At 67.6% G+C, this 57,671-nt stretch carries 52 protein-coding genes (2 of these 52 running past the window's edge); 12 read left to right on the forward strand and 40 right to left on the reverse strand.

All coding sequences use genetic code 11. The annotated features are described in order from the left end of the window. The 31 genes from AC1Q6E_RS20420 to AC1Q6E_RS20570 all read right to left on the reverse strand — a co-directional run. On the reverse strand, positions 1–958 hold the 5' portion of the coding sequence (locus tag AC1Q6E_RS20420) for an acetolactate synthase large subunit (RefSeq protein ID WP_492573417.1). 671 nt of this gene lie to the left of the window's left edge; only the first 958 of its 1,629 coding nucleotides appear in the window; its start codon is at positions 956–958; its stop codon lies off the left edge, out of view. After that, positions 955–2,238: a 4-aminobutyrate--2-oxoglutarate transaminase gene (gabT, locus tag AC1Q6E_RS20425; protein ID WP_492573418.1), complete on the reverse strand. Its 1,284-nt coding sequence runs from the start codon at positions 2,236–2,238 to the stop codon at positions 955–957. Before gabT ends, AC1Q6E_RS20420 begins: the two co-directional genes overlap by 4 nt. Then, positions 2,235–2,468 carry a hypothetical protein gene (locus tag AC1Q6E_RS20430; protein ID WP_152795153.1) on the reverse strand — a complete coding sequence of 78 codons (234 nt, stop codon included), beginning with the start codon at positions 2,466–2,468 and terminating at the stop codon, positions 2,235–2,237. The genes gabT and AC1Q6E_RS20430 overlap by 4 nt, the downstream gene beginning before the upstream one ends. Before the next feature lie 3 nt (positions 2,469–2,471). Beyond that, entirely contained in the window at positions 2,472–3,449 is a 978-nt protein-coding gene (locus tag AC1Q6E_RS20435; protein WP_152795155.1) for a Bug family tripartite tricarboxylate transporter substrate binding protein, read from the reverse strand. A gap of 16 nt (positions 3,450–3,465) precedes the next feature. After that, entirely contained in the window at positions 3,466–4,008 is a 543-nt protein-coding gene (locus AC1Q6E_RS20440) for a 3-phenylpropionate/cinnamic acid dioxygenase subunit beta (RefSeq protein ID WP_492573419.1), read from the reverse strand. 13 nt (positions 4,009–4,021) lie between these two features. Further along, positions 4,022–5,365, reverse strand: a complete 1,344-nt coding sequence (locus AC1Q6E_RS20445; RefSeq protein ID WP_152795159.1) for an aromatic ring-hydroxylating oxygenase subunit alpha — start codon at positions 5,363–5,365, stop codon at positions 4,022–4,024. Positions 5,366–5,551: 186 nt separating this feature from the next. Beyond that, on the reverse strand, positions 5,552–9,235 hold the full coding sequence (locus tag AC1Q6E_RS20450; protein ID WP_492573420.1) for an AfsR/SARP family transcriptional regulator: 3,684 nt from the start codon (positions 9,233–9,235) through the stop codon (positions 5,552–5,554). A 410-nt stretch (positions 9,236–9,645) separates the two neighbouring features. Next, complete coding sequence (locus AC1Q6E_RS20455; protein ID WP_492573464.1) at positions 9,646–10,860, reverse strand: MFS transporter; 1,215 nt, start codon at positions 10,858–10,860, stop codon at positions 9,646–9,648. Between the two features lie 85 nt (positions 10,861–10,945). After that, entirely contained in the window at positions 10,946–11,515 is a 570-nt protein-coding gene (gene pgsA / locus AC1Q6E_RS20460) for a CDP-diacylglycerol--glycerol-3-phosphate 3-phosphatidyltransferase (protein ID WP_152795163.1), read from the reverse strand. Between the two features lie 43 nt (positions 11,516–11,558). After that, entirely contained in the window at positions 11,559–13,484 is a 1,926-nt protein-coding gene (gene uvrC / locus AC1Q6E_RS20465; protein WP_492573421.1) for an excinuclease ABC subunit UvrC, read from the reverse strand. Between the two features lie 14 nt (positions 13,485–13,498). Next, positions 13,499–14,560 carry a beta-N-acetylhexosaminidase gene (nagZ, locus tag AC1Q6E_RS20470; protein ID WP_492573422.1) on the reverse strand — a complete coding sequence of 354 codons (1,062 nt, stop codon included), beginning with the start codon at positions 14,558–14,560 and terminating at the stop codon, positions 13,499–13,501. Positions 14,561–14,571: 11 nt separating this feature from the next. Continuing rightward, positions 14,572–15,003, reverse strand: coding sequence for a holo-ACP synthase (gene acpS / locus AC1Q6E_RS20475; RefSeq protein ID WP_152795169.1), 432 nt, complete (start codon positions 15,001–15,003; stop codon positions 14,572–14,574). Beyond that, the gene (gene pdxJ / locus AC1Q6E_RS20480; protein ID WP_152795171.1) at positions 15,003–15,749 is read right to left on the reverse strand and encodes a pyridoxine 5'-phosphate synthase; all 747 of its coding nucleotides are present in this window, start codon (positions 15,747–15,749) and stop codon (positions 15,003–15,005) included. The genes acpS and pdxJ overlap by 1 nt, the downstream gene beginning before the upstream one ends. Before the next feature lie 118 nt (positions 15,750–15,867). Continuing rightward, complete coding sequence (gene recO / locus AC1Q6E_RS20485; RefSeq protein WP_152795173.1) at positions 15,868–16,779, reverse strand: DNA repair protein RecO; 912 nt, start codon at positions 16,777–16,779, stop codon at positions 15,868–15,870. After that, positions 16,772–17,671 (reverse strand): GTPase Era, encoded by a 900-nt coding sequence (gene era / locus AC1Q6E_RS20490; protein ID WP_152795175.1) that lies wholly within the window; start codon positions 17,669–17,671, stop codon positions 16,772–16,774. Before era ends, recO begins: the two co-directional genes overlap by 8 nt. Before the next feature lie 2 nt (positions 17,672–17,673). Beyond that, entirely contained in the window at positions 17,674–18,618 is a 945-nt protein-coding gene (gene rnc, locus AC1Q6E_RS20495; RefSeq protein ID WP_152795177.1) for a ribonuclease III, read from the reverse strand. A gap of 309 nt (positions 18,619–18,927) precedes the next feature. Continuing rightward, on the reverse strand, positions 18,928–19,830 hold the full coding sequence (gene lepB, locus AC1Q6E_RS20500; RefSeq protein ID WP_152795179.1) for a signal peptidase I: 903 nt from the start codon (positions 19,828–19,830) through the stop codon (positions 18,928–18,930). A gap of 37 nt (positions 19,831–19,867) precedes the next feature. Then, the gene (gene lepA / locus AC1Q6E_RS20505) at positions 19,868–21,661 is read right to left on the reverse strand and encodes a translation elongation factor 4 (RefSeq protein WP_492573423.1); all 1,794 of its coding nucleotides are present in this window, start codon (positions 21,659–21,661) and stop codon (positions 19,868–19,870) included. 223 nt (positions 21,662–21,884) lie between these two features. Beyond that, positions 21,885–23,312, reverse strand: a complete 1,428-nt coding sequence (locus tag AC1Q6E_RS20510) for a DegQ family serine endoprotease (protein WP_296558684.1) — start codon at positions 23,310–23,312, stop codon at positions 21,885–21,887. Between the two features lie 189 nt (positions 23,313–23,501). After that, the gene (locus AC1Q6E_RS20515) at positions 23,502–24,521 is read right to left on the reverse strand and encodes a MucB/RseB C-terminal domain-containing protein (protein ID WP_296558682.1); all 1,020 of its coding nucleotides are present in this window, start codon (positions 24,519–24,521) and stop codon (positions 23,502–23,504) included. Positions 24,522–24,532: 11 nt separating this feature from the next. Beyond that, entirely contained in the window at positions 24,533–25,111 is a 579-nt protein-coding gene (locus AC1Q6E_RS20520; protein WP_492573465.1) for an RseA family anti-sigma factor, read from the reverse strand. A gap of 150 nt (positions 25,112–25,261) precedes the next feature. Beyond that, complete coding sequence (gene rpoE, locus AC1Q6E_RS20525) at positions 25,262–25,864, reverse strand: RNA polymerase sigma factor RpoE (RefSeq protein WP_152795187.1); 603 nt, start codon at positions 25,862–25,864, stop codon at positions 25,262–25,264. Then, on the reverse strand, positions 25,861–26,397 hold the full coding sequence (locus AC1Q6E_RS20530; protein ID WP_152795190.1) for a protein YgfX: 537 nt from the start codon (positions 26,395–26,397) through the stop codon (positions 25,861–25,863). The genes rpoE and AC1Q6E_RS20530 overlap by 4 nt, the downstream gene beginning before the upstream one ends. Position 26,398: 1 nt before the next feature. Further along, a complete protein-coding gene (fabF, locus tag AC1Q6E_RS20535) occupies positions 26,399–27,628 on the reverse strand; it encodes a beta-ketoacyl-ACP synthase II (RefSeq protein WP_296558680.1) in 1,230 nt (409 codons plus the stop codon). Between the two features lie 144 nt (positions 27,629–27,772). Further along, the gene (gene acpP / locus AC1Q6E_RS20540) at positions 27,773–28,012 is read right to left on the reverse strand and encodes an acyl carrier protein (protein ID WP_087779058.1); all 240 of its coding nucleotides are present in this window, start codon (positions 28,010–28,012) and stop codon (positions 27,773–27,775) included. Positions 28,013–28,117: 105 nt separating this feature from the next. Further along, entirely contained in the window at positions 28,118–28,861 is a 744-nt protein-coding gene (gene fabG / locus AC1Q6E_RS20545; protein ID WP_152795192.1) for a 3-oxoacyl-ACP reductase FabG, read from the reverse strand. Positions 28,862–29,026: 165 nt separating this feature from the next. Beyond that, positions 29,027–29,971 (reverse strand): ACP S-malonyltransferase, encoded by a 945-nt coding sequence (gene fabD / locus AC1Q6E_RS20550; RefSeq protein WP_152795195.1) that lies wholly within the window; start codon positions 29,969–29,971, stop codon positions 29,027–29,029. A 36-nt stretch (positions 29,972–30,007) separates the two neighbouring features. Further along, the gene (locus AC1Q6E_RS20555; RefSeq protein WP_296558674.1) at positions 30,008–31,024 is read right to left on the reverse strand and encodes a beta-ketoacyl-ACP synthase III; all 1,017 of its coding nucleotides are present in this window, start codon (positions 31,022–31,024) and stop codon (positions 30,008–30,010) included. Continuing rightward, a complete protein-coding gene (gene plsX, locus AC1Q6E_RS20560; protein ID WP_152797699.1) occupies positions 31,021–32,097 on the reverse strand; it encodes a phosphate acyltransferase PlsX in 1,077 nt (358 codons plus the stop codon). Before plsX ends, AC1Q6E_RS20555 begins: the two co-directional genes overlap by 4 nt. Before the next feature lie 228 nt (positions 32,098–32,325). Next, positions 32,326–32,508 (reverse strand): 50S ribosomal protein L32, encoded by a 183-nt coding sequence (rpmF, locus tag AC1Q6E_RS20565; RefSeq protein WP_152795199.1) that lies wholly within the window; start codon positions 32,506–32,508, stop codon positions 32,326–32,328. Positions 32,509–32,752: 244 nt separating this feature from the next. Further along, the gene (locus AC1Q6E_RS20570; protein WP_492573424.1) at positions 32,753–33,325 is read right to left on the reverse strand and encodes a YceD family protein; all 573 of its coding nucleotides are present in this window, start codon (positions 33,323–33,325) and stop codon (positions 32,753–32,755) included. Between the two features lie 165 nt (positions 33,326–33,490). On the opposite strand from AC1Q6E_RS20570, the gene AC1Q6E_RS20575 reads away from it, so the two are divergent. Beyond that, positions 33,491–34,123 carry a Maf family nucleotide pyrophosphatase gene (locus tag AC1Q6E_RS20575; protein ID WP_492573425.1) on the forward strand — a complete coding sequence of 211 codons (633 nt, stop codon included), beginning with the start codon at positions 33,491–33,493 and terminating at the stop codon, positions 34,121–34,123. After that, positions 34,120–34,848, forward strand: coding sequence for an SAM-dependent methyltransferase (locus tag AC1Q6E_RS20580; RefSeq protein WP_492573426.1), 729 nt, complete (start codon positions 34,120–34,122; stop codon positions 34,846–34,848). Before AC1Q6E_RS20575 ends, AC1Q6E_RS20580 begins: the two co-directional genes overlap by 4 nt. Positions 34,849–34,991: 143 nt before the next feature. On the opposite strand, the gene AC1Q6E_RS20585 is transcribed toward AC1Q6E_RS20580, so the two are convergent. The 3 genes from AC1Q6E_RS20585 to AC1Q6E_RS20595 form a co-directional block, all read right to left on the reverse strand. Further along, positions 34,992–35,987, reverse strand: a complete 996-nt coding sequence (locus tag AC1Q6E_RS20585; RefSeq protein WP_152795207.1) for a S49 family peptidase — start codon at positions 35,985–35,987, stop codon at positions 34,992–34,994. A 170-nt stretch (positions 35,988–36,157) separates the two neighbouring features. Further along, a complete protein-coding gene (locus AC1Q6E_RS20590; protein WP_152795209.1) occupies positions 36,158–36,838 on the reverse strand; it encodes an HAD-IA family hydrolase in 681 nt (226 codons plus the stop codon). Further along, positions 36,835–37,737, reverse strand: coding sequence for an RluA family pseudouridine synthase (locus tag AC1Q6E_RS20595; RefSeq protein WP_366059549.1), 903 nt, complete (start codon positions 37,735–37,737; stop codon positions 36,835–36,837). The genes AC1Q6E_RS20590 and AC1Q6E_RS20595 overlap by 4 nt, the downstream gene beginning before the upstream one ends. Positions 37,738–37,894: 157 nt before the next feature. Between AC1Q6E_RS20595 and AC1Q6E_RS20600 the strand changes: the two genes are divergently transcribed. Continuing rightward, positions 37,895–38,260: a hypothetical protein gene (locus AC1Q6E_RS20600; RefSeq protein WP_152795213.1), complete on the forward strand. Its 366-nt coding sequence runs from the start codon at positions 37,895–37,897 to the stop codon at positions 38,258–38,260. Positions 38,261–38,524: 264 nt separating this feature from the next. After that, positions 38,525–41,614, forward strand: coding sequence for an Rne/Rng family ribonuclease (locus AC1Q6E_RS20605; RefSeq protein ID WP_492573427.1), 3,090 nt, complete (start codon positions 38,525–38,527; stop codon positions 41,612–41,614). 94 nt (positions 41,615–41,708) lie between these two features. Here AC1Q6E_RS20605 and pdxR read toward each other — a convergent pair whose 3' ends face one another. Beyond that, a complete protein-coding gene (gene pdxR, locus AC1Q6E_RS20610; protein ID WP_492573428.1) occupies positions 41,709–43,187 on the reverse strand; it encodes a MocR-like pyridoxine biosynthesis transcription factor PdxR in 1,479 nt (492 codons plus the stop codon). 106 nt (positions 43,188–43,293) lie between these two features. Between pdxR and AC1Q6E_RS20615 the strand changes: the two genes are divergently transcribed. The 5 genes from AC1Q6E_RS20615 to AC1Q6E_RS20635 are packed head-to-tail and all read left to right on the forward strand — an operon-like array spanning position 43,294 to position 50,501. Next, complete coding sequence (locus AC1Q6E_RS20615) at positions 43,294–44,541, forward strand: benzoate/H(+) symporter BenE family transporter (protein ID WP_492573429.1); 1,248 nt, start codon at positions 43,294–43,296, stop codon at positions 44,539–44,541. Between the two features lie 36 nt (positions 44,542–44,577). Then, positions 44,578–48,072 carry a response regulator gene (locus AC1Q6E_RS20620; protein ID WP_296558658.1) on the forward strand — a complete coding sequence of 1,165 codons (3,495 nt, stop codon included), beginning with the start codon at positions 44,578–44,580 and terminating at the stop codon, positions 48,070–48,072. A 21-nt stretch (positions 48,073–48,093) separates the two neighbouring features. Then, entirely contained in the window at positions 48,094–48,921 is an 828-nt protein-coding gene (locus AC1Q6E_RS20625; RefSeq protein ID WP_152799653.1) for a CheR family methyltransferase, read from the forward strand. Between the two features lie 12 nt (positions 48,922–48,933). Then, a complete protein-coding gene (locus tag AC1Q6E_RS20630; protein WP_152799651.1) occupies positions 48,934–49,494 on the forward strand; it encodes a chemotaxis protein CheB in 561 nt (186 codons plus the stop codon). Beyond that, entirely contained in the window at positions 49,491–50,501 is a 1,011-nt protein-coding gene (locus tag AC1Q6E_RS20635) for a diguanylate cyclase domain-containing protein (protein ID WP_296558654.1), read from the forward strand. The genes AC1Q6E_RS20630 and AC1Q6E_RS20635 overlap by 4 nt, the downstream gene beginning before the upstream one ends. A gap of 6 nt (positions 50,502–50,507) precedes the next feature. On the opposite strand, the gene AC1Q6E_RS20640 is transcribed toward AC1Q6E_RS20635, so the two are convergent. Then, positions 50,508–51,812: a GGDEF domain-containing phosphodiesterase gene (locus AC1Q6E_RS20640; protein ID WP_152799649.1), complete on the reverse strand. Its 1,305-nt coding sequence runs from the start codon at positions 51,810–51,812 to the stop codon at positions 50,508–50,510. Positions 51,813–52,295: 483 nt separating this feature from the next. On the opposite strand from AC1Q6E_RS20640, the gene bcsP reads away from it, so the two are divergent. From bcsP to moaA, 3 genes are all read left to right on the forward strand, one after another. Further along, positions 52,296–52,931 carry a cellulose biosynthesis protein BcsP gene (gene bcsP, locus AC1Q6E_RS20645; protein WP_152835741.1) on the forward strand — a complete coding sequence of 212 codons (636 nt, stop codon included), beginning with the start codon at positions 52,296–52,298 and terminating at the stop codon, positions 52,929–52,931. After that, positions 52,928–53,701, forward strand: coding sequence for a cellulose biosynthesis protein BcsQ (gene bcsQ, locus AC1Q6E_RS20650; protein ID WP_296558649.1), 774 nt, complete (start codon positions 52,928–52,930; stop codon positions 53,699–53,701). The genes bcsP and bcsQ overlap by 4 nt, the downstream gene beginning before the upstream one ends. Positions 53,702–53,801: 100 nt before the next feature. After that, entirely contained in the window at positions 53,802–54,905 is a 1,104-nt protein-coding gene (moaA, locus tag AC1Q6E_RS20655; RefSeq protein WP_492573430.1) for a GTP 3',8-cyclase MoaA, read from the forward strand. Positions 54,906–55,029: 124 nt separating this feature from the next. On the opposite strand, the gene AC1Q6E_RS20660 is transcribed toward moaA, so the two are convergent. The 4 genes in view from AC1Q6E_RS20660 to trpB are tightly spaced (at most 18 nt apart) and all read right to left on the reverse strand, a layout consistent with a single transcriptional unit that may run on beyond the window. Continuing rightward, entirely contained in the window at positions 55,030–55,566 is a 537-nt protein-coding gene (locus AC1Q6E_RS20660; RefSeq protein WP_152795059.1) for an acyloxyacyl hydrolase, read from the reverse strand. An 18-nt stretch (positions 55,567–55,584) separates the two neighbouring features. Beyond that, positions 55,585–56,454 carry an acetyl-CoA carboxylase, carboxyltransferase subunit beta gene (accD, locus tag AC1Q6E_RS20665; RefSeq protein WP_130358120.1) on the reverse strand — a complete coding sequence of 290 codons (870 nt, stop codon included), beginning with the start codon at positions 56,452–56,454 and terminating at the stop codon, positions 55,585–55,587. Further along, positions 56,451–57,326, reverse strand: coding sequence for a tryptophan synthase subunit alpha (trpA, locus tag AC1Q6E_RS20670; RefSeq protein WP_492573431.1), 876 nt, complete (start codon positions 57,324–57,326; stop codon positions 56,451–56,453). The genes accD and trpA overlap by 4 nt, the downstream gene beginning before the upstream one ends. 11 nt (positions 57,327–57,337) lie before the next feature. After that, positions 57,338–57,671, reverse strand: partial view of a tryptophan synthase subunit beta gene (trpB, locus tag AC1Q6E_RS20675; protein ID WP_296558639.1) — the 3' portion only. 866 nt of this gene lie beyond the right edge of the window; only the last 334 of its 1,200 coding nucleotides appear in the window; its start codon lies off the right edge, out of view; it ends in the stop codon at positions 57,338–57,340.

Below are 57,671 nucleotides of genomic sequence, written 5' to 3' on the forward strand. Positions count from 1 at the left end.
TCCCCCCCCCCCCCCCCCCCCCCCCCCCCCCCCCCCGCCCCTCCCGGCACAATTCGATCATGCGCGACGGATCGCCCAGGTAGCTGGGGTAGCCCTCCACGCCGAAGAATGCCACCGGCCGCCGGGCGCCGACCAGGGCCACCAGTTCGAACTCCAGCAGATAGGCGTGGGCCTGTTCGGCCGCCGGATTGAAGCGGCGGATGGCGGGCAGGCCGCCGCCGTGTTCACTGCGTGCGGGAAAGGTCTCGCCCACGACTTCGACATTGCCGAGATCCCGGAAGCGCAACGCCTCCAGCAGTGCCGGCTCGTGCAGGGCGTCGCCGCCCAGCAGCAGCAGGGTCTTCCTGCCCGCGGCGACGTGCGCCGCCACCTGCTCCACCAGGCCGCCCTCCAGCACCGCCGGCGCGCCTGCCACCCGGGCGGCGAAGACGGGTTCGTCCATCGTCGCCGCCTGCAGGTCCATGGGCAGGATCAGGCTGTGGATGCCACCCTGGGGCGCCATCGCATTGGCCAGGGATTGGCGCACGGACATCACCAGCGAGGCCGGCGAGTCGGCACGGTAGACGCCTGCCGATACGGGCCGCGCCAGCGACTCGATATCGCTGGCCAGCGGCGGATCGGCCTCGACATGCCACGACATGTGCTCGCCGATCACGTTGTAGACGGACGAACCGGCGCGCCGGGCGTTGTGCAGGTTGGCGATGGCGTTGGCGAAGCCCGGTCCCAGGTGGGTCAGCGTCATCGCCGGCGCGCCGCGCATGCGGTAGTAGCCGTCGGCGGCACCCGAACACACGCCTTCGAAAGCGCACAGGATGGGCCGCACCCGCGGCACGGCATCCATCGCGCCGACGAAGGGCAATTCGGTCGTGCCGGGGTTGGCGAAACAGACCTCGATGCCCGAGGCGGCGGCGCTGCGCAGCAGCCATTCGGCGCCGGTCTGTCGTACGGAAGCATTCATGCCACCCACTCCTGCCGCGTCGCCTCGGCCAGGGCGGCGTCGATGATGTCCAGGCCCTGTTCGAACACGGGCATCGGCGTATTAAGCGGAAAAAGAAAGCGGATCACGTTGCCATGGCTGCCGCACACCAGCAGGATCAGTCCGCGCGCCAGCGCATGTTCGCGCACGGCCTGGGCCAGCGCGGCCGCGGGCCGCCCCAGCCCATCCAGCAGTTCCATGGCCAGCATGGGACCGAGCCCGCGCACCTGGCCGATGCAGCCATGCCGGGCGCGCGCCGCCTCCAGCCGCTCGCGCATGACGCGGGCCAATCGGTTGCCGGCCTCCAGCAAGCCTTCCCGCTCAAAGACATCCAGGACCGCATGCGCGGCGGCGACCGCCAGCGGCGCGCCGGCATAGGTGCTGCCCAGTCCGCCCGGCGCCACGGCATCCATGACCTCGGCACGCCCGACCACCGCCGACAGCGGCATGCCTCCGGCAAGACTCTTGGCCACCGTGGTGAGGTCGGCCGCCACCCCGTAGTGCTCCATCGCGAACATCGTGCCGGTCCGTCCCATGCCGCACTGGATCTCGTCGGCGATCAACAGCATGCCGTGCGTGTCGCACAGCGCGCGCAGGCCTCGCATCAACGCCGGCGGCGCCGGGTGGAAACCGCCCTCGCCCTGCACCGGTTCGATCACGATGGCGGCCACGCGGGCAGCCTCGACGTCGTAGCGCAGCAGGTCCTCGAGCGCGGCCAGGGAACGGCCCACCGCCTCGGGCGTGTCGGCGCCCGGGAACGGCACGCGGTAGACGTCCCCCGGGAAAGGGCCGAAGCCGGTCTTGTAGGGAGCGACCTTGCCGGTCAGCGCCAGCCCCATCATCGTGCGCCCATGGAAGGCGCCGGTAAAACCGATGATGGCCGTCCTGCCGGTGGAGGCGCGGGCGATCTTGACCGCGTTCTCCACGGCTTCCGCCCCGGTGCTGAAGAAGACCGTCTTCTTGGCGAAATCGCCCGGCACCCGCGCGTTCAGCCGCTCGGCCAGCGTCACGTAGGACGCGTAGGGCACGACCTGGTAGCAGGTATGCGTGAAACGCCGCGCCTGCTCGACGATGGCGGCCTCCACCCGTGGGTGCCGGTGGCCGACGTTCAGCACGCCGATACCGCCAGCGAAGTCGATGTAGCGGCGACCGGATTCGTCGGTCAGCTCGCTGCCCGACGCCTGCGCGGCATAGATTTCGGTCGTGAGGCCCACCCCCCGGGGGCAAGCCGCGTTCTTCCTGTCGGTCCAGCTCGCGGTCACGTCTCTTCTCCTGGTTGCCCGGCCTCGGCCAGGCCAACGATGTCCTGCGCGAACACGGTCTGCTCCGCGTCGCCGACCAGTCCGGGTTCGGACGGATGTTCCACGTACCGGCAGATCAGCCAGACGCCATCCCGCGGATTCTCGATCAGCTCGACAATGGCGCCCTCGTTCGTGCGTAGCCGGGTCCCGGGCTCGATGTCGATCAGATTCAGCGCGTTATGTCCGCTCATGCCTCATCCTTCGGCACGGATGTTCGCCAGCCGGGCCACGTCTTTCCAACGCGCCAGCTCGGAGCGGTTGAAGGCCGCATAGGCGGCGGCGTCCTTGGTCGAGACCTGGAAGCCGACGGTCTCGAAGCGCTGCACGTTCTCGGGCTGCTGCGCGCCCCGCACGATGGCCTCGCCCAGCCTCCGGACGACATCCGCGGGGGTGCCTGCGGCCGCGTAGGCGCCCAGCCAGCTGGTCACCACGAAGTCCGGCATGCCCGACTCCACCATGGTCGGCACGTCGGGCAGATCCTTGGTCCGGTTCGCGCTGGACACCGCGATGGCGCGCAGCGTGCCGGCCTTCACCAGGGCATTGACGGCGGGCGCGTTGGCGAATGCCATGTGCACGTCGCCGTTGCGCAGGCCCGAGATGACTTCGCCGCTGGAGCGGTACGGAATGTGGGTCACCTTCGTGCCTGCCTGGAGGTTGAACAATTCCGAGGTGAAATGGGCCGAGGTGCCCACGCCGTTGGTGGCGTAGTTCAGCTTGCCGGGGTTGGCCTTGGCGTACTCGATCAGCTCGGCCACGTTGCGCGCCTTCACGTCGCGGCCCACCAGCAGGACGTTGACGAACTCCGCCACCTGCGCCACGGGCGTGAAGCTGGCCTGGGGATCCACCGGCAGGCTGGGATTCAGGATGACGGGCAGGATGAGGCCGCCCAGCCCGCCCGACAGCAACACATGGCCATCGTGGGGCTGCTGCAGCACGTACTGCTGGGCGACCGTGCCGGTACCCCCGCCCTTGTTCTCGACGATGGCGGGCTTGCCGAACTCCTTGCTCACGATCTCCGCGATCAGCCGCCCCGCGATGTCGGTCACGCCTCCCGGCGGATAGGCGACCACGACCTTCATCATGCGCGACGGAAAACCGTCCTGCGCCCACGCCGGGCAACCGCCCAGCGCGGCGGCGCCGGCGAACATCTTCAGCACATCTCGACGATCCATGTTTCGATACCCCCAGTCAGAAGAAGACGGTCAACGCCTTGCCCAACAGCACGGTCTGATCCAGCAGGATCTCGCGCCGCAGGACCTTCCAGCCCGATTCGGTGCGGCGCAGCGTATCGTTGCGCTTGCCGACGAACCAGGCTACCTCGGTGTCCAGGCGGTTCTGGTAGACGATGAAACGCGAGCGCGTCCGGACCTCCTCGTCCGGCCCGGCGCCGGACGTCTCCAGGACACGCACGTTGGTCACCAGGTGCGAAGTGCGCGAGGCCGGCTCCTCCGCCCAGTGCATGCCGGTGTTGATCTGCTCCACCCGCTGGCGCAGCGTCGGCTTGCCCTCGTCGAACCACGCCGCCTCCACCCCCTCCCGGGTGTGCTCTCGCTCGCGGTTGTCGCGCCTGACGTTGCGCGCGATGGGCATCCAGTAGCGGATGTCGTCGTGCAGCAGCGTCAGCCATTCGTCGAAGCGGCGCTCGTCCAGCAGATCGGCCTCGCGGTAGAAGAACTGCTCGACCTCGCGCAGCAGGAAGGCGTGGTCGGTATTCAGGTGAGTCTCGGTCATGGCGCGCTCCCGCTTATTCGTCGTAGGTGGGCATGAGTTCGTCCCACGAGCGCCCTTCCATGAACTGCGCCCATCTCGCGTAGTAGTTCCGGTTGTTCTCCTCGGTGAACTCGCCTGTCGTCACCGCGCCACGCAGGCCCGGCACCGGCCTGGCATGCCCGATGCCCATCTGGTAGTTGTAGTGCAGCGTACGGGCGATGGTGCCGGTGCTCGACTCGGTGGCATAGCGCCAGTTTTCCATGTCGTCGGATTCGGTCATGCCGCCGGGCCCCGAGTAGCGCAGGTAGTAGGCGCGCGCCGCGTCCTTGACCTCCTGCGGGGCGTCCTTGTCCACGAGATAGATGCGCCACATCTCCGTCTCGGTCGCGCTGACCGGATGGAACACCGCGATGGTGCGCGGCTGGCGGCCGTGCACCGCCATGTTGGGGAACACGGTCCCCACGCTGTGCAGCACGCGCATGGTGCCGGCCAGATTCTTTTCGCGTTTCTCGTATACCTCGCGGTAGTACTGCTCCACCTCGGGATAGTTGGCGAAGATCGGTGTGTAGGGACTTTCTTCGTAGTACGGCGCCCGTCCGACCAGCCCATGCCCGAGGTCCTTGAAGGAGATCGACACACGGCTCGGCGTCGGATCGCGCCGGCCCTTCCCGCCTGGTCCGATGCCCACGACGTCCACCGAGCGGTGGCTGATGTCGTGGTAGAGATCGGCATTGAAGTTCTCGGCCGCGGTCTTCCAGTTGCAGGGGATGCGCCACTTCTGCACGCCGCCTATCATCTCCGACCCGCCCGGGCTGCCGTCGCGGTGGTCCAGGGCGAAGTCCAGGTACAACTTCATGTCGCCCAGGTATTCTTCGAACGACGGCGCGTTCTCGTCCCAGGTCGCCCAGATCGTACCCTTGTAGTTCACCAGCCCGGCCACCGACTTCAGGCCCCAGTTCTTCTTGTCCAGTTCGCCGTAGTAATGGGTCTTGAAACCCGGCACGCCCACCAGTTCGCCGGCCCGCTCGACCAGCTTGCCGTCGGTGGAATAGCTCCAGCCGTGATAGGGACAGGTGAACGTGCGGTTATTGCCCTGGTCATAGCGGCACAGCCGCATGCCGCGGTGCAGGCAGCTATTGAGCAGGACCTGGAGCTGTCCCTGGCGATCCCGGGTCAGGATGACCGAATCGTTGCCCATCCGGCTGACGAAGTAGTCGTCGGGATTGGGCACCATGCTCTCGTGCCCGACGAACAGCCAGGCGCGGGAGAAGATGTGTTCCAGCTCTTCCTGGAAGATGTCTTCGTTGACGTAGACTTCGCGGCTGACCGTGCCCAGTTCGGCGTCGACCAGTTGCTGCGGGGACCACTTCCGACTCATGTATCGTTCTCCGGAATGCGTGAACGGCGGCGGAGATCCGCGGCGCGGCCGGATGGCGCGCCGGCGGCCCTGCCGGACATGTGTCAAAGGTAGAGATGGGCCCCTCGGGTGTCTACGCAGCCGCGGCCATACCGGGTATGGCTGACGTGAATACCGGGCCGTCGCGCCTCGAGCGGCGGTCCGGCATCAGCGCAGCGAATGCGCCACCTGCGCCCCGTATCTGGACAAGAGGCCACGCGCGGCCCGGACCTCCCATAGCCGGTCGCCGTCTTGCACGCGCGCCACCATGCGGGCCATCAAGGCCATGTGATCGGAACTGGGGATGGGGCAGGCATAGCGCACCAGGCTGGTCAGCGAGCGCAGCGCCAGCGGCGGCGAATCGAGCGCGCAGGCGGTGGCCAGCGACCGCTCCAGCCAGGGCCTGAACACGCTGGCCGGCTGCCCCTGGCGGAACAACTGCTTGCCCTTGATGCGTTCGAACTCGGACTGGACATAGCGCGCCTGGGTCTGCGTGACCTCGCGCAGCCCCTGCGCCGTGGCATCGAGCCCCGCGCCGACGTCTTCCACCAGATCGCAGGCATCGGTCCAGCGCGCGATCAGCAGGGGGGCGATACCTTTCATGATGGCGGGAATCCGCTGGACGCAGGAGGCCATCTCCCCCAGCGCCGATACGTCGCCGCGCACGGCCTTGACCCAGGCCTCGCTCGTCTCGGCGCACACGGCCCACAGCGGCGTGCCCATCTCGCGCGCGATCTGCAGCGCCTCGGACGACAGGATCGCGACCTCGTCGACCTCCCGGTTCAGGCGGTGCAACTCGGTGGCCGACACCAGCGCGTACAGCAACGAATAGCGGTGGCCGATCCGGCGCGCATGGGCCACCGACTCGCGCGAGGCCTGCAAGGCATCTCCCACACTTCCGGCATGCCAGTGGGCAACCGACAGGATGGCCAGGTTCGTGACGCGGGCATCCTCGCCCAGGGTCAGGTTGGCATGCTGGGGCTGATAGGCCTTGGCGCCGAGTTCGAGATCCGCCACCGCCTCGACGAAGCGTCCCAGGAAAAAATGGCTGTAGCCCCGGGCATAGTACGCGTGGGACAGGAGGTTGGGATCCTCGGCCGCGTCGGCCATGCGCAACAGCGTCTCGGCCAGCGTCAGCGTCATCGAGAAATTGGCCCAGGAACTGGCGCTGGTCCACAGCCCCCAATAGATCGGGAACAACCGGGGATCGTCGCCCAGCGGCTGCGCCAGGGTCAGCGCCGAACGGAAGGTCTCCACCGCCTGCTCGGACCCGAAGCCGTACAGGGCGCACAGCTGGATGCCGAACTCCATCCTGATGCGCAGTTCCTCCATGATGGCGTCAATCCCCTCGCCCTGCCGTTCGAACCATTCCAGGGCGCTGCGGTAGTAGCTCACCGCCTCGCGGTACGCACACTGCGCGGCCGCCTTGCGTGCCGCCTCCAGCAGGTACTTCACGGCGGGCGCACGGCTGCCGGCGCCGGAATAGTGCCAGGCGAGCACCTCCGGATTGCCCTCGGCCAGACTCGATTCGAGCCGCCGGGCCAGGCGCGCGTGGGCCTGGACCCGCGCCACGCGGGTCTGCGACTGATAGGCCGCCTCGCGCAGCAGGGCGTGGCGGAAAGCGTAGGTCTTCTCGTCGCAGCGCACGACGATGTTCTGGCGCTGCATGATGGCCAGCGCCTCGGCCAGTTCGGCGCGCGCCTCGCCCATGGCCTCGGCCAGCAGATCCAGCGTGAACTCGCCCCCCACCACGGAGGCGAACTGGGCGACGTGGCGCGCCCGGCCCACGCTGTCGATGCGGGCCATCAGCAGATCCTGCAGCGAGGCCGGCAGCGACCAGGGCGACGCCGGGTCCCGTCCGTCGGCCAGCACGTCGCGGGTCAGTTCCTCGGCGTACAGCGGTATCCCTTCGGAAAGCTTGATGATGTCGCGCAGCAGATCGGCATCGATGTCCTTGCCCTCTGCCACCGCGTGGACCAGGTCGACGATCGCGAAATCGTCCATCGGCCCGAGGTCGAGATGATCGACCTCGACCGTGTGCTTCCAGGGCGGCACGAATTCGGGCCGGGCGGTGATGATCAGCATCCTGCCGGGCAAAGGCCGCTCCACCAGCAAGGCGAGGACGTCGCGCGTGGACGGGTCGGCCCAGTGGACGTCGTCGAAGCAGATGACGCCGCCCGCCGGTACCATCGCGCCCAGCAACGCATGGCACAGGGCCCCGGTCTCGTCGGCGCCGGCCGCGCCCTGCTCGCCGTCCAGCATGCGTTCGCCGATCGCATCGAGAATGCGCTCCGCGCTCTCGGGCAGGCAGGCATGCCGCTCGGTGGCCAGACGCTCGCGCCAGGCGCGCATCCAGCGCACGAAAGGATGGTAGGGCATCTGCCTGAGCTCGGACGAGCATTGCAGGAGCACGCGTTCCACCTGCAGGGTGTCGCAGAAATGCTCCACCAGGAAGGATTTTCCCAATCCCGCCTCGCCGCGCACCAGGCCGACGTAACGTCCTCCCTTGCCATGCGCGTCGACGAGCCGCGCCATCTCCTCGTCCCGTCCGCAGAACGCGCGCACCGCCTCCTGCCGCTCCGGGATACGCTGGCCGCAGACCAGGAAAACCTGCACCTCGACGCCGCGGGAGCGGTCGGTCAGTTGCCCCGCCGATTCGGTGCGGTATCCATCGCCCAGCAGGTGCAGGGTGACATCGCTCACTGCCACGCCCGATCCGCCGGCCATGGCGCCGAGCTGGAAGGCCAGGCGCGACACCATCCCGCCGGCATCGGGGAGATCGTTCTCGGCGGAGCTGATGGCGATGCCGGTATGCACGCCCAGGGCCCCCCGCACCGGCAGATGGGCCGCCCCGCCGCCCCAGTGCCGGGTCCAGATACTGTCATGGCAAAGCAGCGCCGCCGTCACGGCGCGGCGCGCGGCGTCCTCCTGCGCATAGGGATAGCCGAAGTAGCCCAGCAGGCCGCCGGGCGTGCGCACGACATGGGCCCCCGCGGCCCGCAGCGTGGGTTCGCAGCAGGCGATCAGTTCGCGCTGCACTTCGACGATGTCCTCGGGCTCTCCGGTCACCTCGAATTCGCACGACAATACGGTCAGTTGGCGCCGCTCCCCCTGCGGAGCCTGCCGCCTCGAGCCGGGCGCGCGGTCCACCGCGGGCATCTCCAGCAACGCCGCCACGGAAGCATCCGGCGCGGCGCCGAGCTCCATATCGAGCACATGGCGATAGCGCTGGAACTCCCGTCTCGCCCGCTCCAACTGGCCGGCCTTCACGAGCACACGCAGCATCTGGTGCCAGGCCGCGTCGTCCAGCGGCGCGACGGTCACCCATTGCTCGGCGCATTCGATGCAGGCCTGCAGGTTCCCTTCCCTTTCGTGGCTTTCGACCAGCATGCCCAGGGCCTGGAGATAGCGCTGGTGATACTGCTCGCGGCGCATCTGCACCCAACTGCTGAAATCCGGAGCGTCGTCCAGTTCCAGGCCCTTGAGGAACTCGCCGCGATACAGCGCCACGGCGTGGGCGATGCGCTCGGAGTCGATGGCCGCGCCCATCGCGAGCGCGCGCTGCTCGCTGTCCAGGACGGAGGTGAAGGCCCCGACGTCGGTCCAGAGCCCGGCTTCGGCCCGCAGCCGCAGCACGTCGCGGCTGCTCTCGATCGCGTCGGGCTTGAGGGCGTCCTTCAGCAGGAACAGCATCCGCCGCAGATTCTCCCGGCCCGCCTGCACGCTGGCGTCGGGCCACAGCAGGAAGGCGAGCGCTTCGCGCGTATGGAAGCCGCCCTCCAACGCGAGGTACGCCAACAACGCTCTTGCCTTGTTGTAACGGATGGAAAGCGGCCCATCGGCGCTTTCCATGGCCAGAGGCCCCAACAGGTACAAAGAAAGCGAAGATCGCATAGCTTCGGGGATGCCGCGCAAGAGAAATCTGAAGGGAAGCTCACGGTTGGACGACCCGCCAGGGCCTTCCACCCGGTCAACTCCCGGCTTACGGTTCATGCCTGAGGGCCTGGATCGCGCCGGGCATGCCGGGTTTTTTCCTGGTTCTTTACATCACTCTAAAGTGATTTAAATACATCATTTATAAACCGCTTGCCAGAGGTAATCGCCTTACAGATCTTTTCTAATTGAAAAGAATGTCACAATCATGCGAACTTGGCATGAGCAACATGTTTCAGTCGGTTTTGTCACGACAAAAAAGAGGGGCCGGCCACGACGGCGTCCGTTGGAATCCGGGGACGGTCCCCGCTTCCGGCCGGCTCAGGCCCTCAGTGCGCGCGCCGCGCCTTGGCGGCGATCAACGCGGCGAAGCAGGCCGCCAGCACGAACGCAAGAAATGCGCCCAGGTAGGGCCCCTGCCGCAGGCCCGCATCCAGCATGACGCCAAAGGCGAGCGGCGCCAGCGCCGAGCCCGTGTCCATGCCGGAATAGACCAGCCCGTAGACCGAGCCGGTGGCGCCGCGCGGCGTGACCCGGCGCACCAGCATGTCGCGGGACGGACCCGCAACGCCCGCGCACAGCCCGGCCAGGGCGACGCACGGCACCGCCGCGACCGCCGGCAGCCAGCCCATCGCCAGCAACGCCAGCAGCGCGCCGGCCGCCACGAAGGACATGCCCACGATGCGCTCGCTGTGGGGGCCGCTGGAGACGAGGAACCCTCCCAGCACCATGCCGCACGCGCCGGCCACCATATAGCCGGACAGCGCGGTACTGGCGGTCACGCTGGAGATCCCGTAGATGGACCCCAGGATGGGGATGGTGTAGTTCTGGACCGCGGAGATCGCGACGGACGAGAACATGAAAAACAGGAAAGCGCCCCAGACCACGGGATTGGCCAGCAGCGCGCCCAGCGACGTCCCGGCCGGGGCTGCCTCCAGGCGTCGGCCGCGAGTCGGGCGACGCGCCGCTTCCACCGCCAGCAGGCGCCGGCCCAGTACGGTCATGGCCAGGACGATCGCCACCAGCAGGCCCGCCCCGAAGGCGGCCACGCGCCAGTTGAACAGGTGGGTAAGCGTCGTGATGAACACCGGCGTGGTGGCCCAGCCCAGATTGCCCGTGATGCCGTGCGCGCTGAAGGCGTGCCCCAGGCGGGGGCTGCTGACGCGGCGATTGAGGATGGAGAAATCGACGGGGTGGAAGACCGAGTTGCCGATGCCGGCCACCACGGCAGCCGCCATCAGCCAGCCATAGCTGCTGGCCAGCCCCAGCAGCAGGCCCGCCACGACGAAACAAGCCAAGCCGAACCACAGGACCGGACGCGGGCCCGCACGGTCCACCACGAATCCGGAACTGGCCTGGCCCACGCCCGAGATCGCGTAGAACACCGCGACCAGCACCCCCAGTTCGGCGAACCCCAGTCCGAACTCCGTCGCCAGCGGCGCGAACAGCGAAGGAATCACCAGTTGGAAGAAATGGGAACTCGAGTGGGCGATTCCCACCAGTCCGATGACCTTCCAGTCGAGCCTGCGCCGGGCGAACTTCATCCCGGGGGCGGCCAATACTTGCTGCACGTCGTCTCCTGCTTCTTTCTCTGCGGACTGCGCCGCGAATCCTGCTTCTGCCGGCGCCCTAGGCCGATCGCCGGATGACCGGCCAGGCCCGCTGCAGGTAATACATCATCGACCACACCGTGAGCACGGCGGCGATCTCGATCAGCCGCGATCCCCACCACAGCACGTCGATGCCGAATACCCGCCCCCCATACAGCAGGCACGGGATGGCGGTCATCTGCGCCGCGGTCTTGAACTTGCCCAGCCAGTGCACGGCGACGCTAGTACTGGCGCCGATCTTGGCCATCCACTCGCGCAGGGCCGAAATGGTGATCTCGCGGCCGATGATGACCAGCGCGATCATGGCGTCGACCCGTCCCAGGTTCAGCAGCACGAGCAGCGCCGCGCTGACCATGAGTTTGTCGGCCACGGGGTCCAGGAAGGCGCCGAACGAGGAGGTCTGGTTCAGCCTCCGCGCCAGCCAGCCGTCCAGCCAGTCCGTCAACGCGGCGAAGATGAACATGCCCGTGGCCACCGCATCGCGCACGGCCGTGGGCAGCACATGCTCCGGTACGTAGTACACGCTGACGACCAGCGGGATCATCGCGATCCGCACCCAGGTCAGGATAATCGGCAGGTTCAGAGGCATGATCGAATGCTAACAGGCTACAGGGAAAAGTTCTCGGAAAGGGTCAGTGCAACTGCCGGTGGATACGTTCGGCCAGATCCAGGGAAATGCCCTCGACGGAGGCCAGGTCCTCGACGCTGGCCGAGACCACCCCGCGCAGGCCGCCGAAACGCGCCAGCAGCCGCTGCCGGCGCTTGGCGCCGACACCCTCGATTTCCTCGAGCCGCGAGACATTGCGGGTCTTGGCCCGCCGCGCCCGCATGCCGGTGATGGCGAAGCGGTGCGCCTCGTCGCGGATCTGCGCGACCAGCATCAGGGCCGCCGACTCGCCCCCCAGCGCCAGCGGCTCCCGGCCATCGGCGAAAATCAGCGTTTCCAGGCCGACCTTGCGCCCTTCCCCCTTGGCGACGCCGACCAGCAGGCTGATGTCCAACCCCAGTTCGGCAAACACCTGGCGGGCGATCTCGACCTGGCCCTTGCCACCGTCGATCAGCACGACGTCGGGCATGACCCCGTCCCCATCGGCGATTTTCTCGTAGCGGCGGGTCAGCACCTGCCGCATGGCCGCATAGTCGTCGCCGCCGGTGATGTCGTCGATATTGTAGCGACGATACTCTTTGGGCTGCATCGCATGGTGGTGGTAGACCACGCACGAAGCCTGCGTCGCCTCGCCCGCGGTATGGCTGATGTCGAAACACTCCATGCGCAGGGTTTCCAGCGCGGCCTCGTCGGCGTCGATGGCCAGCACCTGCGCCAGGGCCTCGGTGCGCGCCTGCTGCGATCCGGCCTCGGCCAGCACGCGCGCCAGCGCCAGTCCGGCATTCTTCCTGGCCTGGTCGAGCCAGCTCTTGCGTACGCCCTGCGGCTGCTTGACGAGATTGACCTTCGCGCCGGCCTGCTCCGCCAGCATCGCCACCAGGTCGGCATCGGGCAGGGGGTGCGACACCACGATGGTGCCGGGCAAGGCCCGATCGATGTAGTGCTGGGACATGAAAGCCTCCAGCACCTCGGCGGGCGAATCGCCATCGGCATGCGTGGGGAAAAATGCCTTGTCCCCCAGGTGCCGCCCGCCCCGTATCATCGCCAGGTTCACGCAGACCTTGCCGCCCTGCATGTCGACCGCGATCACGTCGGTATCGCCGCTGCCCCCTTCCATGGTCTGCTGGTGCAGCACGCGGGACAGCGCCGACAGTTGGTCGCGCAGGGCGGCGGCCTCCTCGAAACGCATCTCCTGCGACGCGGCGAACATCCGCGTCTCGATATCCGTGAGCACGGCCTGGGTCTGGCCGCGCAGGAACTGCGTGGCCCGGTCCACGTCCAGGGCGTAGTCCGCGGCCGAGACCAGCCCCACGCAAGGCCCGGAGCAGCGATGGATCTGATAGAGCAGACAGGGCCTCGACCGGTTGGCGAAGACCGTGTCCTCGCAGGTGCGCAGGCGGAAAACCTTCTGCAGGATCTGTATGCTCTCGCGCACCGCCCATACGTTGGGGAACGGGCCGAAATACTGGTTGGCGCGGTCCGTGGCCCCGCGGTAGTAGGCGATGCGGGGGAAGGCGTGGCCGCTGACCTTCAGGTAGGGATAGGACTTGTCGTCGCGGAACAGGATGTTGTAGCGCGGCGCCAGCGACTTGATCAGGTTGTTTTCCAGCAGCAGGGCCTCGGCCTCGGACCGCGTCACGGTGACCTCGACGCGCGTCACCCGGGCCAGCATATGCGCGATGCGCGGGCTGCCCACCTGCTTCTGGAAATACGAAGACACCCGCTTCTTCAAATCCCGGGCCTTGCCGACGTACATCACCTCGCCTTCGGCGTTGATGTGCCGGTACACGCCGGGCAGGTGCGGAAGCTGCGCCAGGAAGGACTTGACGTCGAAGACCGGCGGAGCCTCTTGCGCGACGGCCGGCGCGGACGCCTCCTGGGGCGTCACGGGCACGTCCGGCTGCGCCGGCGTCTCCGGCGCCTGGGTGTCGTCCTTCTTGCGGCCGGCCATGTCCCGCCCTTCCCTCAGGCGCCGGCCCGCGCCAGCGCCTGGACCGCCTTGCGGGCCTTGCGATAGGCCGGATCGGCCGCCAGCGCCTGCCAGTCCTGGGCGGCGAATTTCGGCTTGAGCGAACGGATGCGCGCCACCGACGCCGGATCCTGGGTCCAGCCGAGCCGGCCCAGCAGATCGTCCGCCAGGTCCGGCCGGTTGCAGACCAGCACCATGTCGCAGCCCGCGCGCAGCGCGGCCATCGCCCGGCCGTGGATGTCGCCCGCCACCGAGGCGCCTTCCATGGTCAGATCGTCGGAGAACACCACACCGCCGTACTGGAGCCGTTTGCGCAACACGGTCGTCACCCACTTGCGCGAGAACCCCGCGGGCGACTTGTCGACCCGCGGATAGATGACATGGGCCGGCATGACCGCCCCCAGGAGGGCATCGCCCAGCCAGCGATAGGGCTGCGCGTCTTCGCCCAGCACTTCTTCCAGCGAACGGTCGTCCACCGGAATCTCGTGATGGGAGTCGGCCGCGGCAAAGCCGTGGCCGGGGAAATGCTTGCCGCAGGCGGACATGCCGGCCAGCGCCAGCCCCTGGACCAGCGCCCGGGCCAGCATGGCCACCACGCGCGGATCGCGGTGGAAGGAGCGGTCGCGGATGACGCGGCTTTCGCCGAAATCCAGGTCCAGCACCGGCGTGAAGCTCAGGTCCACGCCGCAGGCCCGCAGTTCGGCGGCCAGCACCCGCCCCGTATCGGTAGCCGCGCGCATGGCGTCGAGCGGGTCGTTGTCCCACAGGCGCCCCAGGGCGCGCATGGGCGGCAACACGGTGAAACCGTCGCTGCGGAAACGCTGGACCCGTCCGCCTTCGTGATCGACCGCGATCAAGAGCGGCTCGCCACGCGCGGCACGGATGTCGGCGGTCAGTTTGCTCAGTTGCGCCCGGTCGCGGAAATTGCGGGCGAACAGGATCACCCCGCCCACCAGCGGATGGCGCAGCCGCTCGGCCTCGGCGACCGCCAGCTCGAAACCCGCCACGTCCACCATCACGGGGCCGGGGGCAAGCGAAGAAGAAAGGGATGCGGTCATGATCGGATTCGTCACGGGCGCCGCGTCTCGACGATGACATAGGCGGCGACCATGTCGTGTTCGTCGGTCAGCGACACGTGGGCAGCGCCGAAGCGCGCCTCGTACCAGGTCTTGAGCGGCTCGGCCAGGACCACGATGGGCCGTCCGCCGGGCGCGTTGAGCGTCTGCATGCGGCGCCAGGCCATGGGCATGCGCATGCCCAGCCCCACGGCCTTGGAAAAGGCCTCCTTGGCGGCGAAGCGGGTGGCCAGGAAACGCACGCCGCGCTGCGGGTCGCGGTTCCTGCGCGCGGTGAATTTCGCGAACTCCTCGGCGCCCAGGATTTTCTGCGCGAAGCGGTCGCCGCGGCGGGCCAGGGCCTGCTCAATGCGCTCCACCCGCAGCAAGTCGATGCCGATACCGGCCAGGGCGGGAAGCGCGCCGTCGCGCAGCGATTCGGGCATCAATGCGCCGGCCTCGGCAAAGTGCCGCTGCGCGCGGTGATCATCAGCGCCTTCATCTCGCGCACCGCCGCCTCCAGGCCGCAGAACACGGATTGGGCGATGATGGCATGGCCGATATTGAGCTCGGCGATGCCGTCCAGGGCGGCGACCGGCTGCACGTTTTCATAGTGCAGCCCGTGCCCCGCATTGACCCGCAGGCCCTGCCGCAACCCGACCGCCACCGCATCCCGGATGCGCGCCAGCTCCCGCTGCGCGCCATCCGCCACGGCCTCGGCATACGCGCCGGTGTGCAGCTCGATCACGGTCGCGCCGGCACGGGCGGCGGCCTCGATCTGGTCCGCCTGCGGATCGATGAACAGCGACACCCGGATGCCGGCATCGTGCAATCGCGACACGGCGGCCTTCACGTCGTCGAAATGCCCCAGCACGTCCAGCCCGCCCTCGGTGGTGAGTTCCTGGCGCTTCTCGGGTACCAGGCAGACATCCTGCGGCCGGATCCGGCAGGCGATCTCCAGCATTTCCGCCGTGATCGCGCACTCCAGGTTCATGCGCGTGCGCAGCTTGCCGCGCAGGCTCTCGACATCGGCATCCTGGATGTGCCGGCGGTCCTCGCGCAGATGCAGCGTGATCAGATCCGCCCCCGCCTCCTCGGCCACCAGCGCGGCCCGGACCGGATCCGGATAGGAAACGTGCCGCTGCTGCCGCAGCGTCGCCACGTGATCGATATTGACGCCCAGATCAATCATGGATATTCAATCGTCCCATCTATCTATTCAAACACTCGCATCACCCACGCCGTCTCCAGGATGCGCCGGATCCGGCTTCGCCGGTCCGGCCGCATCGCCGAGGCCCCCTCCTGGCGGCCTACGGCCGCTCCCCCTCAAGGGGACGGCGCTGGCGGACCGGCGCAGCCGGATCCGCGGCGCCCTGCGTCGAAACCATGGCGTTCAGGTCCCGCAAGACCTGCCGCGTCGCCAGCGGCCGGCCATTCATATGATAGTCCAGCCGTTCCCGCAGCAAGCGGCGCAGCTCGGGCTCGGCCGCGGCGTCCTCGAAACGGCCCGCGGCCAGCGCCAGCAGCGATTCGCCGGCGATGGGCGTACCCAGTTGCGGCGCCTCGGGCTCTTCCTGCTCCGGCCCCGCCTCCAGCGGGACACGGTAGCGAACGCCCGCCCGCACGGGCTCCTCGGCGCCCGTGGCGGCCGGATCGAAGCCATAGCCGATTTCGCACAACAGCCGCCATTCGAACTCCCTCAAGGCGCTCGACAACCGGGGATGCGCGGCCAGGCGGGCCAGCGCGTCGACATAGGCGTCGTACAACGACTCATGAGGGTCGTCGCGCCCCAACAGGCGCAGCAGCAGTTCGTTCAGGTACCACCCCGACATGGCCGCCGCGCCCTGCAAACGCTGTGGGGCCCCGGACCACTCGGCCCGCACCAGGGTCTTGATCTCGCCGGCGCCGCTCCAGGACAGGCTCAGCCGCTGGAAGGCGATCAGCACCGGCCGCAGCGCCGAATGCGGCCGCTTCGCGCCCTTGGCCACCAGGGCCAGCCGTCCGTGCGAACGCGTGAACACGTCCAGGATCAGCGAAGTTTCGCGATAGGGATAGCTGTGGATCAGGAAGGCGGGGACATCGTCCACCCGGTGCCCGCGGCCACGCGGGCGCGCCTGCCTGGCCGGTGCGGGAGCGGCCGCCAGGGGCGTTCGCCGGAACAGCGATCCTGCGGCGTCGGGCAAGATCTCGTCCGGCGCCACGGGATCCAGGGAATTACTCATAACCCAGGTCGCGCAGCGCGCTTTCGCGCTCGGCCCAACCCTTGCGCACCTTCACGTAGATTTCCAGGTGCACCGGCTTGTCGAGCAGCTTGGCGATGTCCTGCCTGGCCTCGGTGGCGATGCGCTTCATGCGTTCGCCCCCCGTTCCCAGCAATATCGGCCGGTGGCTGTCGCGGTCGACGATCACGCAGGCCGCGATGCGGGTCACGCGGGGCTGCTCTTCCCATTGCTCGATGACCACGGTCGACCCGTAGGGCAGCTCGTCGCCGACCAGGCGGAAGATCTTCTCGCGGATGAGTTCGCTGGCGATGAAGCGCACCGGCCGGTCGGTCAGGGTATCTTCCTCGAACATGGGCTCGCCTTCGGGCAGGCCCTTGCCGATCTCGTCCAGCAAATGGTCGAGCTGGCGCGACTTGGCGGCGCTGACCGGCACGACGGCATCGTAGGGATGCAACCCCATGATGCGCGAGACGTAGGGAAACAGCGCGTCGCGGTCCTTGAGCAGATCGGTCTTGTTCACGGCCAGGATGCGCCGCGCCCGCGCCGGCAGCAGCGGCAGCAGATTGGCGTCGCCCTCGGACCACTTGCCGGCCTCGACCACGTGCACCACGACGTCCACGTCCGCCAGTGCCTGGGTCACCACCCGGTTCATCATGCGGTTCATCGCGCCGCCATGCCGGGTCTGGAAACCCGGCGTATCGACAAAGACGAATTGCTCGGGGCCGCGCGTGTAGACGCCGTGGATGCGATGGCGCGTGGTCTGCGCCTTGCGCGAGACGATGCTGACCTTGGCGCCGATCAGCGCGTTCAGCAAGGTCGACTTGCCCACGTTGGGCCGGCCGACGATGGCAACGAAACCGCAGCGGCTGGCGATGGGGGAATCAGAGGGCATGGTCATTTCTTGACAGCGGACTGCCCCGGGGCGGACAGGGTCTCGCCCGCGGGCGAGACCGCCGGAGGTGCTGCTTGGGGTTCTTTCCTTGGCACGGCCACCGCGATCGGCGCCTTGCTTTCGGCCGCGTGGGTCGAGGTGATCTTGGCGACCGGCGCCTCGGTCACGGGTGGCTTGGCCACGGCAACGCTTGCCGGCTCGTCCGGCACTTCCTGCGCCACCGCCACCGGCAGCGACAACTGGGCCGTCTTGCGCGCGCGCGGCGAGCGCTTGGCGGGCGTCGGATTGGCGGCCAGCGCCGCCTCCAGCGCCTGCTTGGCGGCCGCCTGTTCAGCCGCGCGGCGGCTGCCGCCGATGCCCACCACCTGCACATCCAGCTTGGGGATGGCGCACTCGACTTCGAATTCCTGGCTGTGCGCCGCGCCATGCGTGGCCACCACCGTGTACACCGGCAGCGCGATCTTGCGGCCCTGCAGGTATTCCTGCAGCAGCGTCTTGGCATCCTTGCCCAGCGTCTTGGGGTCGACGGTCTCGAGCACGGGTTTGTAGAGGCGGGCGATCACCGTGCTGGCCGCATCGAAGCCCCCATCCATGAAGATGGCGCCGAAGACGGCCTCGAGCGTGTCGGCCAGGATGGAAGGCCGGCGGAAACCGCCGCTCTTGAGTTCACCTTCTCCCAGCCGCAGGAAACGGGACAATTCCACGCGCTGCGCGATATCCGCCAACGACGCCTGCTTGACCAGGTTCGCGCGCAGGCGGGACAGGTCGCCTTCGTCTATCCGCGCGAAGCGGTCGTACAGCAGCGAGGCGATCGCGCAGTTCAGCACGCTGTCGCCCAGGAATTCCAGGCGCTCGTTGTGCTTGCTGCTATGGCTGCGATGCGTCAGCGCCTGCTCCAGGAGGCTCTTGTTCCTGAAGGTGTAGGCGAGGCTGGTCTCGAGGTTCATGCCCCCCCCCTACGCGCTTCGCGCGCCCGGCATGGTGAGCCCCCAGCCGCTACGCGGCAGCCCCCCGAGGGGGCGGGGACCCGCCTTGGGGCGGCCCGGCGCCGGGTCCCCCGGGGCGGCACTGGCGGACCGGCGGAGCCGGATCCGCTTGCCCATGGGTACGATCCGGCTGATGGGAGATGGCGAAGCTGCGTAACGGGGCAATGCGTATGCGCGGCCGTGCTGCCAGGCGCGGCGGGCGCTCGCGGCGGGGTGCGACAGGCGAAGGTAGGCGACGAGTTCATGCGGTGCGGCGCATGGCGCAAGACATCAATGGAAGCGGCCAATCCGTTTCAGGTCCCCGAAATTCATCCAGACGAAAAACGCCTTGCCCACGATATTCGAATCCGGCACGAAACCCCAATAGCGGCTGTCCGCGCTGTTATCCCGATTATCACCCATGACGAAATAATTGCCTGCGGGCACTTTGCAACGTACGCCCTCGCGGGAATACTGGCAGGCCTCACGATTCGGATAGCCACCAAACGGGTCTATTTCCGGCGAACGTCGTTCATCTATCAATATCTGATGGTCTACGCCTTTGAGATTTTCGCTGTACAGCGCGGCGTACGAAACCCGGTCGGGGTCGAAATATTCCCCTAACTTCTTCATGGGTACTTCCTGGCCATTGATGGTCAGCCGCTTGTTCAGGTAGGCCACTTCATCGCCCGGCACGCCGATCACGCGCTTGATGTAGTCGACCTGAGGATCGACGGGGTAGCGGAACACGACGACGTCGCCGCGCTGCGGATCCCCCAGCGGGACGACCTTCTTGTCCACGATGGGCAGGCGCAGGCCGTACGAGAATTTGTTCACCAGGATGAGATCGCCGATCTGCAGCGTGGGAATCATGGAACCCGAGGGGATGCGGAAAGGCTCGACCACGAACGAACGCAGCACGAATACAAACAGGATGACCGGAAAAAAGCTGACGGAATACTCGACCCACCACGGCATCTTGCCGGCGCGGTCCACCACCTCCTGCCGCTGGCGCACGACTTCGGTCTCGCCGCTGGCCGCGCGCACCGACTGGGCGCGGCCAGCGTCGAACTCGGCGGCCGCGCGGGCCATGCGCGCGGTGCGCTGCGGACGCAGCGACAGGCGGTCGAAGGCCCAGACGATGCCGGTCACGACCAGCAGCACGAACAGGATCAGCGCGAAATTCAGGCTCATGCCGCCTTCCCCTCGATATGGTTCAGAACACCGCGGTTCATTTATCCTCCACCTGCAGAATGGCCAGGAAAGCCTCTTGCGGAATCTCGACGCTGCCGACCTGCTTCATGCGTTTCTTGCCGGCCTTCTGCTTCTCGAGCAGCTTCTTCTTGCGGGAAATGTCCCCGCCATAGCACTTGGCCAGCACGTTCTTGCGCAAGGCCTTGACGTTTTCCCGCGCGATGACCTCGGCGCCGATCGCGGCCTGGATGGCCACGTCATACATCTGCCGGGGAATCAGTTCGCGCATGCGGGCGGTCACGTCCCGCCCGCGGGCGCGGGCGTTCGCGCGGTGCACGATGAGCGACAGCGCGTCGACCTTGTCGCCGTTGATCAGCAAGTCGACCCGCACCACGTCGGCGCTGCGGTATTCCTTGAATTCGTAGTCCATCGAGGCGTAGCCCCGGGACACGGACTTCAGCTTGTCGAAGAAATCCAGGACGATTTCGGCCAGCGGAATCTCGTAGGTCAGGTGGACCTGGCGGCCATGGTAGGCCATGTTGATCTGGATGCCGCGCTTGGCCGTGCACAGGGTGATGACCGGCCCCACGTACTCCTGCGGCATGAACAGCGTGACCGTGACGATGGGTTCGCGCACCTCGGCGATCTTGCCCACTTCGGGCATCTTGGACGGACTGTCGACGATGACCACCGAGCCGTCGCGCAGCTCGACCTCGTAGACCACCGACGGCGCGGTGGTGATGAGGTCCATGTCGAATTCGCGTTCCAGCCGCTCCTGCACGATCTCCATGTGCAGCAGCCCCAGGAAGCCGCAGCGGAAGCCGAAGCCCAGCGCCTGCGATACCTCGGGGTCGTACATCAGCGCGGCATCGTTGAGCTTGAGCTTCTCGAGCGAATCGCGCAGCGAGTCGTACTCGCTGGACTCGACCGGATACAGGCCCGCGAACACCTGCGGCTTGACTTCCTTGAACCCCGGCAGCGGCACGGCGGCGGGTTTGGAGGCGTGCGTGATGGTGTCGCCCACCTTGGCGTGCTTGAGTTCCTTGATACCGGCGATGATGAAACCCACCTCCCCCGCCGACAGGTGCGCGCGGGGCTCGGACTTGGGCGTGAACACGCCCACCTGTTCGCACAGGTGGGCGGCGCCCGTGGCCATCAGCAACAGCTTTTCCTTGGGCTTGAGCACGCCATTGATCACGCGCACCAGCATCACCACGCCCACGTAATTGTCGAACCAGGAGTCGATGATGAGTGCCTGCAGCGGCTCGGAGGCACTGCCCTCGGGCGGCGGGATGCGGGCGATGACGGCTTCCAGGATGTCATCGATCCCCATGCCGGTCTTCGCGCTGGCCGGAATGGCGTCGTCCGCGGGGATCCCGATGACTTCCTCGATTTCCTGCTTGGCGGTTTCAGGATCTGCCTGCGGCAGGTCCATCTTGTTCAGCACCGGCACGACTTCGACGCCCAGCTCGATGGCCGTATAGCAGTTCGCGACGGTCTGGGCCTCCACGCCCTGGGAGGCGTCGACCACCAGCAGCGCGCCCTCGCAGGCGGACAGCGAGCGGCTGACCTCGTACGAGAAATCCACGTGCCCCGGGGTGTCGATCAGGTTCAGGTTGTAGGTCTTGCCGTCCCGGGCCTGGTAGTGCAGCGCGGCGGTCTGGGCCTTGATCGTGATGCCGCGCTCGCGCTCGATGTCCATCGAGTCGAGTACCTGGGCCTCCATTTCCCGGTCCGACAAGCCCCCGCAGCGGTGGATGATGCGGTCGGCAAGCGTCGATTTGCCGTGATCGATGTGGGCAATGATGGAGAAATTGCGAATGTGCTGCATGCGATCCGAAAGTAGTGAGCCCACCCCCTGCGCGCTACACGCGCCCCCTCAAGGGGTGGCACGGGCGAACCGGCAAAGCCGGATCCACGGTGCCCTGGGGACTTGCAAAAAAAGGGGGGCGCAACGCGCCCCGCCTGTATCGGGCCTCGCGGGGCGTTCCCGCGCGGCCTGCCTGATATGTCGCGACCCGGCATTTTACCGCCGCGCGCGAATGTCTGCCCGACTACCTCGTGGGGCGTATCGGCACCCACTGGGTCAGGTCGTCGCGCCGCACCAGCACGCCATGGACCTTGCTCCGGTCGATCTTGGCCACCAGCCCGTTGAACTGCGACGCACCAGTGATTTCGGCATTGTCCAGCGCCAGGATGACATCCCCCTGGCGGATGCCCGCCCGGGCGGCCGGCCCGTCGGCGGCATCCACCTGCACCCCGCCCCGGACCCGCAGGTCACGGCGGCGCGCGGCCGGCAGGTCGGATACCAGCAGCCCCAGCACATTGGTCTTCTGGGCCTGGCTGCCTCCGTCGTCCTGGCGGGCGGCGGCGCTCTTGTCCGGCTCCAGTTCGCCCACGGTGATGGTCAGGTCGCGCGTACTTCCGCGCCGCCAGACCTGGATCGTGGATTTGGTGCCGGGCTTGGTCTCGCCCACCGTGCGCGGCAGGTCGGACGAGCGCTCGATGGTCTTGCCGTTGAACTTCAGGATGACGTCGCCCGGCTCGATCCCGGCCTTCTCGGCGGGGCTGCCCGGCTCGACCATGCCCACCGAGGCGCCGGCGGTACGGCCCAGCCCGATGGCGTCGGCCACTTCCTTGCTGACTTCGCCGATCTGCACGCCGATGCGGCCGCGGATGACCCGCCCGCTAGCACGCAACTGGTCGGCCACGCGCATGGCCTCGTCGATCGGAATGGCCAGCGAGATGCCCATGAAGCCGCCGCTGCGGGAAATGATCTGCGAATTGATGCCCACCACCTCGCCGCGCATGTTAAGCAGCGGACCGCCGGAATTGCCGGGGTTGACCGCCACGTCGGTCTGGATGAACGGCAGGTAGTCGCCCGTGTCGCGGCCCGTGGCGCTGACGATGCCCGCGGTGACGGTGGAATCGAGCCCGAACGGCGAGCCGATGGCCAGGACCCACTCGCCCTTGCGCAGCTGGGTGGGATCGCCGGGCTTGAGGGGCGTCATGCCGGCGGCCTCGACCTTGATCAGGGCCACGTCGGTGCGCTCGTCCGAGCCGATGACCTTGGCCTTGAACTCGCGACGGTCCGTCAGCGTGACGTAGATGTCGTCGGCGCCGTTGACCACATGGTGATTGGTCAGGATATAGCCATCGGCGGAGATGAAGAACCCCGATCCCACCCCGCGCGGAACCTCCTGGCCCTCGTCATTGTTGCCGGGCGGCGTCTGTTGCCGGGGGCCGCCGCGGCCGGGCGGTGCGAAGTCAGGGCCGAAAAACCAGCGGAAAAGCTCGTAGGGATCCTGGCCGCCCCCTCCGTATGGCCCCCGCGCCACGGCGCGCGCGGTGGTACGGATGTTGACCACGGCCGGGTCCGCCTTGGCCACGAGATCGGTGAAATCGGGCAGGGCCCGGGCCTGCGCCTGGGCGGCCGGCTGGCCGGCGACCAGCAGCAGCGCGGCGAACAAGGCAAACACCATGAATGAGGCAAGGCCCCTCCCTGCGCGCCTGCGCGCGCTCTCCAGGGGGCGGCACTGGCGGACCGGCGAGGCCGGATCCCCGATGCCCGGGGTCGAACACACCCGTTTCATTGGATGCGGATAGCTCGCAGCACCGTGGAAAACTGACATGTAAGCTCCGGGTAAAGAAAGGGCACGAACCGGCGGCGCTCAGGGCTTGCGCGCGGCCACCGGCATATAGCTTATCGAATCGGCGATCTGTTGCACCGTACTCAGCGGCGCTTCGCCCAGCACGGTTATCCAATGGTCTCCCACGCGGCGCCCGACCACGTTGATGGCGCCACGGGCGCCCGGGCCGACCTGCCTGGGATGCGATTCGCTATAGGGTTCGATGAAGACGGAGATCGCCGCCAGGCCGTCCGAGAGCATGACCTGCTTGACATCCGGCTTGCCGCCCATGGAGCGCTGGACTTCCATCATCTTGTGGAATCCCGCCGGCTCGCCCACCTTCCATCCGAAATCGGCCAGCTTGACCGGCTTGAGCTGCGCGCGCACGACGCGCCACCCATCGGTCTTCCAGCGCGGCTTGAGCTGCTTGCGATCGACGTCCGCCCCCACCTGCAGCGCGATGAACGCGACCTGCTCGACCACCTCGTCCTCGGGCGACAGGGTCTGCGCCCGCAGCAGCAGTCCGGAACTGTTGTCGGCGCACAACCGGTAGCCGTAGCGATCACTGTCCCGGGGGCGCAGCGTAATGACCTGGCAGTCCCGGTCGGCCACCCGCTCGGACTCGGATTCGACGCTGACGTCGTAGTGTTCGCCCAGTTGGTCGGCGCTGCCTATCATCAAGCCGGGGAAACGGTCGCGCGCGGTCCGGGTTTCGATCAGCACCGCGCGTTTCTGCGGCAGCAAGCACTGGATCTCGTCGTCCTTGCGCAGGAACTCCAACGGCTGGCCGTCGAGCAGTTCGAGCCGCTCGCGCTCGCTCTTGCCGTCGTAGACGTGGGTGATACGGGAAGATTGCATCGAGGCGCCCTGCTGATACGCAAAGACACCGGAGTAATTGAGTTCCCGGGCCGACGCCTGAATGCGCTGCAACAACCCGGTACCGTCGGCCGGCGCAGCGGGCGCCGGGGATTGCGCCTGGGACGCGATCGTCACCAGGCACAACATGGCGAACGCCAGGGAACGCGTGGACCACGCCACGGCCGAACGACTAACCTCCGACACGAGACCTTCCTTCAACGTTGCCCTGCGGCGGGTTCGAAAGAGGTGGCCGAAACCTGGCGGATGGCGCTGCGGCCGGCGATCTGCCGATGGGCCTCGAGGTACTCGCCCAGCGAGACGTCGACCGGCGGTTCGGCCCGGCGGGCCCCCGCCGGCGCGGCAACCTGGACGACGGCCGGCGCCGCGGCTGGCTGGGCACTGGCGGAAAACTCGACCGGCACGCCCTGCCCGCCGAAATAGGGCTGGGCGATCCAGGTCACCGAGGCGACGGCCGCCGCCGCGGCCAGGCCGGGGAAACCGTAGCGTGCCATGAAGCGGCGCGAGATGGTCCGTCGGGGGGCGGCAACGATAGGCGCCTCGTGTTCCAGCGCGTCGAGGAAGCGCTGATGGAAGCCGGACGACACGGACAACGCCAGTTCGGGCGTGCGCACCACGTCGCCTACCAGATGGTACAAGTCCCAGTCGGCACGGCCACCGCCCGTCTCCAGGTAGCCGGACACGGCCGCTGCCGCGTCATCGGCCTCGTCGGCCAATTCGCCGTCCATGTAGGCCGACAGCCATTCCTCGAGGCGGGCCTGCTTCAACCCGTCCAGATCGTCCTGCGCAGACGCGGCCGCTTCCTGGCTGAAACCAGCGGACTCATTCCGATGCGATGTCACCTGCATTTCCATAACCTCCGGGGCTGCCGGTTGCCCGGTTACTTGCCATTTTGCCCAAATTCCATACCGCTCCGCCTCGCCCGGCTACCAACGTCTGTCATCCTGGGTATCCAGCAGAGGCCTCAACCGGGCCGCAATCGCCTCGCGCGCCCGGAATATCCGGGACCGCACGGTGCCTATGGGACAACCCATCGACTGGGCGATGTCCTCATAGCTCATTCCTTCAATCTCACGCAATACGATAGCCGTTCGCAGCTCTTCGGGAAGAGCCTCGATCGCCGAATTGACCGTTTCGGCAATTTCGCGCGTCGCCATCATCGATTCTGGCGTGTTGATATCGCTTAGGTTGTCGGTTTCGTCGAAAGTTTCACCGTCTTCGTTCTCGTATTCGGAAGGCGAGCTGGGACGCCTGCCCGAAGCCACCAGATGGTTCTTGGCGGTATTGATCGCGATGCGGTAGAGCCAGGTGTAGAAGGCGCTTTCTCCGCGGAACTGCGGAAGCGCGCGATAGGCCTTGATGAAGGCCTCCTGGGCGACGTCTTCGATTTCGCTGGGATCACGGATGAAACGCGACAAGAGGCGCAGGATCTTGCGCTGGTACTTCAGCATCAGCAGCTCGAACGCCTTCTTGTCGCCCCGCTGCACGCGGGCGACCAGTTCGGCATCGATCTCGCGCTCGCTCGTCATGCCGGAGCCCCCAGGCGGGGATCACGGGCTTGTGGCGCGAGCAGCAGCCCTTCGCCCCGCTGCTCGGTCCACGCCGCGGCCATGCGCAGTCGGCGCCATTCCCGGGCTTCCATGCTGTCCGCCCACACGGTGAACGTCGCCCGCACCGCGGGCCGGAGCCGTCCCGGCGGCGGCGCGAGGTCGCCTTGCAGCGTCAGCCAGCCCAGCGGCGAATGCCAGATGTGATCCGGCCGGAAACCTCGCCAGCCATGCTGGTCGGCCAGCGACCAGTTGCCCCCGGCATCGACGGCAACGGCGCGAAACGGCGGGCGTGCCCGACGCTGGAAGCCGATGGCGCCCAGCGCCAGCCCCAGGCCGGCGGCCGGAGCTGCCACCCAGGCCAGCGGCGAACCGGCCAGCACGAACCACGCGCCGGCGCCGGCGGCCCATCCCGCGGCCAGGGCGATGCAATGCCCCAGCAGACCGGCGCGACGCGAAGGCCGCAGGTGCGCCAGCATGGACAGGCCGGAGGATGCCGTCCCGATATCGCTCAAATCAGACCTTGCGCACGATCATCGTGCCGTTGGTACCGCCGAACCCGAAGGAATTCGACAGCGCGACGTCGATCTTCATCTGCCGTGCCTGGTTGGCGCAGTAGTCGAGATCGCACTCGGGATCCTGATTGAAGATGTTGATGGTGGGCGGAGCGATCTGGTTGTAGACGGCCAGCGTCGTGAACACGGCTTCGATGCCGCCGGCGGCGCCCAGCAGATGCCCCGTCATGGATTTGGTCGAGCTGACGACGATCTGCCTGGCATGATCGCCGAAGGCCAGTTTCAGGGCCTCGGTCTCGTTCTTGTCCCCCAGCGGCGTCGAGGTGCCATGGGCGTTGACGTAGTGGACATCTTCCTTGTTGATCCCGCCATTGCGCAGCGCATTGCGCATGCCGCGGCAAGGACCTTCGCGGTCGGGCGCCGTGATGTGATGGGCATCGGAACTCATGCCATAGCCGGCGAACTCGCCATAGATGCGCGCACCGCGCTTCTTGGCATGCTCGTATTCCTCGAGCACGAGCACGCCCGCGCCTTCGCCCAGCACGAACCCATCGCGATCGCGGTCCCAGGGCCGCGAGGCCGTCTTGGGATCGTCGTTGCGGGTGGACAGCGCGCGCATGGCGGCGAAACCGCCGATACCCAGCGGCGACACGGTGGACTCGGCGCCGCCGGCCAGCATCACGTCGGCATCGCCGTACTCGATCAGGCGCGCGGCATCGCCAATGCTGTGCAGGCCGGTGGTGCACGCCGATACCACGGCGTAGCTGGGGCCCTTCATGCCGAAGCGGATGGACAACTGGCCCGAGATCAGATTGATCAACGACGCCGGAACGAAATAGGGCGAAATGCGGCGCGCACCGCGCTGCAGATAATCGGCCTCGGTTTCCTCGATACGGGGCAACCCGCCGATGCCCGAGCCGACGATGACGCCGACGCGCTCGGCGTTGGCATCGGTGATTTCAAGCCCGCTGTCCTTCAAGGCCTGCACGCCGGCCGCGATACCGTAATGGATGAAAGTATCCATTTGGCGGACTTCCTTCGCGGGGACGAACTGGCTCGCGTCGAATCCTTTGACTTCACCCGCGATATGGCAGTTGAAATCGGCGGGATCGAAGCGGGTGATGCGGTCTATGCCTGAACGGCCGTTGACGATGTTGTCCCATGCGGAGGCGATGTCATTGCCCACAGGGGAAACGATACCGAGACCGGTGATGACGACGCGTCGCTTCACTGACTACTCCTCAAGTGCGCGGAGAAAAAGCGAATCCGGCAGCTGCCCTCCCGCCGTTGACTCCGGCAAGGTCGCGCATGGCCGCGCCGAACTTAAAAAACGAAGGCGGCCGATGAGCCGCCTGCGTCATCGCATGGAAACGATTTACTTCTTGATGTGCGCGCCAACGTAGTCGATGGCTTGCTGCACGGTCGTGATCTTCTCGGCTTCCTCGTCGGGAATCTCGGTCTCGAACTCGTCTTCGAGCGCCATGACGAGTTCCACCATATCGAGCGAATCGGCACCGAGGTCGTCGACAAAAGAAGATTCGTTCTTGATCTCGGCTTCGTTGACGCCGAGTTGCTCAGCGACGATCTTCTTGACGCGCTGTTCGATGCTATCCATGGAGATCCTCCAAAAGGGTCTATATCTAACTGAATTATAGCCAAGCTCGCTGGTCTAAAGCGGCCCGGCCGGACGAATGCATATCGCGGTTGCAATACGCGGAAATCAATTCATGTACATGCCACCGTTGACGTGCAGGGTGGCGCCGGTTACATACCCAGCCCCCGGCGAAGCCAGGAAGGCCACGCTGTGGGCGATGTCCTCGGGACGACCCAGGCGGCCCAGCGGGATCTGCCCCAGCAAGGCACCTGTCTGTTCATCTCCCAGGGCACGGGTCATGTCGGTATCGATGAAGCCCGGCGCCACGCAGTTGACGGTGATATTGCGGCTGCCCAGCTCCCGCGCCAGGGCACGGGTCATCCCGGCCACACCGGCCTTGGCTGCGGCATAGTTGGCCTGGCCGGCGTTGCCGCTGGCCCCCACCACCGAGGTCACGTTGATGATCCGGCCCCATTTGGCTTTCATCATCCCCCGCATGACAGCGCGCGACAGGCGGAACACCGCCGTCAGGTTGGTATCGATCACCGCCGACCAATCCTCGTCCTTCATGCGCATCGCGAGTGTATCCCGGGTAATGCCGGCGTTGTTGACCAAAATGTGCAGGCCGCCGTCGGCCTTGCCGATCTCGTCCACCAGGGCATCCACCGCCGCGGCGTCGTTCACCTGCAACACCACGCCACGGCCCTTGGCGGAGAACCCGCCCAGCGCTTCGGTGATGGTGTCGGCACCGGCCTGGGTCGTGGCGGTCCCGACCACCATCGCGCCCCGCGCGGCCAATTCCGCCGCGATCGCCTTGCCTATCCCCCGCGACGCGCCCGTCACCAGGGCGACCTTGCCTTGCAATTCCATGATTTTTCCTTATCTCACCCCGGCGCGCCCCAGCGCCCCGGACTTATCCATCCAACCCCGAGTTACCTCTCCCCTGCTTTTGCCAGGGCACAGCGGATCCGGCTCCGCCGATCCGCCAGTGCCGCCGCCCCCTGGGGGGCGCGCGCAAGCGTGTAGAGGGGCTCCTCAAGCCGCCCTGGAGGCCAAGGCCTCCAGGGCGGCTTGAAGCGACGTCTGGTCGGTCACGGCCAAGGCCGTCAGATCGGGAGCGATGCGCTTGGCCAGGCCCGCCAGCACCTTGCCCGGCCCGCACTCGACGATATGGGTAATCCCCTGGGATTGCATCAGTTGTATGGTTTCCACCCATCGTACCGGATGCCAGGCCTGGCGGACCAGCGCGTCGGCAATGGCCGCCGGCTGGGTCGGGGCGGCCACGTCGACATTGTTGAGCACCGGAATACGGGGCGACTGGATGTCGATGGCCTCCAGCGCCTTGGCCAGGACCTGGGCGGCCGGTTGCATCAGGCTGGAATGGAAAGGCGCCGAAACCGGCAGCGGCAGCGCGCGCTTGGCGCCCGCCTGCTTGGCGGCCTCGCAGGCCCGCTCCACGGCGGCCTTGTTGCCGGCGATCACCACCTGCGCCGGCGCGTTGAAATTCACGGGTTCGACCACCTCGGACCGGGCCGCGGCGGCGCAGGCCGCCCGCACCTGATCGTCGGTCAGGCCCAGGATGGCCGCCATGCCGCCCTGCCCCACGGGCACCGCGGATTGCATGGCGTCGGCGCGGATGCGGACCAGCCGCACGGCATCCTCGAGCGTGAGCGCGCCGGCGGCGACCAGCGCCGCGTACTCGCCCAGGCTGTGCCCGGCGACCACGGCGGGAGCCGGTCCGCCCGCCGCCTGCCAGGCGGCGTAGACCGCCACGCCGGCGGTCAGCATGACCGGCTGGGTGTAGGTGGTCAGGTTCAGCTGTTCGGCCGGGCCATTGGCCATCAGGCCGCCCAGATCTTCGCCCAGGGCGGCGCCGGCGCGAGCCACGACGTCGGCCACCGACGCGTTGCCCGCGAAGCCGTCGAGCATGCCGACCGACTGCGAACCCTGGCCGGGAAAGACGAATGCGATTTTAGTCATGGGTAAAGCCCCGCTTGTTCTGTTTTCCTACCGGACTCACATGCGCGCCAGCACGGCGCCCCAGGTGAATCCGCCGCCCACGCCCTGCAGCATCACCAGATCGCCCCGCTTGACGCGGCCGTCGCGACGGGCGGCGTCGAGGGCCAGCGGCACGCTGGCCGCCGAGGTGTTGGCATGCAGGTCCACCGTGGACACCACGCGTTCGAGCGGGATGCCCAGGCGCTTGGCGGTGGCGTTGATGATGCGCACGTTGGCCTGGTGGGGAATGAACCAGTCCAGGTCGGACAGGGCCATGCCCGCTTCCTCGATCACTTCGTGCGCGACGCGGTCGAGCACCGTGACCGCCTGCTTGAAGACCGCCTGCCCCTCCATCCGCAGGAAGGGGTCGCCGGTCACTTCGCCATAGGCCACATTGCCGGCGGCGCACAGGATCTTGGTCTGGCTGCCGTCGGCGTGCAGCTTGGCGGCAATCACGCCCGGCTCGGGCGAAGCCTCCAGCACCACGGCGCCGGCACCATCGCCGAACAGGACGCAGGTAGACCGGTCGCTCCAGTCGAGGATGCGGGAGAACACCTCGGTGCCGATGACCAGGGCCTTGCGGGCCCGGCCGGCCCGGATGAAGCTGTCGGCGGTGGTCAGCGCATAGATGAAACCCGTGCACACGGCCTGCACGTCGAAGGCCGCGGCGCGCGAGGCGCCAAGCCTGGCCTGGATCAGGCAGGCCGTACTGGGAAAGACGAAATCGGGGGTCGACGTGGCGACGATGATGAGATCGAGCTCGGAAGCATCGACCCCGGCATCCCGCAGCGCGCGCTGCGCGGCTTCGGTGCCCAGATCGCTGGAGGTGACGCCCCGCTCGGCAATGTGGCGCTGGCGGATGCCGGTACGCTCGACGATCCAGGCGTCGGACGTCTCGACACCGCGCTGGGCGAGTTCGGCCGCCAGTTCGTCATTGCTGACCACGCGCTCGGGCAGGCAACTGCCCGAGCCGACGATTCTCGACCAAGCCGCGAAAGCCGGGCTGCTGGACGGATGCGCCGTTGTTGCACTCATGCAATATCTCCGTGCGAGGACGGCTCGAGGCCGGCCTCATGCTCGGCCCTGCCGGCCGGCACGCTCGTGATCTGCGCAATGGTTTGCGCAGTCCGGCCGAGCAAGCCGCTCTCGACCGCGTCGTAGGCGTCCTGCAGGGCCCATTCGAACGCGTAGGCGTCGGCGGAACCATGGCTCTTGATGACGACGCCACGCAACCCCAGCAGCGCCGCTCCGTTATACCGGCGCGGATCCACGCGCTGGCGGAAGCGGTTCAGCACCGGCGTGGCGATGGCGCCCATCAACAGCGTGAACAGGTTTCTCTTGAATTCTTCCTTGATGAACACACCCAGCATCTTGGCCAGGCCCTCGGAAGACTTGAGCACGATGTTACCAACAAAGCCATCGCAGACGACCACGTCCACGGTGCCCTTGAAAATGTCATTGCCCTCGACGTTGCCATGGAAGTTCAGCGGACTGCCTCGCAGCAGCTCCGCCGCCTGCTTGACCACGTCGTTACCCTTGATCGCTTCCTCGCCGATGTTGAGCAGGCCCACGCTGGGCCGCTCGCGGTGGCCGACGCTGGAAACCAGCGCCGAACCCATGATGGCGAACTGCAGCAGGTGCTCGGCCGTGCAATCGACGTTGGCGCCCAGATCGAGGATGACGGTCATGCCGCCCGACTGATTGGGAATGGCCTTGGCGATGGCGGGACGATCGATGCCTTCGAGCGTCTTGAGCACATAGCGGGATATGGCCATCCATGCGCCGGTATTGCCCGCCGACACGCAGGCATCGGCCTGGCCGTCGCGCACGAGTTCGGCGGCGATGCGCATGGAGGAATCTTTCTTGCGGCGCAACGCGACCTCGACCTTGTCGTCCATGGTGACGACTTCGGTCGCGGGCACGATACGCAGCCTTTCCCTCTGGGCGGGAGAGGCCTTGGCCTGCGCCAGGCGGGCTTCGATCTGCCCGGCCAGGCCGACGAGCAGGAGCTCGGCGCCAGGATGGCGGTCGGAGAACGCCAGGGCGGCAGGAATCGTCACGGGCAGGCCGAAATCGCCTCCCATGCAATCGATCGCGATACGGATCATAGCCATGGACGCAGAAACGCCTGCCCGCGCGCGCGACGGCCGCCCGGACTCCTACAGACGCACGCTGTATCGATCATCGGCAAACCTGGTTGGGCGGGACAGACAAGACCGGAAAATACGTTCCGCAAGTGCCCAGGGGAGGAGCGCCGACCTGTCGCCTCGCGGCGTCCGCATTCCACCCCTGAGTAAACGACCCCAGCGCGAGGGACTGCCCGGGGCCGTTCGGTATCACTCGTCGTTCTTGGTCTTGAGGACTTTGCGGCCGCGATAGATGCCGTTGGGGCTGATGTGGTGACGCAGATGCGTCTCGCCCGTGGTCGATTCGACCGCGACGGGGGGGTTGGTCAGGAAATCGTGGGCACGATGCATGCCACGCTTGGAGGGCGACTTCTTGTTTTGCTGAACGGCCATGTGACTGGACTCCTAGGAACGGCGCGCATTGTAAGCCGGATGCCTACGCGTGACCGCCGCGAGTTCTAAAACCTGCTTTCTCGAATGATGACGGCGGTCTGCGCAGGCTTGCCCGAAACGCCGTCCAAAAACCCAAACTACTACGAAAACGCTTACAACGATCGCTTACTCAGCCGCATCGCGCCGGACAGGGAATCAACGGATCCCGATCCGGCCCGCTGCGACTATACACAAAATATGTCGCTTATTTGCCGACATCGCCCGCCAGGCCTTTCAACCCGGCCAGCACCGCGAACGGCGACGGCTTTTTCTCGGAAACATCGCCCGAGGGCCCATCCCCGCTTTCGGGACAGACATCGTGCCGGGGGACGTACGGCACACTGAGGATCAACTCGTCCTCGACCTGTTCAAACAGGTCGAACCGGCGCGATCCCAGCACTTTCTCGAAATCCCGGCCCGAGTCGAGCTCTTCCAGATCTGACTCGTCGAACGTATCCGGATCGTCGAGCTCGGCCTCGGTTTCGACCAGCTGCAACGCGACTTCGGATTCGATGGGCACCGCCAGCGGCCCCAGGCAACGCTGGCACTGCACGGTCAGGCCCGTTTCGACCGCGAGCCGGATCAGAGGTTCGCCGAGCGGGCCGCGATCAGCCTGGGCCGACCAGCGCACCATTGCCGACGCATCCTGGTCCGGCAAGCCGTCCAGCAGCCGGACGAAACGCGCGAGCGGCACGCTGCCTTCGAGCGACCGCCCGAGCCTGACGAACTCGAACGCATCGATGTGGCGCACCGCGCCGGATTCGCTGGAGTCTTTCACGACCTGCCGCCTTGCATGCTTCCCTCGTGCCTTCCCTGCTTTCCAAAACCGTTCGCGCAAAATCCCCGCGCACAGCTCTCAGAAAGGAAAAAGAAGCTCGGGAAAACGTTGGATAATAGCGCGAAAGCCTGAAAAGAGTCAAACAAGTCAACCACTTATCCCACCATGGCCAGACCCGAAATCCCCACGCGGCCCCTGATCCTCGCCTCGACCTCCCCCTACCGCCGCGAACTGCTCGAACGGCTGAGGCTCCCCTTCTCCGTGACCGCCCCCGGCGTGGACGAAACGCCCCGGCCGGGCGAGCCCCCCGCGGACCTGGCCCTGCGCCTGGCGCTGGCCAAGGCCCGCGCCGTGAGCCTGGCCCACCCTGGCGCGCTGGTAATCGGGTCGGACCAGGTCGCGACGGTGGACGGCGCCCCCATCGGCAAACCCGGCGGCTTCGAACAGGCGCTTGCGCAATTGCAGGCAATGCGGGGGCGCACGGCCGCCTTCCATACGGCCGTGGCCGTGGATGACGGCCAGCGCCCCGCCAGCGCCGTCGTGACGACGCGCTGCGTGCTGCGCGACCTGCCCGACCGGGCGCTGCGCGCCTACCTGCACACCGAGCGTCCCTACGATACGGCGGGCAGCGCCAAGGCCGAGGCCCTGGGCATCGCGCTCATGGAACGGATAGAAAGCGACGACCCCACCGCCCTGATCGGACTGCCCCTGATCGCCCTGACCCGCCTGTTGGCCGGCTTCGGCATGGACCCGCTGGACGCGCTCGAAGCCCCCCGCGACGGGAGGGTACGGCCATGAGCACCCCCGGCATCCTGCACCTGATTCCCGTCTCGCTCGGGGACGCGCCGCCCGAGCGCTGGCTGCCGGCCGAGGCCCGCGCGCTGGCCGGCCGGCTGGACACCTACATCGCCGAAAATGCCAAGACCGCGCGCGCCTTCCTCAAGGCCATCGGCACCGTGCGGCCGATCCAGGAAATCACCATCCACACCCTGGATGCCCGCACCGACGACCGCGACATCGCCGCCTGGCTCAAGCCCATCGCGGCGGGCGGCGAGATCGGACTGGTCTCGGAGGCCGGCTGCCCCGCCGTGGCCGATCCCGGCGCGCGCGTGGCGCGCACCGCCCACGGCATGGGCATCCGGGTGCAACCCTGGGTGGGGCCCTCTTCCATCCTGCTCGGCCTCATGGCCAGCGGCCTCGACGGCCAGCGCTTCGCCTTCCACGGCTACGCGCCGGTCGATGCCGGCGAACGCGCGCGCCAACTACGGGAATGGGAACAGGTCTCCGCACGGCACAACCAGACCCAGATCCTGATCGAAACGCCCTATCGCAACGGCGCCATGTTCGCGACGATGCTGGCCACGCTGCGGCCGGCAACCCAGCTGTGCGTCGCCCGCGCCCTCACGACCGACCGCGAATGGGTGCGGACGAACGACGTCGCGGACTGGAAGCGCCAACCGCCGCCCGAGCTGGACAAGCAGCCCACGCTGTTCCTGTTCCTGGCCAAGAAGGGCCAGACGTGAAGTCCCCATACCGCGCGCAAGGCGGCCAAGCGGCCGGGCGCCTCGCGACCGCGCCGATCCGCGCTGCGGCCGGATCCGGCGCGCCAGCCCGGGGCAACCGCGGCGCCAAGGCGCCCGCCCCCCCGGACATCCGGGGAGCCTCGTCACTTCCAGTGCCAGACGCCGCCTGCGCCGCCCAGGCCGGTCTTGGCCAACCCGGCGCCGAACGACACGCCCACGCGCTTGGCGACCCGCTCGGCGAAGTTCTCCCGCACCGTGTAGTCCACTACCGTATCGGCCTGGATGACGTCACGCGCCACGCTGTCCACCGTTCCCAGTTCGTCGGTCAGGCCCAGTTCCACGCTCTTGGCGCCGGTCCAGATCAGCCCGGTGAACATATCCGGCGTCTCGTGCAGCCGCTCGCCACGCCCTTCCCGCACCGCCCCCACGAACTGCTGGAAGATCTCCTCGACCAGCGCCTGCGCATGGGCCTGCTGCCCGGGATTGCGGGGCGAGAACGGATCCAGCATCGCCTTGTTTTCGCCCGACACGACCAGGCGCCGCTCGACTCCCACCTTGTCCATCAGGCCGGTGAAACCGAAACCTTCCATGATGACACCGATGGAGCCGACCACGCTGGCCTTGTTGACGTAGATCTTGTCGGCCGCGGCGGCCACGTAATAGCCGCCCGACGCGCAGATTTCCTCGACCACCGCGTACACGTGCTTGTCGGGATTCTGGGCCCGCAGGCGCCGGATCTCGTCGAAGATCATGCCGGCCTGGACCGGACTCCCTCCCGGGCTGTTGATGCGCAGGACCACCCCCTTGGCATTGCCGTCTTCGAAGGCGGCCTGCAGCGCCGTATTGATCCGGTCGGCGCTGGCCTCGCCCTGGGCATCGATGACGCCGTCCAGTTCGATCAGCGCGGTATGCGGATCGGGCGTGCCCGACCCCGCCCCCCGAAACAGCACCCCCGTGGCGGCCAGCACCAGCAGGACCACGATGGCCAGCATCAGCAGCCGGAAGAAGATGGTCCAGCGCCGCCGGGCACGCTGTTCTTTCAGCGAGGCGAAAACCAGCTTCTCCAGCACATCGCGCTCCCATTCCCCCGGAGTGCGGGATGAAGCATCGGACGGGGAGGAATAGGCATCCTGGGACATGAAGACAACTCTCTATGAAAGGTCGAAGATCGACGCGGGCAATCGCTAGGATAGGGCAAGTCGCGACGCGGCGACAGTTGCTCCGGCGGCTGGGGGCCGGCTCCCCCCGGAATCAAGGCCCCGCACCGGCCCAGGACCCGTGCGGGGCTCCTGCCCTGGGGCGACAGGCCCTAGGCAGCCCCGGCCGCGATGCGGCCATGCAGCCAATCGCCCAGCTCGACGATGCTGCCCACCAGCGCCTGCGGCGCGCACCCCGCCAACTCGTCCACGGCATGGGCCCCATAGGTCACGCCCACCCCATGGATCCCGGCGTTGCAGGCCATCTGCAGGTCGTGCGACGTATCACCCACCATGACGGCGGAGGCAGGATCGGCGTCCAGCTCGCGCATGATCTCGAACAACATCGCCGGGTTGGGCTTGGAGAAGGTCTCGTCGGCGCAGCGGGTGGTGTCGAAGTAGCGCCGGATGCCGGTGGCGTCCAGGGCCCGCTCCAGGCCGACGCGGCTCTTGCCGGTAGCCACCGCCAGCCGCGCGCCACGCTCGGCCAGGCTCGCCAGCATCTGCTCGGCGCCGGCGAAAAGACGCAGTTGCGGATCACGGGTCAGGTAATGGAAGCGGTAGCGGGCGACGAAGGCCTGGATCTGGTCCTGCGCCAGCGTGGGAACGGCGGCCATCAGCGCGTCCTGCAGGCTCAGGCCGATGACCCACGCGGCGGCCTCGTCCGGAGGCACCGGCAGCCCGAGGTCGCGGCAGGCGGATTGAATGGCGGCGATGATGGTCGGCGTCGAGTCCATCAAGGTGCCATCCCAGTCGAACACGACCAGCGAATAGCCCGGGAGGGGTGAAGTCATGGATGTTCCAATTGCTGTAGGAATTCGACACAATCTGCTGGCAGATGGGCTTCCAGCGCCAGGGATTCGCCAGTCAGCGGATGCGGGATGGCCAGCGTATGGGCGTGCAGGAACATCCTGCGGAACCCGCGGCCGGCCGCCGCGGCGTTGGCGTGTTCGTCGCCGTACTTGTCGTCGCCGACGATGGGAAACCCGCAACTGGTCACGTGTACCCGGATCTGGTGGGTGCGCCCGGTCTTGAGCTCCGCGTCCAGCAGGGAATACAGGCCGTAGCGCCGCTTGAGGGTGAAGATGGTGTGGGCCGCCTGGCCGTCGGGATCGACCCTCACGCGGCGCTCGCCGGACTGGGTGGTCCACTTGGTGAGGGGCTTGCGCACGTGCTGCCGGTCATTGACCCAGTCGCCGGCGACCAGGACCAGGTAATGCTTGTTCCAGAGCCCGTTCCGCAGCGACTCGTGCAAACCGACGAGGGCGCTGCGCTTCTTGGCCACCAGCAGCAGCCCCGAGGTATCGCGGTCGAGCCGGTGCACCAGTTCCAGGAAGCGCGCCTCGGGCCGCGCACGGCGCAATTGCTCGATGACGCCGAAGTCCACGCCGCTGCCGCCGTGCACCGCCACCCCCGCCGGCTTGTCGATCGCCAGCAGCGCGTCGTCCTCGAACACGATGGGGAACTCGCTGGGCGGCACGAATCGCACCGGCGTCTCCGGCAGCCGGAACGGCGGCACCCGCACCACGTCGCCGATGGCGATCCGGTGGTCCACCGGCACCCGCCCCCGGTTGACCCGGACCTCGCCGCCCCGGATCGCCTTGTACAGATGGCTTTTGGGCACGCCCTTGCAAAGCCGCAGCAGGAAATTGTCGAGCCGCTGGCCGTCATGCGCGTCGTCTACCTCGACCAGGCGCACGGCGGGCGCCGCCGCGGGTTCGGGGTTCCGGGCCGGCCGGCCCGGGGCGGGCTTGGATTTCGCTTTGCGCAACAATGGTACCGACATATAATCCTGAGGCCTGATCGAATCAGGCGGGTTGGAGCACAGGGTTGACACACCCGTTGACCGCATGTCCTTGAACCGCGCTTCCGGCGTCGAGACGCGCTTTTACGCGGCGTTTCCGCCAGATGTGCGCGAGACCTATCCGAACCCAGGCCGCATGCCGCTGAACGTATCGCGGCAGGCCGTGCAGCTTTGGCAGCACGCCGCCGGGGCAGGACAGGTCGCAAAGTGTGCCGGAATTGTACCCGTCCCGCCCGCCGGATTCTTCCGGGCCGTCATGGTCGCCCGCTCGTCGCGCCGCAATGGCTTCGAACTCGAAGCCCAACCGCGCAACGACGGATATGCGCCCGCGGACGCAAGTACAAAGAAACCGTCGTCGTATACGCAAAGGCTCGCCCAAGAGGCGGGTCTGTCTGGCTCGCAAATACCGTGAATACCACTGCTTTCGATACCGCAACCGTCCGTCGCCCCCACCGCAAGCCGCGGTCAGAGGGCAGCGGCCGCGGCATCCACGGTACCTGCGCTCTCTCCCGACCTTGCGCATTCCCACCCGGCCGGTCATCGTGACCTGAGTCCGCGGGGTGCGGCTTTTCGCGCACCGGTTTCCTCCACTCGCTCCGCGCACCGCGCATCTTCCCGACGGCCCGAGGCTGCGCGCCGGATTTTCGGCGCGACACGACCACGGAGAACTTCATACATGAAGCGCATGCTGTTCAACGCAACGCACCAGGAAGAACTGCGCGTTGCCATCGTCGACGGGCAGAAGCTCATCGACCTCGATATCGAAACCGCCGGCCGCGAACAACGCAAAGGCAACATTTACAAGGGCGTCGTCACCCGCATCGAACCCAGCCTGGAAGCCTGCTTCGTCAACTATGGCGAGGAACGCCACGGCTTCCTTCCCTTCAAGGAAATCGCCCGCACCTACTTCAAGGAAGGCGTGGACGTGCGCAGCGCCCGCATCCAGGACGTGCTGCGCGAAGGCCAGGAACTCATCGTCCAGGTCGAGAAGGAAGAGCGCGGTAACAAGGGCGCGGCCCTGACCACGTTCATCTCGCTGGCCGGCCGCTATCTGGTGCTGATGCCCAACAACCCCCGGGGCGGCGGCGTATCGCGCCGCGTCGAGGGCGAGGACCGCCAGGAACTGCGCGAAACCATGGAGCAGCTCCCGGTTCCGCAGGGCATGAGCATCATCGCCCGCACCGCCGGCATCGGCCGCAATGTCGAAGAACTGCAGTGGGACCTGTCCTACCTGATGCAGCTCTGGACCGCGATCGACGGCGCGGCCCGCGAGAACGCCGGCCCCATCCTGATCTACCTGGAATCCAGCCTGGTCATCCGGGCCATCCGCGATTATTTCTCGCCCGACATCGGCGAGATCCTGATCGACACCGACGACATCGCCGACCAGGCCTGCGCCTTCATGAGCGTGGTGATGCCGGACAATGTCCAGCGGGTGAAGCGCTACCGCGACGACGTTCCCCTGTTCTCGCGCTTCCAGATCGAACACCAGATCGAGACCGCCTACGCCCGCACGGTGCCCCTGCCCTCGGGCGGCGCGGTGGTGATCGATCACACCGAGGCCCTGGTCGCGGTGGACGTCAACTCGGCCCGCGCCACCAAGGGCAGCGACATCGAGGAAACCGCGCTGCGCACCAACCTGGAAGCGGCCGACGAAGTGGCCCGCCAGTTGCGCCTGCGCGACCTGGGCGGCCTGATCGTCATCGACTTCATCGACATGGAAGACGGCAAGAACCAGCGTGCCGTCGAGCAGCGCCTGCGCGAAGCCCTCCATTTCGACCGCGCCCGCGTGCAGATGGGCAAGATCTCCCGCTTCGGCCTGATGGAGTTGTCGCGCCAGCGGCTGCGCCCGGCGCTGAACGAGGGCTCGCACATCACCTGCCCGCGATGCAACGGCACCGGCGTCATCCGCGACACCGAGTCCAGCGCCCTGCAGGTACTGCGCCTGATCCAGGAAGAGTCCATGAAGGAGAACACGGCCGCCGTGCACGCCCAGGTGCCGGTGGAAGTGGCCACCTTCCTGCTGAACGAAAAGCGCACCGACATCGCCAAGATGGAAGCCCGCTCGAAGGTCAACGTCATCCTCATCCCCAACAAGCACCTGGAGACGCCGCACCATCGCATCGAGCGCCTGCGGCATGACGATCCCAGGCTGGAAAGCGCCAAGGCGAGCTTCGAACTGGCCGAGGCGCCCGAGACCAACCTCGCCTATTCGGCGCAGGAGCACGAGGTCAAGGCCCGCCCCGAGGCCCTCGTCAAGAGCATCACCCCCGCCCAGCCCGCTCCGGTCTCCTCCACGCCCTCGCCCGCCGCGAACGGCGCGCGCGCCAAGACCGAACCCGCCACCGCATCCGCGGGCGGCTTCTCGGCCCTGCTGTCGCGCCTGTTCGGCTGGCTCAAGGGCAGCCCTGCCCAGCCGGCGGAGCCGGCCGCCCGCCCGCGCAAGGAGGAATCGCGCGAAGACCGGGACGCCCATCGCAACCGCCGCCGCGGCGCCCAGGGCAACCGTGGCCGCCGGGACAACCGCGAAGCGCGCCCCGATGACCGCGAACGCCCGGAAGGCGAGGAGCCCCGCAAGGAAACCCGCGACGCGCGCGGACAGCGACGCGACGGACGCCGGGACGACCGTGCCCGCGCGCCCAAGCAGGAAGAACTGCGCCCCGCCGCCGCGCCCGTTGCCGACGATACCGAGCAACAATCGGGCGAAGCCCGCAACCGCAACCGCCGCGGACGCCGCGGCGGGCGCCGCGAGGACCTGCCGGCCGATGAAGCCGCCGGTTCGACCGTCGCCGCGGCCGCGGTCGTGGCTGGCGAGGTCATAGCGCCCGTCGCTGCTGCCGAAGCCCCCGTCGTCCCGGCGGTGACGGTGGTCGCCGAGCCGCAGGACAACCAGGAAGAAGAGCTGTTCGCCGCTGCCGACGCCGCCGACGGCGAACCGGAACGCAAGCGCCGCCGCCGCCGCGGCCGCCGCGGCCGCCGTCAAGGCGAGGCCGGTGCCGCCCTGGGCGAAGATGGCCTGCAGGACGACGACGCGACCGATGACGAGGATGGCGCCTCGGCGCCCACCCAGGCCGAACCGCTGGCCATGGTGTCCGAACCCATCCTGATCACGGCAGAGCCCCTGCCCATCGACACGCCCGCGCCCGTGGTAGCCGAAGTGGTCCATGCGCCGGCCCACGCCGCGCAGGAAGAAGCCCCGCCGGCGCAGGAAGCCGCGCCGCAGGCTGCCGAGGAACCCGCTCCCGCGGCGGCTCCTCTGCCGGCCGAGGAGCCCGCGACGGCACTTGCCGCCGCCGAACCCCTCGCCGTCCCGCCCGCCGTGGAAACTCCCGCCGAGCCGATCGCCGTGGAAATCCCTGCCGAGCCAATCGCAGTGGAAATCCCTGCCGAGCCGACCGAGCCCGCGGCCGCCCCTGCCCCCCAGGCCGAGGCGCCCACCGCAGAGCCCGAACCGGTAGCCGTGGAAACTCAGGCGGCGGAACCCGCGCCCGTGGCGGCAGCCCCGGCGCCTCAGCCGGCCTCCATCCTGGATACGCCGGCCCAGATCGTGGTGCCCCAGGCAGCGGCCTCCCACGATGAACTCGTGCGCGTGGTCGAACAGGCCGGCATGCAATGGGTGGAAACGGACAGCGCCAAGCTGGCCGCCTCCCGGCAGGCCACCCCCTCCGCCGCGCCGGCCCGTCAGGGCCGCGAGCCGCGCGCCCGGGCACAAGCGACGTCCGAGGCGCTGGTCCAGGTGGAAACCCGCCCCGAACTGCGTCACTGATCCCGCAGCCGGGCCGTCCCGATGCCGCACGTTCGCGTGCGGCATTTTTTTTGTCTTGGGCCGCCCCAAGACAAAAAAAGCCCCTCCCTCCTTCTCAGGACAACACGCGAAGCACAGCCGCGAGCCTCCTGACCGCGGCATCGAGCTCGTTCGGCGCGTAGGCCGCGAATCCCATCAGGAAACCGGCCTCGTGCCTGCCTGGGGCATGCAGCGCCGTCAGCCCGAGCAGATCGATCCCGGCCCGCCCCGCGGCATCCACCACCGCGCCCTCGGAAAGATCGCGGATGAAAACACAAGGCATCTGCATGCCGCCCGCAGGCACCCTGGGCTCGACGAAATCGCTCAGGTGCTGGCGCACCAGCCTCGCCAGCACATCGCGCCGTTCCGCATAGACGGCGCGCATGGTGCGCACATGCGCGCCGAAATGCCCGCCCTCGATGAAGCGCGCCAACGTGAGCTGCGGGATGGGCGCGCTATGCCCGTCCAGCAAGGTACGCGCGACCGTCATCGGCGCCACGAGCGGCGGCGGCAGGATCATGTAGCCGATGCGCAGGCCGGGAAACAACGACTTGGTGAAAGTGCCGATGTAGATCGTCCGCTCGTACGGATCGAGCCCCTGCACGCAGGCCATGGGCTTGCCAGCGTAGTGGAACTCGCTGTCGTAGTCGTCCTCGATGATCCAGGCCCGCTGCCGCCGCGCCCATTCGATGACGGCCAGCCGGCGGTCCAGCGCCAGCGTCGTCCCGGTCGGGAACTGGTGCGAAGGAGTCAGGAACACGGCGCGGGCGCCTTGCGCTGCGTCGCGCAGGAGATCCACCCGCATGCCATCGGCGTCCAGGGGCACGGGCAAGCACGCCAGGCCGGCGGCATCGAATGCCTTGCGCGCGCCGTGATAGACGGGATCCTCGATAAAGATCCTGTCGCCGGGATCGAGCAGCACGGTGGCGCACAGGGTCAGGGCCTGCTGGGAACTCGTCAGCACCAGCACGCGCTCGGGCGTGGCGCGGGCGCCGCGTTCGAGATTGGCGTAGTCCGCGATGGCGCGCCGCAGTGGCGCCATGCCTTGCGGCGGGCCGTGCTGCAGGATCCGCGGACCATGCTCCTTCAACACCTGCCGCTCCAGCCGCTCCCAGGTCTGTAGCGGAAAAGCCCGCGTTTCCGGCACGCCGGGCGCGAACGGACGGATGGCGAGGAAATCGCGCACACCTCCGCCCTGGAAAATGGCGCCGCCGCGCCGGCTCAGGCGTGGAGCCTCCGGCGCGCCGGGCCGCGCCGCCGTCCCGCGCCCCGGGCCGCGCCGCGCCCGCTCCGACACGAAACTGCCGCTGCCCACCCGGCGGTCGATGAAGCCTTCCACATGCAACTGGCCATAAGCCGCTTCGACCGTATCGCGCGACACGCCCAGCGATGCGGCCAAGACGCGCGAGGCCGGCAAGGGTCTGCCCGCGTCCAACCTGCCGTCGAGGATCAACTGCCGGACGGCCCGGTGGATGCGCGCATGCAGGGGCAAGGCGGCATGCGCGGGATCGCCGATCCAGGCCTTGACGGATTCGAGCTGGGCGTGCTTGAACAATTGGCCGGTACCTGTTCCAAGAAATGGTGGGGAACAACCTGCCATTCTAAGTCTATAAAAGACGCTTGCCGAATCCGACCCTCCCTTTTTGATCCCCAGGAATCCCATGCCGGTCCAGTCACCCGCCAGCCCCTCGTCGTCCGTTCGCTGGAGCGATCTCCCCCACCCCATCGTGGCCGGCCTGGTCTCGGTCATCGTCAACTACGGCGGCACCTTCATCCTGGTGTTCCAGGCTGCCCGGACGGCTGGCCTGAGTCCGGAACTGACCGCCTCCTGGGTATGGTCGGTATCGATCGGCGTGGGGGTGACGGGCCTCTTCCTGAGCTGGACCGCCCGCGAGCCGATCATCACCGCCTGGTCCACGCCGGCCGCGGCCTTTCTCGTCACTGCCCTGGCCACCACGCCCTATGCGCAAGCGGTAGGCGCCTACCTGATCTCGGCCGCCGCCTTCATCGCGCTCGGCCTGTCCGGCTGCTTCGAAAAAGTGATACGCCTGATCCCTCCCGGCGTGGCGGCCGGACTGCTGGCGGGCATCCTGCTGCAGTTCGGGATCAATGCGTTCGGCGGCATGAGCGCAGACCCGTGGCTGGCCGGGCTGCTGATCGTCGCCTACGTGGCCTTCAAGCGCTTCACGGCACGCTACGCAGTGGTGGCCATCCTGGCGCTGGGACTGGCCTTCCTGCTCGCGCGGGGCCGCGTCGATCTGTCGGGGCTGAAGCTGGAATTCGCGACTCCCGTCCTCACCTTGCCTGCGTTCTCGTTGAACGCCTTGCTGAGCGTCGCGCTGCCGCTGTTCCTGATCACGCTGACCGGCCAGTACATGCCCGGCATGCTCGTGCTGCGCAACGACGGCTTCAAGACCAGCGCCACCCCCATCGTGACCGCTACCGGACTGGGATCGCTGCTGATGGCGCCGTTCGGCTCGCATGCCTTGAACATCGCCGCGATCACGGCGGCGATCTGCACCGGCCGGGAAGCGCACGAAGACCCCTCCAGGCGCTGGATCGCCGGAATCGCCGCGGGCATCTTCTACATCCTGGTCGGCGTGTTCGGCGTGACCCTGGCCGCCGTCTTCACGGCCTTCCCGGCAACCTTCATCACCACCCTGGCGGGCCTGGCGCTGCTGGGCACCATCGGGGGCAGCCTGGCCGCAGCCCTGGCCGACCCGAAGACACGCGAAGCCTCGCTGATCACCTTTCTGGCCTCGGCCGCCAACATCACGCTGCTCGGCATAGGCGGCGCGTTCTGGGGGCTGCTGATCGGACTGTTGGCCCATGGGGTGTTGAACGGACCGTTGCCGCGACAGTGCCGCAAAATCACCACAAAGCTGCCCGAGCCCGGCCGCAACGCCTAGAATGGCGGCTTGGCCTGCCCTACGGGATATTCCCCCATGTCCAGCAAGAAGACCTCCGAGAACTCATGGCTGGGGAATATCCCGCTGACCGGCAAAGTATCCCTGCTGGTGGGCTCGCTGCTGACCCTGTTCATCGTCTCCAGCATCGGCACGTCGCTGGTCCTGGAACAGGAAAAGCAGAACCGCGCCGCGTTCCGCGACACGGTCAACCTTCTGCGCGAGGTCGAGCAGACCAACCGGGTGCTGTACCAGCGGCAGTCCGAACTGCGGCAATTGCTGCTGAGCCCCGGCGAGCCCGACACCACGACGCTGGATTCCGCCAACACCGCGATCTCGCAGCACCTCGAACACCTGGGGCAACAGGTCCGGGACGACGCCGCGCAGAGTACCCGCCTGGACGGCATCCGCAGCCTGGACACCGCCTGGCGCAACACCGTCGAGACCCTGGTGCTGGCCGAGCTGCGGCGGCTGGCCAAGGCCGCGCCGGCCGAGGCCACCGCCCAGCGCGAACGGCTCCTGCCCCAGTTCACGGCGCGCGCGCCGGTCGCCACCCCCGCCATTGTCGCGGGGCTGGACAATTTCGGCGCCTATGCGCGCCAGCAGTTGGAAGAGCGCGAACAGGCCCTGCAGCAGTCCGAATCCCAGCGCGAGTGGCTGCTCTGGGGCACGCTCCTGCTGGCGGCGCTGTGCGGCGTGGCGGCCTTGCGGCTGTCGGCGACCCTCGTGACGCATCCCCTGCGCCTGATGAGCGGCCTCATGGAACGCCTCGCGCGGCACGACCACGCCATCGAAACACCCCAGCTCGACCGGCGGGACGAAATCGGCACCATCTCCCGCGCCCTGGCCGAGTTCAAGCAGATGGCCATCGACATTTCCGACCAGAACTGGGTCAGCCACTGCGTGGGGGCCATCACCGACCGCCTGCAACGCGCGTCTTCCCACGCCGAATTCGCGCAGGCGCTGCTGTCGCAGCTCGGTCCTGAGCTGGGCGCGGGCGTGGCGCTATTCCACTTGCGCGCGGACGACGACCTCCTTCATCCGGTCGGGCACTATGGCTACCAGCCCGACCCCGCTGCCCCGGTCCAGCCTTTCAAGATGGGCGAGAGTCTGGTCGGCCAATGCGCCGTCGAGGCCCGCACCATCGAGCTCGGCCCCCTGCCCGGGCACTACCTGCGCATGCGGTCCGGCCTGGGCGAGGCCGTCCCTCCCCGCCTGATGCTGATCCCCGTCCTTTCGATGGAACGCGTCCTGGCCGTCATCGAACTGGGCCTGACGGGCCCCCTGGACGCCCGCCGCCATCGCCTGCTGGAAGCCTTGCTTCCCGTCGTGGCCCTGTCGCTGGAGAACATCACGCGGGCGGTGCATACCCGGGAACTGCTGGAGCACACGCAAAGCCAGGCCGCCGAATTGCGCACCTCCGAGGAAGAGCTGCGCACCCAGCAGGAAGAATTGCAGGCGTCCAACGAAGAGTTGCGCCAGCAGTCCGAGATCCTGAATCAGCAGAAGACACTGCTGGAGACCCTGCAGCGGGAAACCGCCGACAAGGCGGAGGCGCTTGCCCGTGCCAGCCAGTACAAGTCCGACTTTCTGGCCAACATGTCGCACGAGCTGCGCACGCCGCTCAACAGCCTGCTGATCCTGTCCAACGACCTGGCCGAGAACCGCGAGGGCAACCTGAGCGACGACCAGGTCGAGTCGGCCCGCATCATCCACGAAGGCGGCACCAATCTGCTGCGCCTCATCAACGACATCCTGGACCTGTCCAAGATCGAGGCCGGAAAAATGGAGCTCGCCCTCGAACAGGTCGATCTGCGCGGCTTCGCCGCCAGGCTCAAGCGTCAGTTCGACCATGTGGCGCGCGGCAAGAGCCTGCGCTTCGCCGTGGAGATCGGCGATACGCTGCCGCCCGCGGTGCGGGCCGATGGCGGCAAGCTCGAACAGATCGTCACCAACCTGCTCGGCAATGCCTTCAAGTTCACCCAGTCCGGCGAAGTCCGGCTGGTGCTGCGGCGCCCGACCACCGATCTCCCGGGGTTTCCCGCGGCCGGGTCTGTCGCCATCGAGGTGCGGGACACCGGCATCGGCATCCCGCCCGAGAAGTTCGCGCAGGTCTTCGGCGCCTTCGAACAGCTCGACGCCGGCACCAGCCGCCAATTCGGCGGGACGGGCCTGGGCCTGGCGATCTCGCGCCAACTCGCCCGCCTTCATCATGGCGACATCCAACTGCGCAGCGAACCGGGACAAGGCAGCGTCTTCACGCTGCTGCTGCCGCAGGTCCAGCCCGGAACGGCCGAATCGCCGCCCCCGGACGAGACGGCCCCCATCGCCAGCGGCACCACGACGATACTGCCTGACGCACCGCCCGCCGACCCGGCTTCCCCCCGCGACACCACCATCCTCGTGATCGAGGACGACCCGGCCTTCGCGCGCGTGCTGGCCGACATGATCCGACGCAAGGGTTGCACGGCGCTGGTGGCCCACAGCGGCGAGGCCGGCATACTGCTCGCCCGCCAGCACCATCCCACGGGCGTCATCCTGGACCTGATGCTGCCCGACATCGACGGCTGGACCGTGCTGGAGCGGCTCAAGGCCGAACCCGGCCTGCGCCACGTCCCCGTGCACATCGTCTCGGCGCTGGACGAACCGGCGCGCACGCGGGACTCCGGCGCCGCCGGCTATCTCACCAAGCCGGTGTCCGCCGACGCACTCAACGGCGCCATCGACCGCCTGATGCTGCCGACCGAAGGGCAGGCCCGACGCCTGCTGATCGTCGACGACGATCCGGCCTCCCGCGCCTCGGTGCGGACCCTGCTGTCCTCCCAGCCCGTCGATATCTCGGAAGCCGGCTCGGCCGAGGAAGCCCTGTCGATACTGCGCGGCGAGACCTTCGATTGCGTCGTGCTGGACCTGGGCCTGCCGGGCATCTCGGGCTTCGACTTCCTCGAACGGCTGGCCGCCGTCGAGCCCCGTCCGCCGGTCGTGGTGTACTCCGCCCGCGAACTGTCGCGCGAAGACCAATTGCGGATACGCTCCCACACCGACAGCGTGGTGATCAAGGGCACGCATTCGTCGGAACGGCTGCTGGACGAAGTCAGCCTGTTCCTGCACAGCGTGCGGCTGCGGCCCACGGCGCCCGCCTCGGGCGGCAACGACGACTTGAAGGGACGCAAGGTCCTGATGGTGGACGACGACATGCGCAATCTGTTCGCCTTGTCCAAGGCGCTGCGCAGCCGCGGCATGGAAGTCCTGATGGCGCAGGACGGCAGCAAGGCACTGCGCCAACTGGAAGAGAACCCGGACATCGAACTGGTCCTGATGGACGTCATGATGCCGGTCATGGACGGCTACGAGGCCACGCAGGAGATCCGCAAGAATCCGCGCCACGCACACCTGCCCATCATCTCGCTTACCGCCAAGGCCATGCAGGGCGACCGTGAGAAGAGCCTCGCCTCGGGTGCCAACGACTACATGCCGAAACCGGTGGACATTCCCAAGCTGCTGTCTATGATGCGAGTATGGCTGCACCGTTAGGACCGGCCTGTCTGGAATGCCATGGAACCCGACCTGGACGAAATCGAGCTGGACCTGTTCGTCGAAGCCCTGCGGCGACGCCATGGCTATGACCTGAGCCAGTACGCGCGCGCCTCGCTCAAGCGGCGCGTGCAGGGACTGGTCCGGCAGCACGGCCTCGCGCACATCGGCGAACTCACCTCGCGCACGCTGCGCGATGCATCCTTCCTGCCCCAGGTGATCGAAGGGCTGTCGGTGCCGGTCTCCGAGATGTTCCGCGACCCGTTTGTTTTCGCGGCGCTGCGCACCAAGGTGTTCCCGACGCTGGCCTCGTATCCGAGCATCAACATCTGGCAGGCGGGCTGCGCCCACGGCGAGGAAGTCTATTCGCTCGCGATCCTGCTCGAAGAAGCCGGACTCTACGATCGCAGCCAGATCTACGCCACCGATTTTTCCGATGCCGCGCTGGCGCGCGCCCGGGAGGGCATTTTCCCCGCGCGCGAGGCGCGCGCGGCCTCGCAGCGCTACCAGCAGGCGGGCGGCACCCGCACCCTGGCCGACTATTACCACGCCCGCTACGACCTGGTGAAACTGGACGAATCGCTGTGCCGCAACGTGGTCTTCGCCAACCACAACCTGGCCACGGACGGCGTATTCTGCGAAGCGCATCTGATCCTGTGCCGCAACGTGCTGATCTACTTCAACAACGCCTTGCAGGATCGCACCTTGTTGCTGTTCGCCGACAGCCTCGTGCGCGGCGGCTTCCTGTGCCTGGGCACCAAGGAAAACCTGGCGTTGGCATCCGCGGCCAGCAGCTTCGCCGCGGTGGACGGCCCGGCGCGCTTGTTCCGGTCGGTACGGGCGACCTGAAGGAGGGATGCGATGGAACTGGTGGCCATCGGCTGTTCCACCGGCGGGCTGCGAGCCCTGCAAGTCCTGCTGCGCGACCTGGCCCTCTGCCCCCGGACGGCGTTCGTCGTCGTCATCCACACGGCGTCGGCCGATGCCGACTCGCTTTGCCAGTTGCTCGGGCGCGACGCCGCCATGCCCGTGCAGGAAGCCCAGGAGCGCTCGCCGGTGCTGCCCGGCGTGCTGTACGTCGCGCCGCCGGGCTATCATCTGCTCATCGGGCGCGACCAATATTTCTATCTGAATGTCGACCCCAAGGTCTGCTTCGTGCGGCCCAGCATCGACGTGCTGTTCGAATCCGCTGCCGACGCCTACCGCCAACGCATGGCCGGCGTGGTCTTGACCGGCGCCAACGATGATGGTGCCCGCGGACTCCGCTGCCTGCGGCAACTGGGGGGCACCGCGCTGGTGCAGGCCCCGGAAGACGCGGAAGCCTCCAGCATGCCAGAAGCGGCGCTTTCCCTGGCGGGCGCCGACCATTGTCTCGCGCTCGCCGACATCGCGAGTGTACTCAACCGGATGTGCCTACCTTGAAGACCGACCTGCCCACTCCCAAGATCCTGATCGTGGACGACACACAGGCCAACCTGTTCGCCATGCGCAAGCTGCTGGCGCAGATAGACGCCGAGCTGATCACCGTCACCTCGGGCAACGAAGCCCTGGCGCTGTGCCTGGACCAGCGCTTCGCGCTGATCCTGCTCGACGTCAACATGCCGGAGATGGACGGCTATGAAGTCGCCGCCCTGCTGGCCAACGAACCGCTCAATCGCGACACGCCCGTCATCTTCGTCACCGCCGCCTATGCCGACGACCTGAACCAGTTGAAGGGCTACCGCAGCGGCGCGGTCGACTACATCGCCAAGCCGGTCAACGACTCCATACTGCTGTCCAAGGTCAAGGTCTTCCTGGAACTGGAAACCGGCCGCCAGCAACTGGCCCAGGCGCTGGCCGAACTGGGACAGCGCAACCAGCAGTTGCAGGTGGAAATCACCGAACGGCGGCGCATCGAGGAACAGATGCGGCACCAGGCCACGCACGACCAATTGACGGGCCTGCCGAACCGGGCCCTGTTCACCGAGACCCTGGACCGCTTCCTGAGCCGCGCGCAGCGGCACGATGAACTGTTCGCCCTGCTGTACGTGGACATCGACGGCTTCAAGCAGGTCAACGACGGCCACGGCCACCAGGCCGGCGACATGCTGCTGCAGGCTTTTTCACAGCGCCTGCGGTCCGCGCTGCGCGCCGAGGACGTCGTGGCGCGCCTGGGAGGCGACGAGTTCGGCGTCCTGCTTTGCAAGGCCGCGGACGCCGCAGCGATCCAGCAGAAATGCGTCGACCTGTGCGAGATTCTGCGCGCCCCCTACCGGCTGACCAGCAACGGCGCGGCATTCACGGCCCATGTCGGCGCCAGTATCGGCGCCGCGATCGCCATGCATCACGGTACCAGCCGCGACAGCCTGGTGCAGGCGGCCGACAACGCCATGTACGAAGCCAAGCGCAGCGGCAAGAACCAGTCGAGACTGGCCGCCTCGCAACTATGACTGCTTCTACAGGGTGACCGCGACGCCTTGCCGGGCGCCGGCAAGGCGCAGGAAAGCGGTGACGGCGTCGCTGTCCATCGGCGGCGAACACAGGAAGCCCTGCCAGGCATCGCAGCCCAGTTGCCTGAGCGCCTCGAGTTGCTGCGGCGTCTCGACGCCCTCGGCGATCGTCTGGATGTCGACCGAGCGGCAGAACTGGATGACGGTGCGCAGCATTTCCTTGTCGTAGGTGTTGTCGAGCATCCCGGCCACGAACTGCCGGTCCAGCTTGACGGCCGCGAACTGGGCCGAACGCAGCCGCAGGAAGTTCGAATACCCGCTGCCGAAATCATCCAGGCTGAAACCCACGCCCGCCTCGCCCAGCCGCCGGGTGATGGTGCCGGCTTCTTCCGGATCGGGGATCTCGGCCGACTCGGTCAGCTCGATTTCCAGCCGGCCCGGTTCGACCCCATACTCCTCCAGGATCTTGCCCACGCTTTCGGCCAGGTCCCCCTGCAACTGGGCGGCGCTGAGATTGACCGCCACCTGGGCACAGGACACGCCTTCGTCGCGCCACTGGGCGAGCTGCTGGCATGCGCGGCGGAGCACCCACATGCCCAGCGCGCTGCTGAGCCCGGCCGCCTCGACCTCGGGCACGAAATCGTTGGGCATGACCAGTGTTCCCTTGCGATGCCAGCGCACCAGCGCCTCGAGGCCCCGCACCCGGCCGCTCCGCATTTCGAGCTGCGGTTGGTAGAACAATTCGAACTCGTCGCGATCCAGGCCCTGCAAGACCTCGGTGACGAGTGAGTCCTCGCGTGACATCAGCCGGCCGTCGAGGTCCTCGGGCCCATCGTTCCAGCACACCCAGCGCGCGCGGGTGCGCAACGCATAGCGGGCCGCCTGCTGGGCGCGCAGCAGCACGTTGGAGGGTTGGGGCAGGCTGCTGGGCAGCATGACGATACCGAAGGCGGCCAGGGAAGAACCCTGGCTGGCGCCCAGGATCTGCAACAACGAGGACCGCTGGAACAACCGCTGGGCGGCACCTATCGCGCCTGACTTGTCGTTGACATCGCGCAACACAATGATCAAGCTGGCATCATCCAGCATGCAAAGCAGGTCGTCCTGCCGGATGAAACGGCGGATCTTCTCCAGGATCTCGTCCCGCTGGCTGGGGGCGGCATCGGAGGGCAGGGCGAGGGCCATGACGGCGGCGCGCCGGCGCTCGCCTATCAGCACGCCCAGCTCACGCAACAGCATGGCCCGCTCGCTGACATTGGCGAACTGTCGAACGGCCTCGGCGGGCTTGGACCTTCTAGACATCGGCGACATGGAAAAATCGAACAACCATCAAGCTTCTTTTAATCGATATACCGCTAGCCCGTCATCGGCGCCGGGCACACGGAGCCGTGGTACATGATCATCGCACAGAGGCGATCATCGCAAAAGCGAAACCGGCCGCCCGTGTGCAGGACAGCCAGCTCCAGAGACGCGGCGCTGCCTGGAAGTCAGTAAATGCCAACATCGAACTTCCTTTCATCTTGGGACATAATGCGAGACGCATAGGCGGCACGAACCGGCGCGCGTCGTTACAATGTTAACAACTGTTGCCTTCGATACGGCCCAGGTCCGGAAATACCCTATGCTTCCCACCGGGGAAAACCATCGTGGATCCAGCGGGGCGAGCGCCTGGGCACCGGCAGGAACCGGCTCGCCGAGCAGGCCTTGCAGCCAGATCCCGTCGGTGGTGTCGAATTCCGGCCGGGCAGGTAACATCCCTCCCACGCCCACGTGAAACGGATCAACGGGAAGCACATGAAAGAATCCGACGACATCGCCAACCTGTTCCGACACTTCGGCGGCCAGCCTGGCCAATACCAGGAAATCAGTCGCGCCAACGAAGCCCGCCAATCGCGCGAACGCTGGCCGCTGCTGGCCTCGATCGAGGCGGACCAGGCCGCGCAACGCCCGCCCGTGGACGTGGCCATCCACCAGGATGCGCCCCAGGCGCAGGCACCCCAGCCGGCCATCCCGCCCGTTGCGGTCCAGCCCGTGGCCCCGCCGCCCGATCCCGAACCGGCCCCGCAGCCGGCCGCGCCGCACGCCGGCCGGATCGAGCCCCACCTGTCCCCCGACCTGGCTTCGCCTCCGCCTTCCGGGCAGGCAGCCGAAAAACCACGGGCAGCCGCAATCGTTCCTCCCCGGCCCGGAGGACTGCGCGATAGGATGCGTCCTCTCGCAGCCCTTGCCGCCCTGGCTCCCGAACCGGCGGCCGGGCCCGAGGCCCCCGCCCCCCGGGCGGAGCCTGAACCGGTCGCGGCCCCCAAGAAATCTGAACCTGAACCTGAACCGCAATTGCACGCCCTCTTCACCCGCCTGGCCCGCCCCGCGGCAAAGTCCACGGCCGACAAGGGGAACGCCTCTCTCCTCGAGCGATTGAACCGACTGTGAAGATCATCGCTGTTGTCTCCGCCAAGGGCGGCGTCGGCAAGACCACCGCAACCGCCAATCTCTGCGCGGCCTTCAAGCAAAGCGGCCGCAACGTGCTCGCCGTCGACCTGGACCCCCAGAACGCCCTGCACCTGCATTTCGGCGGCGATCCCCAGCGCATCGCGGGCACGTCCCGGGCCACGCTGACCGGGCAGGACTGGCGCGAGATCAGCGTCTCCAGCCCGTCCGGGATCGTCGTCATGCCCTACGGGGCGGTCAACGAACACGACCGGCAGTCCTTCGAACGCCACCTGGATGCGCACCCCGACTGGCTGCACCGCAACCTGCGCGCCCTGGACCTGGGTACCGAGGACCTGGTCGTGCTGGACACGCCTCCCGGCCCCTCGATCTACATGCGCGCCGCGCTGACGGCGGCGCGCCTGACGGTCATCGTGACGCTGCCCGACGCGGCGTCCTACGCCACGCTTCCGATGATGGAAGGCCTGGTCCAGACCTACTGCGCCATGCGGCCCGATTTCCTCGGCCACGTCTTCGTGGTGAACCAGGTGGACAACTCACGGTTGCTCGCGCGCGACGTACTGCAGGTCATGCGCGCCAACTTCGGCGAGCGCGTGGTCGGTGTCGTCCATCAGGACCAATCGGTCAGCGAGGCCCTGGCCTTCAACCAGAGCGTGCTCGACTACGACCCGCGGTGCCAGGCCACCCTGGACTACCAGGCATGCGCCCGCAACATCGAAGCCATGCTGCCCGCCTTCGCACCGTCGCCTTGACCACACGGCCCGGACGACGCAGGCGGCCGGACCCGTGCCATGGGGTAGTATTACCAATACACGGCGGGCCGGTCCCGCCCCTGTTGCCCCCTTTCGTACCGTGACCGCAAAAACCATCCTGCTGACCGATTACCGTGCGCGCCGCCCCGTCCCCGTCGCCGCCAGTGACCTGATCGTGCCCTCCGGCCAATTGGCCGATACGCGCGGCAGGCCGTTGCACGACCTGCGCATCTCCGTCACCGACCGCTGCAACTTTCGCTGCGTGTACTGCATGCCCAAGGAAGTCTTCGGCAAGGACTATCCCTACCTGCCCCACGACGCCTTGCTCAGTTTCGAGGAAATCGAGCGGCTCGCGCGCCTGTTCGTGGCCCATGGCGTCGAGAAGATCCGGCTCACCGGCGGCGAACCCCTGCTGCGCAAGAACATCGAGACCCTGGTTGCCCGGCTTGCCGGACTGCGCACGCCATCCGGCAAGCCGCTGGACCTGACCCTGACCACCAACGGGTCCCTGCTTGCGCGCAAGGCGCGCGCCCTGGCCGATGCCGGCCTGAACCGCGTTACCGTCAGCCTGGATGCGCTGGACGACGAGATCTTCCGCCGCATGAACGACGTCGACTTCGCCGTCGCCGACGTGCTGCGGGGCCTCGACGCGGCGGCCGAGGCGGGCCTGGGCCCGATCAAGGTCAACATGGTGGTCAAGAAAGGCCTGAACGACAGCCAGATCGAGGCCATGGCCGGGCACTTTCGCCACACCGGCCATATCCTGCGCTTCATCGAATACATGGACGTGGGCGCTTCCAACGGCTGGAAGATGGACGAGGTCGTGCCGTCGGCCGACATCCTGCGCCGCCTGGACGCCCGCTGGCCGCTCGAAACCCTGGAGCCGCACTACGTCGGCGAAGTCGCCCAGCGCTGGCGCTACCGCGACGGCGGCGGCGAGGTCGGCGTCATTTCCAGTGTCACCCAGGCCTTCTGTTCATCCTGTACGCGCGCCCGCCTGTCCACCGAAGGCCAGATCTACCTGTGCCTCTTCGCCGACCAGGGCTACGACCTGCGCGCCCTGCTGCGCAGCGGCGCCAGCGACGACCAACTGGCCACCGCCATCGCCCGCATCTGGCAGGCCCGTACCGACAACTACTCTGAACGCCGCTCCGCCGACACCCCCCGCTCCGGCCGCATAGAAATGAGCTACATCGGGGGGTGATGGAATCCCCCTGGTGCCCGGGCGGGCGCCCCCCATGGGGCGCGGCCGTGGGCCGCGTGGGGCGTGGCTTCCCTTCCGATCCGCCCGTGCCGCCCCTGGGCCGCGCGCGAAGCGCGCAGGGGGATCAAAAGCTCATGGCGAAGTTGAGCTGGACCTGGTTCAGGCCCTGGTTGGGTTTCTTCATGCCGGCATTGGAGAAGTGCGACACGCGCAGGCCCAGGCGCATGTTGTCGGCCAGCTTGAAACCGGCGCCGATGTGGTCGCCGAACAGGAAGGTGGAACTGACGTTCTTGTCGTGGAATCTGGTCTCGCTGACGGCCGTGGCGCCCACGCCGCCTTCGATGTAGAAGCGCTCGGTGGGCCACCAGCGCAACATGGGCGTGGCGTTGAGCTGCCACATGTGGCGGGCGAAGCCCCGCAGCGAGCTCGAAGTCCACCAATACGAGGCGCCCAGTTCACCCACCAGTTCCAGGCGGGTCGAGCCGAGCTTCGTATGCCAGAGCGGCGAGGTTTCGTAATTGAGCGTGACGCTCCGGTTGCCGCCGCCCGTCCCGTACTGGGCACTCCAGCCGCCGTTGGCGAAACCGCCGCCGGGGTCGGCCCCATGGGCCGAGAAGGACACAAGGGCGAGAAACGCGGCGATTAGGGCGGTCCTGTTCATCTGGTTCCCTCCCCGCTCTCAGGCCACGGCATCCGCAGGCTGCTGGGTCAGCAGCGCCAAGAGACGCGCGATCTCCTCGCGCATCTTGCGGCGATCGACGATCATGTCGATGGCGCCCTTCTCCAGCAGGAACTCGGCACGCTGGAAGCCCTCGGGCAGCTTCTCGCGCACGGTCTGCTCGATCACGCGCGGCCCGGCGAAACCCACCAGCGCCTTGGGCTCGGCGATCACGACGTCGCCCATGAACGCGAAGCTGGCCGACACGCCACCCATGGTGGGGTCGGACAGCACGCTGATGAACGGCAGCTTGCGCGAGGACAGCAGCGTCAGCGCGGCGGTGGTCTTGGCCATCTGCATCAGCGACAGCAGGCCTTCCTGCATGCGCGCGCCGCCCGAGGCGGTCACGCAGATGAACGGCACCTTCTGCTCGATGGCGGCCTGGGCGCCGCGCACGAAGCGCTCGCCCACGACCGAGCCCATGGAGCCCGCCATGAATTCGAACTCGAAGCACGCCACCACCACCGGCAGGGTGTGCATGGCACCGCCCATGACCACCAGCGCATCGGTCTCGCCCGTTTGCGCCATGGCGTCCTGAAGGCGGTCAGGGTACTTCTTGGTGTCCTTGAACTTCAGGCTGTCCACCGGCAGCGTGCCGATGCCGATCTCGTAGCGGCCCTCCGCGTCCAGCAGCGCGTCGATGCGCTGTCGCGCGCCGATGCGCATGTGGTGCTCGCACTTGGGGCACACGTTCAGGTTCTTGACGAGGTCGTCGCGGTACAGCACCGACTCGCACGACGGGCACTTGACCCACAGGCCTTCCGGCACGCGGCGCGCGGAACCGTCGGTGGTCTTGATACGGGGAGGGAGCAGTTTTTCTATCCAGCTCATGCGGATTTCCTTGATTCTTGGGAGGCCCCGCCCGGAGGCGGGGCGTCTAGCGCCCCTCGGATTGTACGCAACCATGCCCCCGCTGCGCGAGCGCATATTTCGGGCAATCGCTCCTGAGGAACGCCTTGCGAGGCGGCGTCGATTTCCTGGATCAGCCTCGTGCCGATGATCACGGCGTCGGCGTCGGCGCCCAGCGCGCGGGCGCTGTCGCCGTCGCGGATGCCGAACCCCACTCCCACCGGCAGCGAGACGAACCGCCGGATATGGGCCAGCCGGCGGGAGACGTCCTGGACGTCCAGGTGGCCGGCACCGGTCACGCCCTTGAGCGAAACGTAGTACACGTAGCCGCGCGCGACCCGGGCCACGGCCTGGATGCGCTCATCGGAGGTGGTCGGTGCCAGCAGGAAGATGGGATCGACGCCGTGCCTTTCCAGCAAGGCGCCGAATTCGCCGGCTTCCTCGGGCGGATAGTCCACCACCAGGCAGCCGTCCACGCCGGCCGCTTGCGCGGCGGCGGCAAAGGCGGCCTGCCCCATGCGCTCCACGGGATTGGCATAGCCCATCAGCACCACGGGGGTGCGGTCGTCGGTGCGGCGGAATTCCTTGACCATGGCCAGTACGTCGCGCAGGCCCACGCCCTGCTCCAGCGCCTGCTGGCCGGAACGCTGGATGACGGGGCCATCGGCCATGGGATCGGAAAACGGAACGCCCAGCTCCACCACGTCGGCGCCGGCGGCCACCAGCGCATGCATGATGGGAACCGTGCTGGCCGGCGTGGGATAGCCGGCGGTGACATAGGGGATCAGGGCGCAGGCGCCCGGGGCGGCGGCACGGCGCGCGAACGCGGCCGCGATGCGGGAAGATGACGACATGGAGACCGCCCTCACAGCACGATGCCCGAACGTTCGGCGACGGTGTGCATGTCCTTGTCGCCACGTCCGGAAAGGTTGACCAGCAGGATCTTGTCCTTGGGCAGCGTGGGCGCCAGCCGGACCGCATGCGCGATGGCATGGGACGATTCCAGCGCCGGGATGATGCCCTCGATCCGGCAGCAATGATGGAAGGCCGCCAGGGCCTCGTCGTCCGTGACGCCCACGTAGGTCGCCCGGCCACTGTCCTTCAGCCACGCATGCTCGGGCCCCACGCCGGGATAGTCCAGGCCGGCCGAGATGGAATGGGTGTCGATCACCTGCCCGTTCTCGTCCTGCAAGACATAG

The sequence above is a fragment of the Pigmentiphaga sp. MLSB6-MA01 genome (assembly GCF_058793475.1).

Excerpts from the sequence above, each read along its gene's own strand:
- AC1Q6E_RS20430 (WP_152795153.1), bottom strand. The coding sequence starts at position 2,468 with ATGAGCGGACATAACGCGCTGAATCTGATCGACATCGAGCCCGGGACC.
- AC1Q6E_RS20435 (WP_152795155.1), bottom strand. The coding sequence starts at position 3,449 with ATGGATCGTCGAGATGTGCTGAAGATGTTCGCCGGCGCCGCCGCGCTG.
- AC1Q6E_RS20440 (WP_492573419.1), bottom strand. The coding sequence starts at position 4,008 with ATGACCGAGACTCACCTGAATACCGACCACGCCTTCCTGCTGCGCGAG.
- AC1Q6E_RS20445 (WP_152795159.1), bottom strand. The coding sequence starts at position 5,365 with ATGAGTCGGAAGTGGTCCCCGCAGCAACTGGTCGACGCCGAACTGGGC.
- AC1Q6E_RS20450 (WP_492573420.1), bottom strand. The coding sequence starts at position 9,235 with ATGGAAAGCGCCGATGGGCCGCTTTCCATCCGTTACAACAAGGCAAGA.
- AC1Q6E_RS20455 (WP_492573464.1), bottom strand. The coding sequence starts at position 10,860 with ATGAAGTTCGCCCGGCGCAGGCTCGACTGGAAGGTCATCGGACTGGTG.
- pgsA (WP_152795163.1), bottom strand. The coding sequence starts at position 11,515 with ATGCCTCTGAACCTGCCGATTATCCTGACCTGGGTGCGGATCGCGATG.
- uvrC (WP_492573421.1), bottom strand. The coding sequence starts at position 13,484 with ATGGCCGGCCGCAAGAAGGACGACACCCAGGCGCCGGAGACGCCGGCG.
- nagZ (WP_492573422.1), bottom strand. The coding sequence starts at position 14,560 with ATGACCGCATCCCTTTCTTCTTCGCTTGCCCCCGGCCCCGTGATGGTG.
- acpS (WP_152795169.1), bottom strand. The coding sequence starts at position 15,003 with ATGCCCGAATCGCTGCGCGACGGCGCGCTTCCCGCCCTGGCCGGTATC.
- pdxJ (WP_152795171.1), bottom strand. The coding sequence starts at position 15,749 with ATGATTGATCTGGGCGTCAATATCGATCACGTGGCGACGCTGCGGCAG.
- recO (WP_152795173.1), bottom strand. The coding sequence starts at position 16,779 with ATGAGTAATTCCCTGGATCCCGTGGCGCCGGACGAGATCTTGCCCGAC.
- era (WP_152795175.1), bottom strand. The coding sequence starts at position 17,671 with ATGCCCTCTGATTCCCCCATCGCCAGCCGCTGCGGTTTCGTTGCCATC.
- rnc (WP_152795177.1), bottom strand. The coding sequence starts at position 18,618 with ATGAACCTCGAGACCAGCCTCGCCTACACCTTCAGGAACAAGAGCCTC.
- lepB (WP_152795179.1), bottom strand. The coding sequence starts at position 19,830 with ATGAGCCTGAATTTCGCGCTGATCCTGTTCGTGCTGCTGGTCGTGACC.
- lepA (WP_492573423.1), bottom strand. The coding sequence starts at position 21,661 with ATGCAGCACATTCGCAATTTCTCCATCATTGCCCACATCGATCACGGC.
- AC1Q6E_RS20510 (WP_296558684.1), bottom strand. The coding sequence starts at position 23,312 with ATGGTGTTTGCCTTGTTCGCCGCGCTGCTGCTGGTCGCCGGCCAGCCG.
- rpoE (WP_152795187.1), bottom strand. The coding sequence starts at position 25,864 with ATGACGAGCGAGCGCGAGATCGATGCCGAACTGGTCGCCCGCGTGCAG.
- acpP (WP_087779058.1), bottom strand. The coding sequence starts at position 28,012 with ATGGATAGCATCGAACAGCGCGTCAAGAAGATCGTCGCTGAGCAACTC.
- fabG (WP_152795192.1), bottom strand. The coding sequence starts at position 28,861 with ATGGAATTGCAAGGCAAGGTCGCCCTGGTGACGGGCGCGTCGCGGGGG.
- fabD (WP_152795195.1), bottom strand. The coding sequence starts at position 29,971 with ATGACTAAAATCGCATTCGTCTTTCCCGGCCAGGGTTCGCAGTCGGTC.
- AC1Q6E_RS20555 (WP_296558674.1), bottom strand. The coding sequence starts at position 31,024 with ATGAGTGCAACAACGGCGCATCCGTCCAGCAGCCCGGCTTTCGCGGCT.
- plsX (WP_152797699.1), bottom strand. The coding sequence starts at position 32,097 with ATGATCCGTATCGCGATCGATTGCATGGGAGGCGATTTCGGCCTGCCC.
- rpmF (WP_152795199.1), bottom strand. The coding sequence starts at position 32,508 with ATGGCCGTTCAGCAAAACAAGAAGTCGCCCTCCAAGCGTGGCATGCAT.
- AC1Q6E_RS20575 (WP_492573425.1), top strand. The coding sequence starts at position 33,491 with ATGGCCAGACCCGAAATCCCCACGCGGCCCCTGATCCTCGCCTCGACC.
- AC1Q6E_RS20580 (WP_492573426.1), top strand. The coding sequence starts at position 34,120 with ATGAGCACCCCCGGCATCCTGCACCTGATTCCCGTCTCGCTCGGGGAC.
- AC1Q6E_RS20585 (WP_152795207.1), bottom strand. The coding sequence starts at position 35,987 with ATGTCCCAGGATGCCTATTCCTCCCCGTCCGATGCTTCATCCCGCACT.
- AC1Q6E_RS20590 (WP_152795209.1), bottom strand. The coding sequence starts at position 36,838 with ATGACTTCACCCCTCCCGGGCTATTCGCTGGTCGTGTTCGACTGGGAT.
- AC1Q6E_RS20600 (WP_152795213.1), top strand. The coding sequence starts at position 37,895 with ATGTCCTTGAACCGCGCTTCCGGCGTCGAGACGCGCTTTTACGCGGCG.
- AC1Q6E_RS20605 (WP_492573427.1), top strand. The coding sequence starts at position 38,525 with ATGAAGCGCATGCTGTTCAACGCAACGCACCAGGAAGAACTGCGCGTT.
- AC1Q6E_RS20615 (WP_492573429.1), top strand. The coding sequence starts at position 43,294 with ATGCCGGTCCAGTCACCCGCCAGCCCCTCGTCGTCCGTTCGCTGGAGC.
- AC1Q6E_RS20620 (WP_296558658.1), top strand. The coding sequence starts at position 44,578 with ATGTCCAGCAAGAAGACCTCCGAGAACTCATGGCTGGGGAATATCCCG.
- AC1Q6E_RS20625 (WP_152799653.1), top strand. The coding sequence starts at position 48,094 with ATGGAACCCGACCTGGACGAAATCGAGCTGGACCTGTTCGTCGAAGCC.
- AC1Q6E_RS20630 (WP_152799651.1), top strand. The coding sequence starts at position 48,934 with ATGGAACTGGTGGCCATCGGCTGTTCCACCGGCGGGCTGCGAGCCCTG.
- AC1Q6E_RS20640 (WP_152799649.1), bottom strand. The coding sequence starts at position 51,812 with ATGTCGCCGATGTCTAGAAGGTCCAAGCCCGCCGAGGCCGTTCGACAG.
- bcsP (WP_152835741.1), top strand. The coding sequence starts at position 52,296 with ATGAAAGAATCCGACGACATCGCCAACCTGTTCCGACACTTCGGCGGC.
- AC1Q6E_RS20660 (WP_152795059.1), bottom strand. The coding sequence starts at position 55,566 with ATGAACAGGACCGCCCTAATCGCCGCGTTTCTCGCCCTTGTGTCCTTC.
- accD (WP_130358120.1), bottom strand. The coding sequence starts at position 56,454 with ATGAGCTGGATAGAAAAACTGCTCCCTCCCCGTATCAAGACCACCGAC.
- trpA (WP_492573431.1), bottom strand. The coding sequence starts at position 57,326 with ATGTCGTCATCTTCCCGCATCGCGGCCGCGTTCGCGCGCCGTGCCGCC.